46 protein-coding genes and 1 pseudogene (1 of these 47 running past the window's edge) are annotated in these 57,671 nt (G+C 39.5%); 24 read left to right on the forward strand and 23 right to left on the reverse strand.

Going from position 1 to position 57,671, the window contains the following annotated elements; all coding sequences use genetic code 11:
• Positions 1 to 75: 75 nt before the first annotated feature.
• Both V7K97_RS24390 and V7K97_RS24395 read right to left on the reverse strand, forming a co-directional pair.
• Positions 76 to 231, reverse strand: coding sequence for a hypothetical protein (locus V7K97_RS24390; protein ID WP_334803569.1), 156 nt, complete (start codon positions 229 to 231; stop codon positions 76 to 78).
• A complete protein-coding gene (locus V7K97_RS24395) occupies positions 232 to 351 on the reverse strand; it encodes an SAP domain-containing protein (RefSeq protein WP_334803571.1) in 120 nt (39 codons plus the stop codon).
• 128 nt (positions 352 to 479) lie between these two features.
• Here V7K97_RS24395 and V7K97_RS24400 point away from each other — a divergent pair, with 128 nt between their 5' ends.
• Both V7K97_RS24400 and V7K97_RS24405 read left to right on the forward strand, forming a co-directional pair.
• Positions 480 to 668, forward strand: a complete 189-nt coding sequence (locus V7K97_RS24400; RefSeq protein ID WP_334803572.1) for a hypothetical protein — start codon at positions 480 to 482, stop codon at positions 666 to 668.
• A gap of 392 nt (positions 669 to 1,060) precedes the next feature.
• A pseudogene (locus V7K97_RS24405) lies at positions 1,061 to 1,150 on the forward strand (transposase); the annotation flags it as partial.
• Here V7K97_RS24405 and V7K97_RS24410 read toward each other — a convergent pair.
• Positions 1,118 to 1,231: a carbamoyltransferase C-terminal domain-containing protein gene (locus tag V7K97_RS24410; protein ID WP_442936907.1), complete on the reverse strand. Its 114-nt coding sequence runs from the start codon at positions 1,229 to 1,231 to the stop codon at positions 1,118 to 1,120. The pseudogene V7K97_RS24405 and the gene V7K97_RS24410 sit on opposite strands and share 33 nt — an antisense overlap.
• Positions 1,232 to 1,305: 74 nt before the next feature.
• Complete coding sequence (locus tag V7K97_RS24415; RefSeq protein ID WP_334803573.1) at positions 1,306 to 6,087, reverse strand: glycosyltransferase; 4,782 nt, start codon at positions 6,085 to 6,087, stop codon at positions 1,306 to 1,308.
• A 754-nt stretch (positions 6,088 to 6,841) separates the two neighbouring features.
• On the opposite strand from V7K97_RS24415, the gene V7K97_RS24420 reads away from it, so the two are divergent.
• Complete coding sequence (locus tag V7K97_RS24420; RefSeq protein WP_334803574.1) at positions 6,842 to 7,816, forward strand: glycosyltransferase family 2 protein; 975 nt, start codon at positions 6,842 to 6,844, stop codon at positions 7,814 to 7,816.
• Between the two features lie 85 nt (positions 7,817 to 7,901).
• Here the strand turns inward: V7K97_RS24420 and V7K97_RS24425 are convergent, their stop codons facing one another.
• Positions 7,902 to 8,516, reverse strand: a complete 615-nt coding sequence (locus V7K97_RS24425) for a Uma2 family endonuclease (RefSeq protein WP_334803575.1) — start codon at positions 8,514 to 8,516, stop codon at positions 7,902 to 7,904.
• 34 nt (positions 8,517 to 8,550) lie between these two features.
• On the opposite strand from V7K97_RS24425, the gene V7K97_RS24430 reads away from it, so the two are divergent.
• Complete coding sequence (locus tag V7K97_RS24430) at positions 8,551 to 8,736, forward strand: hypothetical protein (RefSeq protein ID WP_334803576.1); 186 nt, start codon at positions 8,551 to 8,553, stop codon at positions 8,734 to 8,736.
• Positions 8,737 to 8,832: 96 nt separating this feature from the next.
• On the opposite strand, the gene V7K97_RS24435 is transcribed toward V7K97_RS24430, so the two are convergent.
• From V7K97_RS24435 to V7K97_RS24455, 5 genes are all read right to left on the reverse strand, one after another.
• Positions 8,833 to 13,131, reverse strand: coding sequence for a tetratricopeptide repeat protein (locus V7K97_RS24435; protein WP_334803577.1), 4,299 nt, complete (start codon positions 13,129 to 13,131; stop codon positions 8,833 to 8,835).
• Between the two features lie 477 nt (positions 13,132 to 13,608).
• Positions 13,609 to 13,944, reverse strand: a complete 336-nt coding sequence (locus tag V7K97_RS24440) for a XisI protein (RefSeq protein WP_334803578.1) — start codon at positions 13,942 to 13,944, stop codon at positions 13,609 to 13,611.
• Positions 13,932 to 14,348: a XisH family protein gene (locus V7K97_RS24445; protein ID WP_334709164.1), complete on the reverse strand. Its 417-nt coding sequence runs from the start codon at positions 14,346 to 14,348 to the stop codon at positions 13,932 to 13,934. The genes V7K97_RS24440 and V7K97_RS24445 overlap by 13 nt, the downstream gene beginning before the upstream one ends.
• 123 nt (positions 14,349 to 14,471) lie before the next feature.
• Positions 14,472 to 14,804, reverse strand: coding sequence for a hypothetical protein (locus V7K97_RS24450; protein WP_334803579.1), 333 nt, complete (start codon positions 14,802 to 14,804; stop codon positions 14,472 to 14,474).
• Between the two features lie 4 nt (positions 14,805 to 14,808).
• Positions 14,809 to 14,946 carry a hypothetical protein gene (locus V7K97_RS24455; RefSeq protein ID WP_334709166.1) on the reverse strand — a complete coding sequence of 46 codons (138 nt, stop codon included), beginning with the start codon at positions 14,944 to 14,946 and terminating at the stop codon, positions 14,809 to 14,811.
• Positions 14,947 to 14,972: 26 nt separating this feature from the next.
• On the opposite strand from V7K97_RS24455, the gene V7K97_RS24460 reads away from it, so the two are divergent.
• The 11 genes from V7K97_RS24460 (at position 14,973) to V7K97_RS24510 (ending at position 26,646) form a co-directional block, all read left to right on the forward strand.
• Positions 14,973 to 15,239, forward strand: a complete 267-nt coding sequence (locus V7K97_RS24460; protein ID WP_334803580.1) for a hypothetical protein — start codon at positions 14,973 to 14,975, stop codon at positions 15,237 to 15,239.
• A gap of 498 nt (positions 15,240 to 15,737) precedes the next feature.
• Positions 15,738 to 16,877 (forward strand): acyl-CoA dehydrogenase family protein, encoded by a 1,140-nt coding sequence (locus tag V7K97_RS24465; RefSeq protein WP_334803581.1) that lies wholly within the window; start codon positions 15,738 to 15,740, stop codon positions 16,875 to 16,877.
• Positions 16,878 to 16,888: 11 nt separating this feature from the next.
• Positions 16,889 to 18,472, forward strand: coding sequence for an amino acid adenylation domain-containing protein (locus V7K97_RS24470; protein ID WP_334803582.1), 1,584 nt, complete (start codon positions 16,889 to 16,891; stop codon positions 18,470 to 18,472).
• Between the two features lie 11 nt (positions 18,473 to 18,483).
• Positions 18,484 to 18,765 (forward strand): acyl carrier protein, encoded by a 282-nt coding sequence (locus V7K97_RS24475; RefSeq protein ID WP_334803583.1) that lies wholly within the window; start codon positions 18,484 to 18,486, stop codon positions 18,763 to 18,765.
• Positions 18,762 to 20,075, forward strand: a complete 1,314-nt coding sequence (locus V7K97_RS24480; RefSeq protein WP_334803584.1) for an NAD(P)/FAD-dependent oxidoreductase — start codon at positions 18,762 to 18,764, stop codon at positions 20,073 to 20,075. Before V7K97_RS24475 ends, V7K97_RS24480 begins: the two co-directional genes overlap by 4 nt.
• A 42-nt stretch (positions 20,076 to 20,117) precedes the next feature.
• Complete coding sequence (locus V7K97_RS24485; RefSeq protein ID WP_334803585.1) at positions 20,118 to 21,677, forward strand: class I SAM-dependent methyltransferase; 1,560 nt, start codon at positions 20,118 to 20,120, stop codon at positions 21,675 to 21,677.
• A gap of 1 nt (position 21,678) precedes the next feature.
• Positions 21,679 to 22,101 (forward strand): hypothetical protein, encoded by a 423-nt coding sequence (locus V7K97_RS24490; RefSeq protein WP_334803586.1) that lies wholly within the window; start codon positions 21,679 to 21,681, stop codon positions 22,099 to 22,101.
• Positions 22,102 to 22,285: 184 nt separating this feature from the next.
• Positions 22,286 to 23,899, forward strand: coding sequence for a tetratricopeptide repeat protein (locus V7K97_RS24495; RefSeq protein WP_334803587.1), 1,614 nt, complete (start codon positions 22,286 to 22,288; stop codon positions 23,897 to 23,899).
• A gap of 25 nt (positions 23,900 to 23,924) precedes the next feature.
• Positions 23,925 to 25,136: a sulfotransferase family protein gene (locus V7K97_RS24500; RefSeq protein ID WP_334803588.1), complete on the forward strand. Its 1,212-nt coding sequence runs from the start codon at positions 23,925 to 23,927 to the stop codon at positions 25,134 to 25,136.
• Positions 25,137 to 25,433: 297 nt separating this feature from the next.
• Complete coding sequence (locus V7K97_RS24505; protein ID WP_334803589.1) at positions 25,434 to 25,613, forward strand: hypothetical protein; 180 nt, start codon at positions 25,434 to 25,436, stop codon at positions 25,611 to 25,613.
• Between the two features lie 634 nt (positions 25,614 to 26,247).
• Positions 26,248 to 26,646 (forward strand): hypothetical protein, encoded by a 399-nt coding sequence (locus V7K97_RS24510; RefSeq protein WP_334803590.1) that lies wholly within the window; start codon positions 26,248 to 26,250, stop codon positions 26,644 to 26,646.
• 302 nt (positions 26,647 to 26,948) lie between these two features.
• On the opposite strand, the gene V7K97_RS24515 is transcribed toward V7K97_RS24510, so the two are convergent.
• From V7K97_RS24515 to V7K97_RS24530, 4 genes are all read right to left on the reverse strand, one after another.
• Positions 26,949 to 29,354, reverse strand: coding sequence for a glycosyltransferase (locus V7K97_RS24515; protein ID WP_334803591.1), 2,406 nt, complete (start codon positions 29,352 to 29,354; stop codon positions 26,949 to 26,951).
• 446 nt (positions 29,355 to 29,800) lie between these two features.
• Positions 29,801 to 30,157, reverse strand: a complete 357-nt coding sequence (locus V7K97_RS24520; protein WP_334803592.1) for a type II toxin-antitoxin system PemK/MazF family toxin — start codon at positions 30,155 to 30,157, stop codon at positions 29,801 to 29,803.
• Positions 30,157 to 30,396, reverse strand: coding sequence for a type II toxin-antitoxin system MazE family antitoxin (gene mazE, locus V7K97_RS24525; RefSeq protein WP_334733885.1), 240 nt, complete (start codon positions 30,394 to 30,396; stop codon positions 30,157 to 30,159). Before mazE ends, V7K97_RS24520 begins: the two co-directional genes overlap by 1 nt.
• 615 nt (positions 30,397 to 31,011) lie before the next feature.
• On the reverse strand, positions 31,012 to 31,269 hold the full coding sequence (locus V7K97_RS24530; protein WP_334803593.1) for a helix-turn-helix domain-containing protein: 258 nt from the start codon (positions 31,267 to 31,269) through the stop codon (positions 31,012 to 31,014).
• On the opposite strand from V7K97_RS24530, the gene V7K97_RS24535 reads away from it, so the two are divergent.
• Genes V7K97_RS24535 through V7K97_RS24545 form a run of 3 tightly spaced genes read left to right on the forward strand, consistent with a single transcriptional unit; the run spans position 31,263 to position 35,672 of the window.
• Entirely contained in the window at positions 31,263 to 33,233 is a 1,971-nt protein-coding gene (locus V7K97_RS24535) for an SGNH/GDSL hydrolase family protein (RefSeq protein ID WP_334803594.1), read from the forward strand. The two genes, V7K97_RS24530 and V7K97_RS24535, sit on opposite strands and share 7 nt — an antisense overlap.
• Complete coding sequence (locus tag V7K97_RS24540; RefSeq protein ID WP_334803595.1) at positions 33,230 to 35,065, forward strand: carbamoyltransferase family protein; 1,836 nt, start codon at positions 33,230 to 33,232, stop codon at positions 35,063 to 35,065. The genes V7K97_RS24535 and V7K97_RS24540 overlap by 4 nt, the downstream gene beginning before the upstream one ends.
• A gap of 19 nt (positions 35,066 to 35,084) precedes the next feature.
• Positions 35,085 to 35,672 (forward strand): DUF5989 family protein, encoded by a 588-nt coding sequence (locus V7K97_RS24545; protein ID WP_334803596.1) that lies wholly within the window; start codon positions 35,085 to 35,087, stop codon positions 35,670 to 35,672.
• Positions 35,673 to 36,020: 348 nt separating this feature from the next.
• Here the strand turns inward: V7K97_RS24545 and V7K97_RS24550 are convergent, their stop codons facing one another.
• The 3 genes from V7K97_RS24550 to V7K97_RS24560 form a co-directional block, all read right to left on the reverse strand.
• Entirely contained in the window at positions 36,021 to 37,475 is a 1,455-nt protein-coding gene (locus V7K97_RS24550) for a tetratricopeptide repeat-containing sulfotransferase family protein (protein WP_334803597.1), read from the reverse strand.
• Between the two features lie 112 nt (positions 37,476 to 37,587).
• Positions 37,588 to 38,943: an ABC transporter ATP-binding protein gene (locus V7K97_RS24555; RefSeq protein WP_334803598.1), complete on the reverse strand. Its 1,356-nt coding sequence runs from the start codon at positions 38,941 to 38,943 to the stop codon at positions 37,588 to 37,590.
• Positions 38,940 to 39,728 carry an ABC transporter permease gene (locus V7K97_RS24560; RefSeq protein WP_334803599.1) on the reverse strand — a complete coding sequence of 263 codons (789 nt, stop codon included), beginning with the start codon at positions 39,726 to 39,728 and terminating at the stop codon, positions 38,940 to 38,942. The genes V7K97_RS24555 and V7K97_RS24560 overlap by 4 nt, the downstream gene beginning before the upstream one ends.
• A 168-nt stretch (positions 39,729 to 39,896) precedes the next feature.
• On the opposite strand from V7K97_RS24560, the gene V7K97_RS24565 reads away from it, so the two are divergent.
• Both V7K97_RS24565 and V7K97_RS24570 read left to right on the forward strand, forming a co-directional pair.
• Positions 39,897 to 42,182, forward strand: a complete 2,286-nt coding sequence (locus V7K97_RS24565; RefSeq protein ID WP_334803600.1) for a glycosyltransferase — start codon at positions 39,897 to 39,899, stop codon at positions 42,180 to 42,182.
• An 8-nt stretch (positions 42,183 to 42,190) separates the two neighbouring features.
• Entirely contained in the window at positions 42,191 to 44,455 is a 2,265-nt protein-coding gene (locus V7K97_RS24570; RefSeq protein ID WP_334803601.1) for a glycosyltransferase, read from the forward strand.
• Here V7K97_RS24570 and V7K97_RS24575 read toward each other — a convergent pair.
• The 4 genes from V7K97_RS24575 to glcD all read right to left on the reverse strand — a co-directional run bounded on the left by V7K97_RS24575 (position 44,438) and on the right by glcD (position 49,286).
• Positions 44,438 to 44,764: a hypothetical protein gene (locus V7K97_RS24575; protein WP_334803602.1), complete on the reverse strand. Its 327-nt coding sequence runs from the start codon at positions 44,762 to 44,764 to the stop codon at positions 44,438 to 44,440. The genes V7K97_RS24570 and V7K97_RS24575 overlap by 18 nt on opposite strands.
• A gap of 895 nt (positions 44,765 to 45,659) precedes the next feature.
• Positions 45,660 to 46,214, reverse strand: coding sequence for a hypothetical protein (locus tag V7K97_RS24580; RefSeq protein WP_334803603.1), 555 nt, complete (start codon positions 46,212 to 46,214; stop codon positions 45,660 to 45,662).
• A 192-nt stretch (positions 46,215 to 46,406) separates the two neighbouring features.
• On the reverse strand, positions 46,407 to 47,645 hold the full coding sequence (locus V7K97_RS24585; protein WP_334803604.1) for a glycoside hydrolase family 10 protein: 1,239 nt from the start codon (positions 47,643 to 47,645) through the stop codon (positions 46,407 to 46,409).
• 168 nt (positions 47,646 to 47,813) lie between these two features.
• Positions 47,814 to 49,286, reverse strand: a complete 1,473-nt coding sequence (gene glcD, locus V7K97_RS24590; RefSeq protein ID WP_334803605.1) for a glycolate oxidase subunit GlcD — start codon at positions 49,284 to 49,286, stop codon at positions 47,814 to 47,816.
• 318 nt (positions 49,287 to 49,604) lie between these two features.
• Here glcD and vapB point away from each other — a divergent pair, with 318 nt between their 5' ends.
• The gene (vapB, locus tag V7K97_RS24595) at positions 49,605 to 49,841 is read left to right on the forward strand and encodes a type II toxin-antitoxin system VapB family antitoxin (RefSeq protein WP_334803606.1); all 237 of its coding nucleotides are present in this window, start codon (positions 49,605 to 49,607) and stop codon (positions 49,839 to 49,841) included.
• Positions 49,842 to 49,882: 41 nt separating this feature from the next.
• Here the strand turns inward: vapB and V7K97_RS24600 are convergent, their stop codons facing one another.
• On the reverse strand, positions 49,883 to 50,266 hold the full coding sequence (locus V7K97_RS24600; RefSeq protein ID WP_334803607.1) for a WG repeat-containing protein: 384 nt from the start codon (positions 50,264 to 50,266) through the stop codon (positions 49,883 to 49,885).
• Positions 50,267 to 50,439: 173 nt separating this feature from the next.
• Between V7K97_RS24600 and V7K97_RS24605 the strand changes: the two genes are divergently transcribed.
• The gene (locus V7K97_RS24605) at positions 50,440 to 51,168 is read left to right on the forward strand and encodes a Uma2 family endonuclease (RefSeq protein ID WP_334803608.1); all 729 of its coding nucleotides are present in this window, start codon (positions 50,440 to 50,442) and stop codon (positions 51,166 to 51,168) included.
• 57 nt (positions 51,169 to 51,225) lie between these two features.
• Here V7K97_RS24605 and miaA read toward each other — a convergent pair whose 3' ends face one another.
• Entirely contained in the window at positions 51,226 to 52,131 is a 906-nt protein-coding gene (miaA, locus tag V7K97_RS24610; protein ID WP_334803609.1) for a tRNA (adenosine(37)-N6)-dimethylallyltransferase MiaA, read from the reverse strand.
• Positions 52,132 to 52,345: 214 nt separating this feature from the next.
• Here miaA and gyrB point away from each other — a divergent pair, with 214 nt between their 5' ends.
• Both gyrB and rpoD read left to right on the forward strand, forming a co-directional pair.
• Positions 52,346 to 55,588, forward strand: coding sequence for a DNA topoisomerase (ATP-hydrolyzing) subunit B (gyrB, locus tag V7K97_RS24615; protein WP_334803610.1), 3,243 nt, complete (start codon positions 52,346 to 52,348; stop codon positions 55,586 to 55,588).
• A gap of 1,942 nt (positions 55,589 to 57,530) precedes the next feature.
• Positions 57,531 to 57,671, forward strand: the 5' end (the start) of a protein-coding gene (gene rpoD, locus V7K97_RS24620; RefSeq protein ID WP_196525044.1) for an RNA polymerase sigma factor RpoD. It continues 1,029 nt past the right edge of the window; the window shows 141 of its 1,170 coding nt (coding positions 1-141); its start codon is at positions 57,531 to 57,533; its stop codon lies off the right edge, out of view.

Below are 57,671 nucleotides of genomic sequence, written 5' to 3' on the forward strand. Positions count from 1 at the left end.
CAAATCCTTTGAGTAAGATACTGGCATTTATTCATACAATATTATCTCTTCATTCTAACTTAGTTTGTGGTTCAATTACCTGAAAATTGCTGTAATCAACGCCGCTTGCTCATCATTGGGTGAATTCATCTCATCTACCACCCCTTCCAGGAATTGAATAACACTGAAACCTGGTGACTTCAACCCTCTTCCCTGCCTTAGTTGAGCGAGTGCTATCTGTGGGAATGCCATTCAGGTGACAATCCAACTAGTCTTGTAGCCTCCATTCCCAGTAGGCTTTAATCCGTAACGCCTACATAAGTCTCTCAACTCAGCAGTGGTTTTGATTTCGAGTTCTACACGTGTGAACATAAAATAGAGTTACCCATTTGTAAAAGTGGTATCGGTGGTGAACCATTTACCAGGATGAAAACACCACCGATTTGAAACTTTATTTGAATGTTAACGTTGCAATCAAGCTATATTTACTTTTCGCAATAATGCCTAATCCTAAAGGTAATCCTCAGAATTTAGAACCTGCACCGTCAGATAGAGAGATTAAGTTAACCGAACAATTAAATTTTCGTGTCACCAAGGAAATGAAGGAAGAAGTGAAGGCACAAGAAGATCCTCCTGAATTTTGTAGAGAAGCTATTCAGAAAGCACTGGATGAGAAAAAAGCAAAGTAGTACTTAATTGTTTAACTATTAATCTGAGTAAATAAAAATACCTCTAGAGCATCCCATTCAGTAATCAAAAACCTAACCCCCCAGCCCCCTTCCCTACCAGGGAAGGGGGAGCAAAACTCCCCTCTCCGCTTGCCTGACGGCAGGCTGACGCCAACGGAGAGGGGTTGGGGGAGAGGTTCTTCCGGGATTACCGAAAAATTGGGTTTAGAGCTACGTCGTTCTAGGACGGCTTTTTCCTCTTCAGACTTCTAATCAATTCTCTAAGAACATCAGTTTTTGTTCGCCCAACTGATTCGCAATATTCTTCAAGAATTTGAAACTCCAATTCTTCGATCCTAAAGTCTAATCGCTTTTTCATTGATTGTTCCGTCTATATGCTGTACAATATTAGCATGAAAACTCTAAAATTCAAGTTGTACCAACACAAGCGGAATAGATTTCTCAAGCGGTCAATAAATGCTGCTGGAGTAATTTATAATCACGGTTCTCAGAAAACACTCAATAGCCTCCTCTGGTGTACAAACAATGGGTTCGTTTTCATTAAACGAAGTGTTCAGCAGCATCGGAATACCCGTGCGTTGGGCAAAAGTATGAATGAGAAAATTTGTGATGGGCAAGTATGTTATGGAGCTTAAATTTACCTGAGTGCAAGTAATAAAGCTACAGTTGCTAACTCCGTGTCAATTTCTGATTGGATTTGCGTTTGACGTGTTTGGATGGCTTCAGTAAAAATGTTTATCATTTCAAAATTACTGGAGCAAACTCTCAACTTAGATTTAGTTGGATAATTAATATCTTTCTCAACCGCAGTCATTTCTGGAGAGAATAAAGCTTGATAGTCAAGATACTGACTAAATTGACTAGAGACAGTGAAGTAATTATTGCTTTGGGAATTAGACTCGCCAGTGTATGTCCAATCAATAAAAGCAACTTGAGGAAATTCAGCACGGAGTAGAGGGAGGAAGTAATAGGCGATGTCTGTGTGAGAAATTACAACAATATCAATTTGACGAGATTGGATAATGTAGCGGATAAAAGCCAACCAGTACACTTGATCTAAGAAATTAGGTAGATGAAATATGTCTGGTGTGAGGCGATAAAAAGAATCATACCAAGGATGCTCTGATTTTAAGCTTGTGGCGATCGCCATTTCATAACCCTCTTTTTCCAGCAGCCTCACTAAGTCCAGATGAAATTGATCAACATTGCTATTGGAGAGGGAAGGAAAGAAAAACAGCAAGCGTTTCCCAGAATTGTAGCGGTTAAGGGAGTTTTGTCCGGCTATTTTATATTTGAGTTGCTGCGGGTTAAGTGATTGACGGTTGAGAGAAATATTTGCAGTCGGGGTGCTGCTAAAAAAATCATGGTAGCGCGACTGGATTAATTCAGTTACTCGCTTGAGTTCCCAAGGATCTTGCTTTAAAGAGTTAATGCTGCGACTGCACTCTAAATATTCAGGAATTGTCCATCCTTGTTGTTGATTGGCGATCGCTTTTAGCCACCGTTCCCAATCAGCATATAACTTTAAGTCTGTGTCAAATCCCCCTAGTTGCTCAAAATCAACTTTGCGATATAGCAATCCTCCCTTTAGCTGATTTTCGTGGAAGAATGAAGCTGGTTGGCTAAAGCCATAATTCCACCAGTATTCCTGTGCTTGAAAGACAGCAGAGTAGGAGTTAACGAAGGAAAATTCGGGATGGGTTTCTAAGAACAGAACGCTTTTTTCGATATATGTAGGGTCAAAAATGTCAACTAAATTGATAAAAAATAAATATTTGCCTTCAGCTTGAGCGATCGCTGTGTTGCGTCCTGCTGCATCACCTTGTTGATTAGAATGAGAGAGGACTTTTATTTTGTTCGTTCTTTGAGATAATGACTCAATGAATGCTACTGGATCGGCGTTTGTCAGGCCGTCATTGACAATAATCCATTCAAAATTTTGCCAGGTTTGGTTAATTACACTTCTGTAGGTAGTTTCAAAATACTGATAGTCGTTAACAAACACAGAAATAATCGAAACTACAGGAGCTTCAGAAGCTTCGGGCTGAAAAAATCTCACTTTTTGACTAGCAATCAGAGCCACAAAATCTCGAATCCGAGTGTCGGAGTTAACTTGATTTGCTAACACAAGCGGGTCAGGCTTTTTCCCACCGAGAAGCCGTTTGAATTTTAACCAAGCACTGCGGAGTTGCCAAAACTTACTCGCAGACATCATCGTACTGAAAGATTGCCATCGTTCCCACTCCAACTCGGCTTTTTGTGTCCTCAGCATCCATGCCTGCCATTGAGACTCTAACCAATCTTTTCCAGCTTGTAACTGCTGATTCCAAGCTTGCACGCTTTTTAGGGTTTCTTGGGTTTGTGTGAGTTCGTCTTGAATTTGCTGTGCAGTTAGCATCCAAGCCTGAGACTGAGGAGATAAATTTTGGTTATTTTGGTGAGTAAACTGCCATATTTTACCTGAATTTTGCTGTTGCAGAAGTTGCTCAATACCTGTCAGCAGGAAATTAAGCTGGCGTTGATTCCACTTACTAGGCTCTATTTGATATAAGTATTGACGCAGATAATACCGTTCTTTAGCTAGATTTACAGGATTAATTGTTGAGTCAGAATTGCTAGTGATGTAGAGAGGATAAGGGTAGTAAGCAATTTCTTTACCAGTGGCGATCGCACCTGCTAAGATGTGCCAATTGAGAGCTAACAATCCTCTCTCTGGGAAGTAGCGAAATTCTTGCAGCAGTTTGAGAGAAAATAACGCAGATATATCTTGGTTGTGGTTAAACTCCAGCAACTTGAGCAAGGAACCATCGATGAGAGGGATCGCTTCTAGTTCTCCATCCTCTTGCAGTCTAACTTGCGGACATACTACCACATCTGCATCAGATGCAATCGCCGCCGTCACTAACTTTTCTAGCATATCTGGTAAGGCAATATGTTCTACAGCCAACTGTAAAACATACTCTCCTGCTGCTAATTCGACTAAGTAATTATAACTTTCTCCCAAACTCCAGTTCGCATCTAAATTTAAATATTTATAGCTAGGAAACTTAGTTTGAGCTTGAATAATTCTTTCTTGTAAATACTCATCAGATGATTCTCGATACCCGATAATCACATCAAAATTCTTATAAGTTTGGGCAGCAAGACTTTCTAAGCACTCTAATATAGTATTTACTATCTGCCAGCAGACAATAGCAATTGTGACTTTAGGAGTTTGAGGTTCTTTAGGAGCGGCATTAATAAAAGCTTGACTCATATATTCTAATCTTTGGTTTAGCAGGTGTTGATTGACTTGTTCTAAAAATTCATATTGGGGAATTAATGGTTTTTCAGGATAAGCATTAATTGCCTCGGTTATAGTTTGAGCGAGAGAATAGGAATTTGCTGGGTGAAAGTAATGCACACAGTCATAACGCTCAATTAAATTTAAAGTTTCTTGGAATCCACCCGTATTTGAAACTACTAAACTAACGGGTAACTGTCCCATTTCTAATCCCGTATTGGGAAAGTTTTCTTGGATGCTTGTTAAGCAAACAATTGGGTGATTTAATTCAGTAATAAATGTAATTGCATCTGGACTGGATAAATTTGGTATTAATTTGTATGTTATCTGACTATCAAGTTGTTGTTCGATATACTGCTGACTATCTAGGTGTTGTAGTTGGGACGATTGCAGGGGAATAATTTTTCCCATGAAAATAATCTGAATTCTCTCAACTAAAATAGGATTCAGTAATTTGATTGCTTCTACAAAAGTGCAAAGTCCTTTTCTCTCTTCCAAACGACTGAAAAAGACAACGGGTATTTTATCTATATTAAGATTATTTTGATTTGCGAATCCCTCACTTTTACACTGTTGATGTGCAGTGGGTACAAAGTATGGTAAATGCTTGGACTGGGATGTTTTCCAACCATAACTTTCTAATTTTGACTTGAGGAAGTATGAAGGAAAGTAAGCGATGTCTGCATTCTCATAGGAAAATTGCTCGTAGTGGTAAGCTTGCCAAAACCATTGGGGTTGCTCTAGAGTATATTGACTATTAACCTCGCGCAACCATTCAAAGCACCCATGAGCAGTGACACCAACAAGACAACTGTCACCCAGCAATCCAGTTTTCTTAGCTTGAATTGTACGGTAGCCGAACCCCCAAATGTCGGGAAATTCTATATAAACGACTGCATCTGGTAAGTTAGTGATGACTGCTTGAGTGAAGAATAAACAACAGAAACTCTGATAGTCAAAGTTATTGTTAATTGCATCTTGTTGCGTTGTCGCTAAAATTTGATGGTGAATTGGTTGAAGATTTAAAACCTGTTTTATTTCGTGAGTAGAGAAGACGCAATCTACATCGGGGAAGCTTGCTTCCCCTTGGAAATCAGCTTCAGTTTGACAAAGAAGCAAGATGATGTACCAGCCATCAGATTTAAGTTTCTGACTTAAGGTTGTATAGTAAGTGCCTATTCCCCCATTTTGAGAAAAACCTTCAAATTCATTGCTGACGAGGATTGCTACTTTTTGAGGAGATGGGTGAAGTTTTTCTAAAAACTGAGGTTGAAAGTTTATTTCAAAGTTTGCCCAACCAGGGATTATTAAATTGTAATTTTTTGTTCCTAGTTTTTTTACAAGTAGCTCTGGTGTTAGGGGGTCAACTTCATAATTAAAAGTGCCCAATCTTTTCACACCCTCTGGTCTTTGTCCAACGATGTAGCGATCATAAAATTCATCCTCTACCTCAAATACTTCTAGCTTTTCAGAGGTTAGCGTCTCTCTGTAACAAAAATGGGTCAATATGTTTTGAGGAACTAAGCTGCATATAGCTGCGACTCTTTCAACAATAGTTGTATTAGGTGGTGATCCGTGAAAAAGTCGCTTATCATATATTAGCGCTTGTCCAGCTTTCATCGGGATACTGCTGAGATAATTTTGTTGTAAAATTGACAGTATATCTGGACTGTAGGGAAAGCCATCAAAAACAAAAAATGGTCTGAGCTTTGAATTCAATAAATGGCTTTTTTTGACAACTTGAAGACAGCCATTTTGCTCGTCTACATCAATTAGAGGACACCACACTCCAAAGGATGTTAAAGATGTTTCATCTACTAAAGATGGGTCTTGATGCAGAGGCATTTCACTAGATAATACATCAGGACTTTTAAAAACTAAATTACAAAGCACTATTCTATATTCTGGCAATAAAATTTTCAATTTGGAAGTAAAATATCTTTTGACTTCTTGAGTAAGTAGCCTCCGATATGATAAATCTGAGGTACTTATACTAAAAGTCATACCAGTAGTTACCAAATTATTAGGAAAAGAATACTTTTCGTTAAATTTGAGGAGGCTTTTTACTTCAGTTTCATTGAGAAATTCAATGACTGCATATCCATTCTTTTCAAGTTCTTGATGAATTTTACGCATTTGAGAATAATTCCGCTAAATTCATAGTGTCAATGTCTTGGAATTAACAACGTTATTTACGTACATAGTACTTATATTATTAAATACCTATTGCTGATTGAACTCAGAGAAAGTATACTACTTCAGAAGCATAAATTTTTAACAGACATGGGAAATGCTTGACAGTATACACTTTCCACTCTTTACCACTTCTGTTTCCAGAGTATTTTTTACATTTATTAATTTTTGGTAAGGGTAGCTAAAAGTATCACCTCTCTTAGAGACATGGATTGAAGAATTTAGGAAAAATGTCAAAAAAAGTACACATGATTATGAAGAAAAGCTAAAAAATCGAAAAGTGGCTTGAAATTTGTGGATAATTCGATTGCCAGTAACCGGGGAGAGCATTCCAGATGTGTGAAAGCATAAATCGTGAGAAATCAGATCCCCGACTTAGTATGCTGCTGGCGAATCAGGGGTAAGATCCTTGGGAGCATCTCAATGAGTGTAAAAACACACCTACCCTGGCGAATAGAATTCGCGGCTATACAGACAAAACCCACCTCCGTGGGCTTCAAATTCCTAAAGTCCGCGCAGGCGGACGAGAGTTTGTGTAGCCGCGATTTCTAATCGCCTGGTATATTTGCAAAGGTGAGATGCTCCCAGATCCTTCCTTATCCCAAAATCCTGCCGTCATCCTACAAGGGTGTGGGCGATATGTTGCTCTGTGCGATCGCTTCTAATTATCAACGAAATTATCACGAAATTATTTTTAATGCCATCTCTTTCTGCAACTGTGATTATCTGTACTGTAGACAGGTGTAACTTTCTCTCAAGAGTGATGAGTGCCGTTTCGCTTTGGCGATGTTCTTTTCAAGAGCTAATTTTAGTCGTTGGCCCGGCACAAGATGATACCAAGTTAGTTTTATTAGAATATAAGGATATTATTAATCAGGTTATTTTGACTGAGCAAAGAAATGTGAGTGTGGCTAGAAACTTAGGTTTAAAAGCTGCAACAAAAAACATTATTTTTTATCTTGATGATGATGTTATTCCTCCCGACAATTGGATAGATTTACATTTACAAATTTACCAAGAACAGGGAGCAAGCTGTGGTTGTGTGGGTGGAGCAGTTATAGATAAAACTCAACCAAATGGTGCATTGCAATTTGCTAGAGGCGTTAATAGTCGTTTGAGCGAATCTCGACCTGTTCTTTGTGCGACACAGACAACTAGATATATCTCCAACCCTCAATGGTTTTGTGGTGTAATGGGAGCCAATGCTTCATATAAACGAGAAGCTTTAGTGAAAATTGGCTATTTTGATGAGTTTTTTGAATATTTTTTAGAAGAAACTGATGTCTGTTTGCGTTTGTTGGAAGCTGGTTACACGGTTGATCATACAGATGTGGTTGTAGAACACTATGTGCAACCTAGTCATAATCGCCGCGATCGCCGACATCTCACCTGTTGGTATTCTTTAGCTAAAAATACTACTTACTTTGCTTTAAAACACGGTTGTCAAAAACTACCTTTGCCAATGTTTTTAATGCGTCTCATTTTACTTCTGATCTACCGTTGTTTGTTAAGAATTTTACGCCTTAAGTTTACTCACAATCTGCCTTTTTCTTTGTTATTTCAATATATTCAAGATTCTATTGTAGGTGTTCGTCACGGTTGGGAGGCTGGAATGAAATTGCATAATCCTCAAGACTGGAAAAATGAGAAAATGAGAGTAAAATTAGGATGATGCTGTGCCAAAAAGAAGCAAAGTGACTGAGCGACTGAGAAGAAACGAGCTATTGTCGGCGAGTCATAGCCATTAAAGCACATTTTCAATCCCACACCCGACGCAAATTCAGCACAAAACCCGGTAACACTGTTTCACCCGACAACTCAGCCGGATTTTCCAACACTTCCACTGCTAATTCTGGTCGATAAACTTCCACCCGTCGCTGCTGCGGATCGATTAACCAGCCTAGGAGAGCGCCATTGTCGATATACTCCCTCATCTTCGCTTGCAGGGACTTGAGGCTATCTGAGCTAGAGCGTAACACCACGACAAAATCAGGACAGATATTAGCAAAGGTTCCTTTTTGCTCTGGAGTAAGTGCTTCCCAACGTTTTTGGCTGACCCAAGAGGCATCGGGAGAACGAGTCGCACCATTGGGTAAAATGAAGCCTGTGGAGGAGTCAAAGGCTTTACCCGGTTCGCCCGAATTACGCCACCACAAATACAACTCTCCAGAAATACTCCAATTGCGTTCTCCAGTTTCCCAGCCCGTTGGTGGGTTCACAATTAACTCTCCTTGTGCCGTTCTTTCCAGTCTCAAGTCTGGGTTGGCTGCTGCTAAGGCTGCAAACTGTTCCTGGGTGACGTACAACCCAATTGTAGACGGCAACTCAATCAATAGGGTTTCGGTTTCTGGGTTGGTGGGAGTCTGTACCATCTTGACCTCTTACACAATAGGGATTAGGTGAAAGATGCCTGCCCTATTAACTAAACATTCTACAGGCAGAGAAGCGATCGCTTGTAGATTAGACATCTCCAGAAAAGAAAAAGACCCCACTTCCATTCCTCTCCCCGTTGGCGTCAGCCTGTCGTCAGACTTGGGTCGAGAGGCTTTAAAACCCCCCAACGCTAGTAGGGAAGGGGGGAAGGGGGGTTAGGTCTGCGTATAATTAATTGTGTGGTATCTAAATCTTTTCTGGAGATGTCTATTGAGCAATTAACGTCTCTAGTTGATTTGTTGTTTTTGGTTACGTTCAAAAAATTCTCGGTTGAAGCTGTAAGGCACGGCGGTAAGAGGTACTTGCATCATTAAGCTGACCTCGTTCTGCTAAGATATCGCCTAAGTGTTTGTGCGACCAAGAGTAATCTGGATTCAGTTCAATGGCACGTTGGTAAGAAGCGATCGCATCTTCCCATTTCTGCTCTTTTTCTAAAGCCTTGGCTAATTCCAAGTGTATTTCAAAGTTGTCTGGGTGAAATTGAAGTGCAGTTTGATAAGTGGCGATCGCATCATCAAAGCGATTTTGTCGAACTAAAGCATTGCCCAACTGTAGATGGATTTGTGCATCATCTGGCTTAATTGTCAATGCCTGATGGTAAAGTTGGATCTCATCGGGGTTAGAAGCGATGCGAGAGCGATAATAGCTCATTATTCCCTCGCTTCCCTGAGTTTGTTGGAGATAAGACAAGAGTAGTGCTAATTCAGTTTGCGAGGTCTGTAATTCAGATTGAGATTGTGCCAATTCAGTTTGTGCGGTGTACAGTTGAGACTGAGATTGTTTGAATTCTTCTTGAACTTGTTGCAGTTCTGCTCTACTTTGTTGCCAATTCCCCACTCTGTCTAGCAAGCGATATCTGCTCAAAGATTCTATACAAAAGGCAGTTGTTAATTCCGCCGAGCCAAATGTCTTTTTATCTGTTTTACCACCATACATAGGAATTCTCTGCCAAGAACCATCAGATTGTTGAGTTTTGAGTAAAAAATCAATGGCTTTATCTAAGCTGAGGGTTTGACAATTGAAATTCAGCAACGTACATACAGCTAAAGCTGTCAGTAACTCATCACCAAATGATCCGTCAGCTTTCTGTAAACTGAAAATTTTATTAGTGACTGGAGCTATTATTCCTCGAAGTGAATTTACACCATTAAAATATGCTCTTGAAAGCATATAGTAGAAACTTAACTTGTGATTATAGAATGATGTGTTATCGTCTTCGGTTCCTTGAAGAACAACGCTAGTTAAATACTCAACTACCTTTTGGGTCTGTATATTTTCTCCTAGATATAACAAAACATTAGCGTTGACTACACAGCAAATATCATCTTTGTTAGTCAGTTGCCAGAATTCATCTAGGCAAGAAAATCGTTTTCCTAACGTCACTAAATTTAGAATAATTCCTCTGACAGTTCTAGGAAGTAGCCAAGTGTAAAATAATCCCTGTCGGTTTCTGTTGCCAAGAATGATTGCAGTATTCGGCTGAATTGGTATACCATTCATCCTCAAAACATAAGACGCGCAGCAAATATCATCCAAGTCAGGAGGCGCAACATAATGCTTTTGATTTTTTGATGACCAATACCTCCACAATCCACCTGATTCCATTTCTTTTGATAGAAAGCTTAATCCTCTTGCGATCAGTTGTTGCACTTTACTTTCATAGCTTAGAAAACTTAGAGAATAAATTACAAGTGAGGTTACAAAGGGGGAACTATCAAAAACTAATTTTTCTGTTGCTTCTTGCTTCAAGCCAAGAGTTCCACAAATCGCCTTTAAATTTTCATTTGGTAAGGTGGTCTGAAACTCTCCATCTTCTAATTGGACTTGAGTTAAGAAATTTATAGCTTTAGTGATGCTATCTTGAAACTTATCAGCAGGTAATGTAGTAGGAATTTCAAGCATCTCTTGCCGTTGTTGCTGAATAGTTTCTTGTCTATTAAGATCGTTCCGCAGCAACTTGACTAACTTTGCAATGAGCTTTGAACATGAAATAAAAGGGAGATTAAATTCAGTCGCTCTTTGGGCGATCGCTGGATAAAATAGGGCTATATGTAACCCCAGTAAACTCAAAAATGACACTTCTCGGACAGATAACAGAATTGTCAAAGCCAAAGGCAACCACACTTCGTAAAAATCATGGGGTAGTATGTAGGCTTTTTTAACCGGAGCAGTGTCAAATACACCTGATGTCAATTTAATATTGATTATCCTTAACAGAATATAAGGGATGAAGAACACTAGCACTAAAGGAGCGAAGTGAGAAGTAACCCACATTAGTAGACATAGCAAGAAAATTTCCGATGGAAAGACAATATAACTTATGCCAAATCGAGCCGAGTCTACGCCGATGCTTGTTACCAAAGTCTTCACGCCCGAATTTAAATCATTTTCCCAATCCCAAATTTGATGTAAAACAATACCTCTAATTCCTGTAAGAAATGCCCAAGCTGTGGCGACAGTAGCGAAAGTAGCGCTCTCCGGTTGGGGTATGCTGGCTAAATCAGAGAATACTGTAGCAACAAGCAGGGTTGGTACAGCGTGTACCTGTGCTGCATCAGTAATTACCCCCCAAATACCTCTTTCTTTTAGTCTGAGGGGAGGAGCAGAATAAATAGTTAGCAGTGTGTAGATAGTGGCAAGTAAAAATGTTGATTTGGCATTAATACCAATAAAAAACCAAGGAATTAAACCTACAACTGCCAAACTTGCACTCCAGAAAATGCGCTGTAAATTTGAGAGGGGAGCCATTCTATTGTGCTTACCCGCTTGCAAATCCACCTCAATATCAAAAATATCATTGATAACATGACCGTAGGCAGCTACAAAAAACATGGAAGCTATTAGAGATAGCAGCGTAATGATAGATTGTAGAGTTGGCGTAGCTTGTAAAAGTATTTCGGCATAGGCAATAGCCAGTAGCGGCGGAATTTTATAAAACCACCAATCATTACCTCGAAGCAAGTTGAAAAATGATAAAAACTTTTCCCTGATTCCAGTGTCTTTATCTACTTTTCGTTCTGGAGTATTCATAAACTCCACAAATTGTTCTGGTGTTATTGGCGCAACTTGATAATCAAAGACACCTAGACTTACTGCATTTTCTGGTTTTTCCCCTTGAATGTAACTATCGTAAAACATATCATCTACTTCAAAAACTTCTAGTTTATTAGAGTTTTGAGAATCTCGAGAATAAAACAGCACTGGACTCTTTTTATGGGTTATAACGCAGATAAGTGCTACTCTTTCAGCATTAGTTGAGTTAGGACAAGAACCATGAAAGAGGCGATTATCATATACCAAAGCCTGTCCGGCTTTCATCGGAACATTGGTAAGATAATTCTGTTTCATTATAGACAGAACTTCCTGACTATATGGAAAACCATTAGAAGACCTTGGCGTTGAATTTAGCAAGTGACTTTTTTGAACAACATTAAAGCAGCCATTTTGCTCATTAACGTCAATGAGAGGACACCAAACTCCAAAAGTTTTTAAATTTATCTCATCTGCGAAAGATCGGTCTTGATGCAGAGTTACTCCGCTGGAAAGCTTGTTAGTTTTTTTATTAATAAAAGTGCAAATAGCTACTTTATGATTAGGAAATAAAATTTCTAATTTGGGAATAAAAACTTTTTTTGCTTGTTGGATGACTTGTTGCCGATAGGCTAGGTCTGAGCTACATATAGTCGAAGATACAACAGGCTCTATTATATCATTGGGGATTGAGTTTTCTCTATAAAATCTAATAAGACTTTGTACTTCATCTTCCTCAAGAAAATCAATAACTGTATATCCTTTATCTTCAAGTTCCAGATCGATACTAAACTGTTCTCCGTTGCTCTCTATTGTTTTATCTTCACATTCTGCTCGATCTAAGCAGGTACTTAATTTTTCGGCTAAAACACGAACATTAGGCTCTTTAGTCATCGATAAGTGATCTCTCGGAACCTCATAAACTTCAACCCCATTAATAACCCAACGATTCCAAGCATTAGGTTGCAATAGCTCGGAAATGAAAGAATCTTTACTCCTCTCCTGAGCAGCAAAGTAAACAACTCGTCCTGAGTATATCTGTGGTATGTAATTGGCTGGAATCTGGAGGTTATACTCAAAAACTTTGGGGTTGAAGTCAATTTCAATCGGGCTAGGATCGGAGTCGTCATTTATCAACTTTCCTCTCCACCTCATTTGTTCGCGGGCTATTGCATTCGGATACTCAACTTTCTCTGCTTCTGTCAGCAATGGTTTTGGACTATCCACCATAACCACTAATAAGACTTTCTGACCGCGTTTTTTTAGCTGTTGAGCCATTTCAAGAGCAATATTTCCTCCCGTACAACGACCGCCTAAAAGATAAGGGCCTTCAGGCTGAACGGTCTGTATTTCTTGAATGTAATAAGCCGCCATCTGTTCTACACAAGTATGGGGAATTCCCTGTCCATCTAGTCCTACTGCTCGTATTCCATAAAAAGGACGATCAGGATCAATATATTTTCCCAACAGGAAATCTATCGTGTGACCATCTGCACCAAGGTTGTTCAGAGGAGCTTTCAGCATTAAAGTTATTATCTGGTTTCATTAATTGTAATTCCGATAAAACCAAGTTAACTTCCTGACTAGACAACATTGGCATTGTTGAATAGCCCTTAGTTTCAAATTCTCGTTGGTTTTCGGCTTTAAGAAATACATTACGCATAGCGATACTGGTTTTAAATTAAATGGTGGCTAAGTTTTAAATGGACAAGCAATTCAGTATTTTAGCTTAAACCTCGGTATTCTGGCTTACTAACCTAATAGATGTTTTCAAAAGGCTCGTTTTGACCATCGCTGCACGAAATTTTCAGCTTTCTTTAGTTGGTTTATACCGCAAGTTTATACCAATTGCAAGGCGGCTTAAAAGAATTTAAAACAACAGACATTAAGGAGTGTAAACATGGCAGACGACAACATCTTAGATGTGGCGATTGTAGGCGGCGGAATATCAGGAGTATATTAAGAAGTAAAAAGTAAAAAGATAATCCCCATACTTGGGTTTTAAGCAATACCATAGTTGGTGTAAGGACGCTTGTAGGGAGGATGCAGCCCCAAAATAATATCTTCTTTGGGAATACCCATTGCCAATAGTTCTTCACCAACATCGATATCAGTGGTATTTTGCTGAAGCCAAATTTTGCCGTCTTTAATATCGAAGTGTAGGACGGTGTAATAGATTCGCTTTAAGCCTTTCCAACCGACACGCATCAGTTGGTAGCGATCGCGTACTGGGTCAAAAAATAGTGCGCTTTCTATATCTTCTTCATGGGATTTATATTGGCTATGCTTTTCCAAAAGGGTTTGGATGCAGAAGCGATAATGCTCTAGTTTATCCATTGCACGATCTCCTCATTTATTGGTTCGTAAACAATTAGTTTGAGTTGATATCTCTGTTTTACCACTTGAGCAAATTGGCTTTGAAAGAAAGTATCATAGGTTTCTAGCGGTATTGCAAGATAAAGTCGGCGATCGGGTTCTTTTGCTTCCAGCATAATCCGGTAGTTAAGAAATTGCCCTAAAGCTGTATGAAAGTCGCTAATTGCTGAAGTCCCAATAAAGCTTTTAATCTCAACGGCGATTTTTTCTTCACCCCGTTTGGCTGCGATTAAGCGTTCAGCCGCTAGATCAATTTTGACTTTGACTTCTTCCCATTCCAATTCTAAGGGATCGTCGGTGATCATCCATTGGTCTTTCTCTAGACCTCGTTTTACAGCTTCATGGAATAGATCTTTTGCAGACATAATTTAGTGCGATACCTTTCCTTTGGAACGCTACGCGAACGGTAAGCTTCTCTTCTCCCAAGGGGAGACGCGTTAGCGTTCGAGACGCTGCGCGAACGCTAACGCGCAGCGTATTTCCTCTCCTTATGCTACCTGATGTAACTCTTCTACTTCGGCTAACGGTTTCAGTGCATCAAAATATCCCTGTTTCCACAATTGTGCGATCGCATTTTCCATTGCACTTCTAGTTAACTCTGGTATGACAATCAACCCTGGTGGAGCCAAAAAAGGAGAACCCAATTCTACCTCCGCTTCTAAATCTTGCTGCAAGCGCATGGGATCGATAAAATAAACAGAATAGGTTTTGCCATCCGATAAGCTGACGATGCCATCGCTTCTACATCCTTTCATTGGCGTTTCTAGCTCATCTCTTTCATCCCATCCGTATTTAAACGTTAGTTTGGGTGTAGTTTCCATATCTCTATTCCTCTAGAACAGCTTGTATTTTTCTTAACTCTTCTTGGTATAGTTCGTAGGTGAGCAAATTAGCCTCTCTAGGCACAACCTCGTGATGAGAGCGATCGCGTCCTCTTTGAATAATTTTTAAGGTATTCAGCAAGCACTAAAACGATTGGGGAAATAACTATGCAGATTCGCCATCGCTCTCTTCCTGTTGGTAGTTCTACTCTGAGTACATTAATTACGGAGCTAGGCGCAGAGTGCGAAAATGTCACTGCCTTAATATATCAGCTTCAGTCACCTCATCTGAGTGCTAGACAACAAGCTGAAATTCTGGCAGATTTGCTGGCTGCGACAATTCATTTAAATGTTCACTGTGGAGAGGAGTTGCAGACACTCATTGCCCAAGAGATGGAAACATTGCCAGATGATGATGAACAGGAGCTTGACTAGATAGGCAAAATGTTGTGTAAACTTGTTCATTGCTTTAGTTCGCGTATTTACGGATTACGCAAGTACAAAACTAAGGTCAAAAAGATTGTCGAAGGTATTGACCGAATGGCACTAAGAAAAGGGAAAATCGTTGAGGCAGCAGGGGTACTCTTGTGCGGAGGGGCAGGGGAGAAAGAAGAAGGAAGAAGCATACGGACAGAAACAAGAGGCATACGGAAAGAAGCAAGAGAAATTCTCCTCTGCCCCTCTGCACCCCTGCTCCTCTGCAATCCTTACGCCGCCTACCCTTCAGCTTAACTTAGTGCCATTCGGTATTGACCCATGTTCAGAATAGCTCTATATTTCATCAGGTCAACAAGTTTGAAGGAGTTTAGCGATTTTTGCCATAAAAAGACTTAAAGACCGAAAACATCAGGGAACCATGAGCGAGGTAACTCTAAATTGATGTAATATCAGTTAGCAACTTTAAATCTTAATACTTTATAGGTATTTATAACTATGTTCTCGTTCAAAGAACAAGTTGAAATTAAAGAAAAGTTAATTGAATTTGCTCAAAAATCATTAATAGAGGATATTACTAAGTTAGACCTACAAGAAGAATTTAATTTAGAGGGATGGCGCAAATGTGCCGCATGGGGAATTATGGGTATGCCAATTCCTCAAGAATATGGGGGAAAAGAATTAGATAGTCTGACAACTATTTATGCTTTAGAAGGTCTGGGTTACGGTTGTAAGGATAACGGCTTGTTGTTCTCGATTGCGGCTCATATATGGGCTTGCGAATTTCCTATATTGACCTTTGGCACCCAAGAGCAAAAACTTAAATATCTTCCTAGCCTTGTAAAAGGCGAAATAATTGGTGGTCATGCAGTAACCGAAACAGAAGCTGGTTCTGATGTATATAATCTCAAAACTACTGCCACAATAAAGGGCGACAAGTATGTTTTAAATGGCAGTAAGATTTTTGTGACTAACGGTACGATCGCCAATCTCATTTTAGTCTTTGCTAACATAGAACCTGCTTTAGGAAAAAGAGGTATTACTTGTTTTTTAGTAGAGAAAGATTTTCCAGGTTTTATCGTTAAAAAAAAGATGTCAAAAATGGGATTAAGAACAGCACAAATGGCTGAGTTACTGTTAGATAATTGTGAAATTCCTATGAGTAATCGTCTGGGAAAGGAAGGTGCAGGGATGGCTATATTCAGTCACAGTATGGAATGGGAACGCGGCTTCATCCTTGCCAGCGCTATTGGCAGTATGGAAAGATTGTTAGACCAATGCGTTCAATATGCTAAACAACGACAACAATTTCAGCAGCCAATAGGGAAATTTCAACAGATTTCTAGCAAGCTAGTTGACATGAAGCTCCGTCTGGAAACAGCTAGAGGACTGCTATATAAATTTGGATGGCTAAAACAAATGGGTAAATCTGCTTTTATGGAAGCAGCTATGACAAAACTTTATATCAGCGAGTCTTGGGTGCAGTCTTGTTTAGATGCTCTTCAAATTCATGGGGGATATGGTTATTTAACAGAACTCGAACTAGAACGAGAGTTACGAGATGCTTTAGGGAGCAGAGTTTATTCGGGAACATCGGAAATTCAGCGCCAAATTATTGCTCAATTTATGGGTTTATAAGTAAAAATACTGTGTCACATCTCCGACAGCAGCTTTTAGAAATCAGTGCCGAAAAATACCCAGATAAAGCAGCGGTTATCTATAAAAACAGCGCCATAACATACCAGGATCTAGACGCAGTTTCGAGCCAGTTAGCCTGGGTTCTCAAGCGTTCTGGTGTTGAAAAAGGCGATCGCATCGGTATCTATCTCAACAAATCGATTGAAGCGGTAGCGGCAATTTTCGGCATTCTCAAAGCCGGTGCTGTATACGTTCCTCTTGATCCATCTGCTCCCGTTCGGCGCGTTGCATCTATTATTCAGGATTGCCAGATCGAGGTGTTGATATCTACTGCTAAAAAAATTCTCAGTTTAGAGCAGGTATTACCAAAATTCACTCTAATTCGACAAGCAATTATTGTCGGTGAAGATACCTTCCAGATTTCAGGAACAATCGAAACACTTATCAGTTGGCAGGATGTATTGCAAGCACCTTTATCTTCTTTACCTGTCAACGAAGTAAGTGAAATTGATATAGCGTATATTTTATACACTTCCGGCTCAACTGGTACTCCAAAAGGAGTAACGATTAGTCATGGGGCAGCGTTGAACTTTGTTAATTGGTCTAGTGAATGTTTTCAGGTGCGTGATAGCGATCGCGTTTCTAATCACGCTCCTCTGCACTTTGATTTATCAGTTTTCGATATTTTTACCACACTCAAAGCTGGCGGTACTGTCATTATCGTTCCTGAAAAATTAACAGTTTTTCCGCTTGACTTAGCGAGATTTCTTGCCCAACAACAAATCACGATTTGGTACTCAGTTCCTTCTGCTCTTATCCAGTTGGTTTTGCATGGAAATTTACCAAGATGTGACTTCTCTAATTTACGAGCTATTTTATTTGCAGGTGAGGTTTTTCCGGTTAAATATTTGCGACAACTGATGGAATGCATACCACAGGCAACATATTATAACCTTTACGGCCCTACAGAAACGAACGTTTGTACTTATTATCCAGTTGAGAAGATTCCGGATGAATCTAGCACAGCCTTACCTATTGGTAAAGCCTGTGCAGGGAATGAAGTGTTTGCTGTTAATGACAGGGGAGAAATAGCAACAATTGGGGAAGTGGGAGAACTTTACGTGCGTGGGCGATCGCTAATGCATGGTTACTGGGGGCGGTTAGATTTGACTAAGGAGGTTTTTTTATTCCGTTCGTGCGATATGCCTTCTCAGTCAGCAACAGCAGATCAAAAGGAGAACTTTGTTTACAGAACTGGCGATTTAGTCAGGCAAGAACCAGATGGAGATTACATTTTTTTAGGCCGTCGCGATCGCACAATTAAAAGTCGTGGTTATCGCATCGATTTAGGGGAAATAGAGACGACATTATACAAGCATCCACAAGTAGCAGAGGTAGCAGTCGTAGCTATTCCTGATGAGCAAATTGGTCATATCATCAAAGCTATTGTGGTTCCCTATGATATTGTACAAAAGCAGGATTTAGCGAGTTTCTGCTCAAACTATTTACCTAAGTATATGGTTCCTGCTGTTATAGAGTTTCGGGCATCTTTGCCAAAAACGTCCACTGGAAAAGTCAATCTTCAATTACTTTAAAAGTTAAGGATATGCCAACACAACAATATACAGAAAAAGAGGTAGAAGCAATCCTCAAACGCCAGATATCTAAAGAATTTATGTACAATAAGCCAGAAGTAGTTTTAGATAATCAGTCACTTTTGATTGATGAAGAAATTATTGATTCTTTAGGAATATTTGTATTGATTAGTTTTATGGAAGAACAGTTTAATATCAAGATAAATCCAGATGAAGTGATGTTGGATAATTTTGAGACTATCGATACTGTTAAGTCGTTAGTGATGTCAAAACTGGGGAGTCTCGAAACATGAATATACCTCAATGCTGTGATGTAGTAGTAATTGGTGGTGGACCGGCTGGGAGCATGGCTGCCACGTTTCTAAGCCAAAAAGGATACGATGTAGTTTTGTTAGAACGGTGCAAGTACCCTCGCCAACATATAGGAGAAAATACTATTCCTCAATTTTGGAAGTATGCTGACTTAGCTCGAGTAAGCGACAAAATAGCTGCTGAAGGATTTATTCAGAAAGCAGGGGGTACAACCTTTTGGAATGGCTTAATTCGGCAAATTGACTTTAAGGATTTTGGTTACTCACGCCAAGCATTGCACGTTGAGAGAGACAGATTTGATTTAATATTACTGGAAAATGCCAAAAATAAGGGAGTACAAGTTTTTGAAGAAGTGTCGATTTTGTCAGTTGATTTGCAAGATGGACAACAAGAACAAAGCCTCACCTACCGTCTGCTCAAAGACAAAACTTTAGGTAAGATAACCTGTCGGTTTATTATTGATGCAAGCGGACAAAATGCTGTTATAGCGAAACAATTGGGCATCCGCACTATTGACGCAGATTTTCGGTTTATGAGTTTGTGGGGATACTTTAAGAACTCGAAGTATATTGGTCTTGATGGCAAAGCTCATTCGGTGGAAAATTTGCGAACAATTTTGCCAACTACATTTATTTGTTCTTTTGCTGAGACGGGAAATTGGGGATGGTCTTGGCATATTCCTCTGAGAGAAAGTACCAGTGTAGGTTTAGTTCTTCCTCTGGAATTTATGAAAAACGTTCAATTGAACGGTGGTTCTTGGGAGTCTTATTTTAGGCAAAAGTGTTATGAAATACCGATTCTAGAAGACCTGTTAGCAAATGCCCAATTCTGCGAAGGCAGTTTTGCTAAAATTCAGGATTATTCCTATCGCTCCACTCAGTTAGCGGGTCCGGGATTTTTCCTGATTGGTGATGCTGCTGGATTTATAGATCCGATTTTCTCGATCGGCATTGTTTTAGGAATGTATTCTGCTTACACTGCGACTTGGGCGATTGACCGCAGTTTCAAAAATCCTAGTTCTTTGGTTCATAATCAAGCACTGTTTAGCAGCCAGCTTCAAGGAAGGTTAGAAGTGGCTCGTTCTTTAGCACTTCCCCACTATCAGTCAAGCGATCGCGCCTGCGATCTGGCAAAAACCACGATTCAAATGGAAAGGGCTTTAGAACAAGAATTGATGGCAACCTGGTCTACAATGACGACCAGACCTGAGAACTTTCAGGCGATTGCCTCCAAGCTGAACGGAAGAGAAATTAATTCTAATAAATTCAGGGTTATTGAAGAAATGATCTGAGAAATATTAGATTAACAAGCTAATTCCTGAATTGATATTTGTATGAATGTTCAACAGCATCATTTAGAAGAATACAAAGAGAGAAAAAGATGGTGGGAAACCAACTGGTCAAATGTAGAATTTTCACCTACTTGGAGAATTAGTAAAATTCCCCCAGAAGTTCAAGACGCAGTTGATAGCGGCTGGTTTTCACCGAGAGCATCAGTACTAGATATTGGTTGTGGTACGGGTGAAATAGCGGCTTGGCTTGCCCAACAGGGCTTTAAAGTCTTAGGGATTGATTATTCCGAAGCTGCTATAGAAAAGGCAAAGTTGGCACATGGTGAAATTCAGGGCAAGCTAGACTTCAAAATAGTTGATATTTGTCGCCAACATTTGACTTCACCTCGATTTAATTGCCTAATTGACCGGGGCTGTTTTCACAATATTTCTCAAGCCGTTTCCTCAGACTATGTGAAAACAGTTGCTTCCTGGTGCATCCCCAACGCAAAGTTTCTACTCCTATACGCTACGACTAGAGGTTCTAGACTAGAATTCGAGGAAGAGGAAAGGTTCCGGAAGGAAGCGATCGCCTACATAAAAGCTACCTTTACACCATTCTTTGAGATTACTGAAATAAAAACAACTGTTATCGAGCGAAGATCCCCTGACCAACTAGTACCAGCATTGGCAGTTTGGATGATCCGAAAGGAAGACCAGCAGGAAAGTATAAAAACATCGAGGCAACAGATCGAGATGGACGGTAAACCAACTATTCGTATTTTGGTCAAGGGCGATCGCGATGTTATGGATTCTCTACTTCCAACAACAAAAGGAGGCAGAAAGCTAGAAAAAGGTTTACAAGATTTAATCAATGAAAAGTATAATTGCGCTTTTCAAATTGAAATTATCTACGAATCCGGTGGACGTTCCGACCTTTGGTTGCAACAGTTGGGGGAAATTCCCTTCCCAAATGAATTGCACACTTCCGAACAATTAGATAGCTTCCCACCTAAGAAGCAGCTAGAAACTTTGTTAACGGGACAATCTCCTAGTTTTTTGCTAGCAGCAGATATCGATATTATCGTCTTTTCTACCCAGGCGGAAATTACCAAAGACCTGTGGAAACATCACGAAACGGGATATCTGATTGATATTCCTGAAGATTGGGAACAACGTTGGTCTGAAACTGAAAAACTGGAGTTTCAACAGTATTTTTCTCCCACTGCTTTTCTGTCTGCGGAGCAATCTCAAGCTAATTTTAGTCAGATCGTTCAACTACTGAAAGAAACAACAGGTGCGTATATTATCTGTTATAACTGTTGCGACTTCGATCCGAGCGATCGCACTACTAATTATCATAAAATTGGTGAAACCTTGCGCCTGAGAATTCAAAAGCTAAATTTGGCTTTGCTCAAGCTCTCCATGCAAGAAGGAATTTCCATTATTGATGTTGAATTGCTGTTAGCAGAATTGGGTGCAGCGCAGCACGTTACCAAAGCATTAGATTATTCACTTGAAGCTTATCAGGTTATTTGCCAAGAATTTTTACGAGTTATAACAGACGTAGGTTTTTTTGAGAATCGCCCCTTACTTAAGCAAATCGGACGCAGGAGAGATTAAAATGTTGTTTAAATTGCTCATGCCCTATATCAACAAAGGCACTGAAGGAGGAATTTTTATTCAGTGGTACAAGGAAGTAGGAGATAAAATCGACTATGGAGATGATATCTTTGAAGTCAAAGTAGAAGAAGAGAAAAATAATCTTGTTTTCGAGACACCTGAAAGTGTGCTTGCAAGCTTGGCAGAACCGGAAAAGACATCAGATAAAATTCACAAACTGGATATGCTCGTCCGTGTGTGTTCTGCTGATACGGGTTTTTTACGGTGCATTTATGCACAAGAGTTTGTTTATCAGGAAATAGGACTATTATTAGCCATAATAACTACTGATATGAATGAAGAAATTAATGAATCTAAATTGGAAGAAGCTAGTACATTTCGAGTTGTAGCTAATATAATATCATATCCTGGTATTTATGTATAATTCCTTTTATCGAACAGAATTCAGGAGTCAGTCGTCAGAATTCAGCAATGTTTTCTGTACGATTGGCGGATAGCGCAGCGCTATCAGTGGCGGGTTTGAATCCCCCATTGATTGATTCTGAATTCTGTATTCTTCTTCAATTGTGTTTAATTATATCTGCTAGTAACTAATTATAAAATTTATTATGGAAACAAACATTGAGAGAAATGCGACTGGAGAATATATGGATTCTAACCATATTATTTTTTGGTCGGATTCACAACGAGAAAATAAAATTGGTATCTATATAATGGGGGGTTGTGATCTTCCATCGGCGTTTTCCTGTGTTCCTTTAATTAAACCTATATTGAAGGGAACTTGCTGCATTCTCAAAGAAGGGCAGATTGAGAAATCTAGATCGGATATTCTGCTACAAAGTCTAAAAAATCATCCTCAAGATTTATTAGCCCCTGTCTTGGAGAAATTTTATCTTCCCGGTAATTTTTTTGAAAATCAACTATTCAAGTCAAATTTTTTGGCTTCTAATAGTAATGGATTTGAAGAGTTTCCTAAACAAGTAGTGATTTTATCAATTGCTGCTGACGTGGCGAGAGTGGTTTATCAACATCGGGAACATGGCTTTCTAATCGATCCGAGCGGTTGGTGGAACAATCAACGTATAGATTTGATGTTAAGAGATTTATCTTCTGCCAATTGGTTTCGGAAGCATTTTGTCAGTTTAGGGCGAATGACGGTAGAAGCTTTTATTGAAAGTTTTACTGAGTTAATCAGTCAGATTCAGGGAGTTACTAATGCTCATATTTTAGTGTTTAATACTTTAACTATTGAACCTGGGAATATCAACCATAACTATCAGTTTGTTAAGCGTCCTGAAACCTTGCGAAGGCGAGAATTTAACTTTGCTTTGGTCGAACTATCGAGAAAATTAAACTTTTGGATCGTTGATATAGATAAAGTTTTAAAGCAAACCAGAACTAAAAATATGGTCGATTTTGCCCATTTTCCTGTAGAGCTTTATCAACCAATCGGTCAAGAAGTTTATAGAATTCTAGAGGAATTAGATATTTTCAAGGTTCCTACTCAGCCTGCAAGTGACTCATCTCGACATAAGAAATTGCCACCCCAAAAGCACCAGACTCAGACCTTGTTGGAAAGCCTCCAAGCACAACTTGACCAGAAAAACCAAGAATTAGAAGCACAACAACTTGAAACCCTGCAAGCAAAAGCAGATATAGGGCAGTATCGGGAAAGTCTGCAACAAGTTCAGATACAAACTCAGATACAAATTGAGCAGTTGCAAACTCAGCTACAGCAATCTCAATCTCAGCTACATACCTCTCAAACTGAATTGGTACAACTAAAGTCATATCTCCAACAAACTCAGGGAGTAGAGGGAGTAATGAGCTATTATCGCTCTCGCATCGCTTCTAACCCCGATAATATCCAACTTTACCATCAGGCATTGACAATTAAGCAAGATGATGCACAAATCCATTTGCAGTTAGGCAATGCTTTAGTTCGACAAAATCGCTTTTGTGATGCGATCGCCACTTATCAAACCGCACTTCAATTCCACCCAGACAACTTTGAAATACACTTGGAGCTAGGAAAGACTTTAGAAAAAGATCAGAAATGGGATGAAGCGATCGCTTCTTATCGACATGTGATCGAACTAAATCCAGATTACGCTTGGTCGCACAAATACTTAGGAGATATACTAGCAGAACGCGGTCAAATTAACGAAGCAAGTGTCTGTTACCGTAGGTTTTGCAACTGCAAGCGAGGATTTTTGAATTGACATGAGTTAAGAAGGAAGGTTATTTATGTTACCAGAAAAGCAAACAAAAAATTTAATCGCGCACTATCAAAAGGCTCTACTGATCAAGCCTGACAATCCTACAACTTTCTACAAAATTGGCAAACAATATCAGTATGTAGTTGAATTTAACCGAGCTTTTGATTATTACTTAAAAGCAATTCAATCTAATCCCACTTGTCATTTATATTACTATGATTTAAGTATCGTTCTATTTTGTTCAAATATATTTAACCAATCAATCAAGCCTGATTATCTGCAACTCGGAATTGATTTGCTCAAGCAAACTATTAAAAATCAGCCAATTTTTTTATTCGCTCAATATTTATTGGGTATTTTACTGATTCAACAAGGAAAAGTAAAAGAAGCAATTGCTTGTTACAAAACTTTGAGTTATCAACAGATATTGGCATCTCATCCAGAACTTGCTAAACAGCATTGGAATTCTCAAAAATCACGAAAGCCAGATTTTATCATTTGTGGTTTACCCAGGTGTGGAACAACTTCGATTTACGGTTATTTAACTTCTCATCCTCAAGTTCTTACTGCTGTTGAAAAAGAAATTAATTTTTTTTCTCACTTTTTTGATCGAGGACTGGATTATTACTATGCCCATTTTCCGGCAATTCAAGATAATAATTACTTAACTGGCGAAGCAACTCCCTCATATTTATGTCGGGCAAATCCTCAACAAATCTTTCAATTATTTCCCAATATTAAGTTAATTTTTTTACTCAGAAATCCTGTTGATAGAGCAATTTCATCCTTTTACCTTTTCAATCGTTTAGGGATTGGACAAAATTCTTTAGAACAAACTTTTAAATTTAGTATTGAGCGTCTGGAAGAAAGACCAGACTTTGATTCATTAAGCGTCCAAAATAAAAAATTTAGCAAGGACTCTTTACTTGAAGAAATTTCATTAATACATACAATACCGAGCGTGTATATTTATTTTATCAAAAAATGGATGAATGTTTTTCCAAAGGAACAGCTTTTAATTCTCAAAAGTGAAGATTTTTATAGTAACCCATCATCTACAATGAAGCAAGTTCATCGTTTTTTGAACTTGCCAGACTATCAACTGACTGAGTATCGTAACTACAATCCGGGGTCTTATCATTCTGTTCCTGATGCTTTACGATACCAGTTAGCAGAATTTTTTCAACCCTATAATCGAGAATTAGAACACTACTTAGGCAGAAAATTTAATTGGGAGTAAAATTAACTTATCGTGCGTTCCCCTACCGTCTCGTAGAAAATCACTCGAAATCCAACTTTAGCATCAGGCATTGACAATTAAGCCAGATAATGGTCAAATTCTTTTGCAGCTAGGCAATGCTTTACTCAGAAGATGTCTTGCGTAAGTCCTATTAATATAAAACTATTGTAGGGTGTGTTACCGCGAAGCGTAACCAGTTTATATATTTATTATCTCAAAGAATGGATGACTATTTTTCCGAGAGAGTAGTTTTTAATTCTCAAAAGCGAGGATTTATTTGATGATCCATCAGCAACGATGAAAGAGGTTTATAGTTTTCTGAATCTACCAGATTACCAGATGCCTAAATATCCCAATTATAATCCTGGCTCATATCCTCCAATTCATGATAAATTACGGCACCAGTTGTTAGACTTTTTCCGTCCTTATAACCAGCAACTTGAGGAATTTTTGGGTATGAAGTTTCATTGGGAGTAATATCATATCCTGATGAATACTTGTAAAAATCTAGAGGCTTAGATCCCCGACTTATTTAAGAAGTCGGGGATCTTGTTGTTTACGAAGAATTTAGGACTGCTATATTACTCGAATTAAACATAATTTATTCTCCTTAAAACTGGATAATTATTAACAAAAATCTTTGATTTTATATTCAATATGTATAAATTTATACTTTAATCCGTCAAGTTTTGACTCAATAAACTAGTTCGACAGGTTTTCACCTGTCGAATCAAATGTCATCCCTCCAAACCAGGGGATGACATTCGCCTGTGTGATTTTTGATAGGAGGCGATCGCACATCGCCATCGATGAAATCAAACCCTATAGGAAACTAAAATAGGAACTATAAACTGAAACTATTTTTTCAGAAAAACTAGTAGTCTATCAAGCGAAGTTTGAAGGGTAAATAAACGAACCACAGAGGCGCAGAGGGCACAGAGAGAGAAGAAAAGAGATGTTTCAGAAGTGTCTCACCCAGCATAGTTGGCTTGATAGACTACTAGTAGTTCATGTCATTAGTTATGAAGGGTTTGTGTATCCGCTCAATAAATCGGGGTAGTGCAAAAAAGAAAAAGTAAATAGATGCACATAGCATCGTAGAATAAATCACATGGCGCAAAAGCAATCTCCAGAAAAACAAGTAGAAGAATTGTTGCAAACCATCGACCCATCAAAGTTTGCAGATCAATCATTGCGCCAGACATTAACTGTTCTGCTAAACGTCATAGAGCAGCAACAATTAGAGATTAAAGAACTACGTGAAGAAAACCAAAAACTACGGGACGAAAACAATCGTCTCAAAGGTGAACAGGGTAAACCAGAGATCAAGAGCAATAAGTCTAAAGGGTTCAAGAGCAATCATTCATCCGAGAAAGAACGACACACTCCAAAAAAACATACTAAAAGTAGCAAAAATCAGAGTATAAAAGTAGACCGGACATCCATTCTAGATTATCCATCGAGTGAGTTACCACCTGATGCACGAACTTTTATAACCCTTCAGAACTAATGACACAGACTACTAGGACAGCTAATCATCAAACGTTTGCTTTCTTAAACTCTTGGTATTTGATGAGGAACAAGTGAGGATTGTGCATAAGTAAGTCGGTGCTAATATTTCCAGCTATGTTAAGGAATTTTAATGTCGGGTGTGTTGTCGCCAAGCGCCGCACCGTCAACAATCTCAGGTGCGTTGCTATAAGGCATAACACACCCTACAGCTAATTTATTTTTCTTCATATACATTGAATTTTTCTCACTTACTGTACCGCAGCTAATTGAAAATAAAACATCTGTGTAATTAATTTTGCTTTAACTGAGTAGGTCAATTGAGTAGTGCATCTTAGCATGTCTTTGAACATCAGCCAACTCTAACCATTCAAAATCATCAAGCTGTAATATCGATTTTTTAAACTCCAACTTGGCTTTTTCAAAATTTCTGATATGAATAAAGTACATAACTTTAGCTGCCAGAATATTCGGCTGCATTTTCTTTGGTGTAATGTCTAATGAATAACTAAAAGCTGCTTCAACTTCAGTTTCCGAAAAACTATCAAATGAATATGAATTTTGTAACACCTCGTTGGGAATCAGCTTGACATAGCGAAAAGCTCTAGAGGAATAAATGAAGGGATGCTCAATCGGCACTAGATACTCTCGCAAGCGATACATAATTAGATGAATCCAAGAAGTATAGTAATGAGCAAAGTCTTGGTGGATTACCAGAGATACTTCTGGAATCAGATAAGGAAAGAAATTTTTTACAATACTATTTGTTAATTCCCAGGATTTCATCGCATCAATAAAAAGACACTCAATTTCACCTTGTTGCCAGCCAATTTCTGCAAGATCCCCAGGATGGACATGAATGAGATGACTCCAAGGATTAATTCGCTCCAGGTATTCATCTAGAAAACTATCTCCATCTTTGTACTTTCCTTCTAACGAAGTGCCGATGAGATTTTGCTGCATTCCACCCAGTGAAAACCAGACAAAAATATCGTAAGCATGAATGCGTTGGTTTTTGTTATTTACACAGGAATTAGCCTCAAGTCCCAATGCTAAGGAAATGCTTGATGAACCCAACCAGCAACCAAGTTCTACAATTTCTCCTCTACCTGAATACTCATTTTGGGCATAGTTCTCTAAAAAGAGTTGCTCTGTTAAATGGGTCATACCCAGTATCCATCGCCTGGGTTCACTTTTATCTAGATGACTTGCGGGTGATGTAGCTATTTGATAAAAAGCTTGCTTCATGTATTCAAATCTTTGATTCAGCAGACGTTGATTCACAACATGGAGAAACTCTCTCATCGGTACACCGAGTTTCTCAGGGTAGGCTGAGATAGCTTCAATCATCGCTTGTGCAAGAGATAGCACATCTTCCGGGATGAACCAGCGCACACCATCCGTGCGTTCAATGAGATTGAGAGTTTCTCGAAATCCACCTGTATCGGCAACGATTAAACTAACAGGTAACTGTCCCGTTTCTAACGCTGTATGGGGAAAGTTCTCTTGACTACTGGTGAGGCAAACAATCGCACAACGCAACAAATTAACCAACTGAATCGCTTCTTGACTGAACAAATCAGTCACAATGGTGTAACAACAATTAGAGCCTAACTTTTGTTTAATATATTGCTGGCTATCTAAACCTTGTAAACCCTCTGCTTGCAGCTCAACGTTCTTACCTAGAAAGATGATATGAACTTTTTCAATAACATTGCTTTCTAGTAGTTTGATTGCTTCTAGGAAGGTAAAAAGTCCTTTTCTCTCCTCTAATCGTCCAAAAAATACAAGCGGAATTTTATCTTCATCAACAATTCGTTGCAAATCATTTCTCAGCGTAATTGTTTGCAACGGTTGTTCAATAACTGAAAAACAATAAGGTAAATGCTTTGCATGAGATGTTTTCCAGCCATACTTCTCTACTTTCTCTTTAAGAAAATGTGACAGAAAGAATGCTAAATCTGCCTGTTCAAAGGAATACTGCTCATAATGGCTCGTTTGCCAAAACCAGTCAGGATGAGAATGTGTGTACCTTGCATGAGCTTCTTGCAGCCACTCCTGCCCACTATGCAAAGTCACCGCCACCACACAATTTTCTCCTAAAATGCCTGTTCGCTTGGCTTGAACTGTGCGGTATCCCAATCCCAGCATTTCGGGAAATTCAATGTAAATATAGGTGTGAGGAAATGTAGTAGCGAGCGCTTGAGCAAAAAATAGCGCACAATAGCTCTCGTAGTCTACCCATTCTCCATGCTGCAACTGAGATAAAATTGCCAAGTGAGTCGGCTGTAATTCTAGTACATCCATACATTCACTCGTCGAAAAGATATGTTTCACTGCGGGAATAGTTGACTCTCCAGCAAACTTCTCTTGACTTTGGCAAAGCAGTAGCACAACATAAAAGTCTTCTGCTGCTAATTTCTCACCAAGAGTGCGGTAGTAAGTGCCAATTCCACCATTCCTAAAAATACCTTCGTATTCGGTTGTGACAAGTAATGCTATTCGTTTAACTGCCGGGGGCAATTTGTCTTTTATTATCTGTTTGAAGCTGACTTCAAAGTTGTTAGTATGATGATTTTGCAGCATTTCCTTTTGAAAAATTAGATTGAGGATTTTATTAGTGAATGCCAAAGGTTGATTCACATTAGCTTCGCTAAAGTACTGCTGTAAAAGTTTCTCTTCATTTGAAATAGGATACAAGCTTCTCATTTCTTCCGCATCTCCATCTGCAATTAACAAATCTTTTAAGTTAGAACCTAGTACTATCTCAAATTCGTGATAGCTGACAGCATTCCGATGTCTTGGGGGAAAACAAGAAATCTAGTTCCCTCCCCAATACATACGGGGAGGGTTAGGGTGGGGTAAAAAATATTTGATAGGGAGTATCCCAATTTTGCTTAAATATTTTCCCTCACCCCCAGCCCCTCTCCCATGTTTGGGAGAGGGGAGACATAACTCTAGTTCCCCGAATCCCAAACATGGGATTCGGGGTTAGGGGATGAGGCCTATCAAGGTTTTTGCACATTTGGGATGCTCTCATTTGATACATCAATCATGACTTTTCAAACATCCTTTAACACTTGTCAAGGTTTTTAACAAAATTATTAATATTTTTTTACATATCAAATATTATGTGTAATATAAAGAGTGATTTGTCAAGAAAATTCAAGTACTATATTCAATGCTGTCCGAATCGATTGCCAATATTCTTCTTCCAACACTCCTACTAATCCGAGAACTCGGCTATTATCAATACTGCGAATTTGTCCAACATCAATGTAACGGTCTTGATCTAAACCATTCATAGCAGATGCTACAACATTAACAACATAAGGAGCATTTTTACTTCCTGGTCTGAATGGCATTACAACTGTTAACAAACCGTGCTGGTTCATTATATCGTTCTGAACAACTAGGCAAGAGCGTGTCTTTCGCAATTCTGTACCGACTGTTGGGTCAAGTTTACAAAAGCGTATTTCTCCACGTCGATAAGTTAAGTTACCTTTAGGCATTATTCAATTCCATCCCCAGCGACACAATCCCAAAGTGCGATTTCTTCCTGATACTCTGGGTTATTAGCGTCTTCTTGAAGCGCTGCAATCATCTCTGCTTCTAAGATTGTACGACGATGCTGACTCAAGACATCGTTGATGTACCCACTACGATTAGGAGTTTCTCCATTATTAGCACCTCGCTTATCTATAAAAGCCAAAATATCTTCATCCAGTGTGATTGTTACTTTCTTAGCCAAAGATCTGTTTCCTTAGTCTTACTATTTAATCTTACTATTTTATCATACCAAAGGGTTTCCCGACAAGGGTGAGTATACCCGTAGGGGCACGGCACTGCCCATAAGGTGTCAACTTAACGTGAAACCCTTGTCAAAACGTGATATTCAGTTCTCTGGCTTACCATCACTCAACGCGTTACCCCACCCTAATCCTCCCGATGCATTGGGGAGCCACTGCGTTGGGCGGGCAACGCCCAATACGGTTCGGTTAAGGCAAGAGACGCGATAAATCGCCGTCTCTACAATAGACATCTCCGAAAAACAATGTAGAGACGTAGCACTGCTACGTCTCTACAAGGGTTATGGGTAAAGCATATTTAATTTCTGGAGATGTCTAATAATCAGGCTTGTCATCAAAAAACCTTATCCGAACCGTATTGGGGCAACGCCCGACTTGTTCGCGCAGCGTCTCCCCTTCTCACATTGGGAGAGGCTAGCGCCAAGGGAGAAGCATGTGGTGTGAGGGAACTAGATTTTCCGGTTTCCCCCCAAGACATCGGGGGGATTAAGGGGGGTAAAACGCATGTCGGGTAAGCATTTGAGCTTAAGTTGACACGTAGTGGCACTGCCGTGCCCCTACACCTGGCGATATTTTGCTTTTTCTTCTTTCTCATCGAGTTCTGCAAGTCCAGTAATTACAACAGGTGGTCGATCGGGAAATTCCACAATTAGTTGAAGCGAACCACCCATTGCATTTAAGTAACTACGGAGAGTTGAAAGCAGAAGGTCGGTACGTTTTTCCAGCTTTGAGATACTATCTTGGCGAATCCCTAATAATTCTGCCATCCGCTCTTGAGTAAGTTCCCTTGCTTTTCTTACATCCCGAAGTGTCATATGTTCCGCGATTAGCTCGGCTGCCCGCGCTTCAATTTTTTGGGCGCGATCGCGTGGAACGACTCAAGTTTGTTCCAGATGCTGCTAATTCCGATCAAGTGAAAATTGACTCCATTCAAATTGGGAATTTAAAAATTCAACCTGAAGCGAATGGAGAGTTTATTTTACCCTTCTACTTTTGGAATCAATTTAGTTGCGCTTTAGCTGCTACAGCTATCAGTTTTTTAGGGTTAACAATTTTATTTATCAGTATCGTAAATATCCAGCGACAAAATCCTCAATTTATTAGCTGGCAATGGTTCGATAAGCATCAGCCGCCCAGATCGATAATCAAACTTAAAATTGCAAATAAACAGACGCTAATCGTACCATACAAAGCCCTCAAATACTTTCTGATTTCCTTAATAGTCTTAGTAAGCGGTCTTTGTTTAATAGAAGGTTATCTTGACTACATAGAAAAGAGCAAAATAATTCGATTGGGATCAACGCAAAAATATCAGGTTGCCTCTATGTCTTTGCTGGCAACCTCTGTCACTCAAGCTAGAACCCAATCAAGACAGCAACTTCCACAACTATCCCCCCCAGCATGGCAACAGGAAAACGATCGCATTAATCGCAATAACAAAGAAAAAATCCTAACATCCGGTATTGTCAGGAATCCAGCACAAGGAGAGTGGATTTGGCGATCAAAGGGATTTCCTGTTAGTCAGTTAGCTGCGAAGCCTAAACGTATCCTCGTAATGGGAGATTCCTTTGTTTGGGGTAGTGGCTATAGTAATATGAATGATATTTGGTGGCGGCAATTACAGCGAGAATTAACTCGTAGAGGCTACGAGCAAGTAGAGGTAATTGCGGCTGGATTGAGTGGCGCTTCAACCCACCAAGAGTTAGAGCAAGCACGTAATCTCGTTCCTGTTTATAAACCAAACTTAATTATTTGGGGTTATGTAACGAACGATCCCGATGAAGGGGTTATTGAGCAATTTAATTATAAGTTCGTTAATCAAGACCCAATAATAAGGTTGATTAAAACCTTAAGAGATAAAGGTGTTTTTCCCAGATTAAATACACTTCTGTTCGAGGCTCGTTCTCGAAAAGTTGCAGGAACAATGGATGAAAAAAGATTTGGCTATGAATATAGTCAATGGCAGTTAAAATTACTTGAAGGTAAAAATTTTGAGCTTTACAAGAAAACAGTCAAAGAACTAGGGCATTTTCAAGTCAGTAGCGGTATACCTGGATTTGTAATGACTTTGCCAAGTTATCCTGACCGTGCTTACTTCACTCCTCTATACAGTAAAGTTATCCCCCTATTTAAGGCAGATAAAATAGCCGTATATAACATCTTAGAAAATTTCCTCAAATTCTATTCAGGCTTTAACTCAGATCCTATTTATGCCACATTAGATCCTGTTTACACTTGGCGCATCAATCCAGCCAATGGACATCCCGGCACTACCGCAACTCATTTTTATGCAGAACAAGCCGCAGACATTCTCGAAGCCGATTACCCACAAGTGCTGGGTGAACGAACTCCTCCAGCTAAACCGCCAGCGATTCACATCAACGATTGGGTTCCTTACAACCTAAATCTAGTTGCAAGTTCTAGCGGAATTTACACCTTTAAGTATCCTGAATCAGAAGAATATATGCTGCGTTTGCCAATTGGTAAACCCTTTGTGCAGCTAAATTTAGAAGTTCCTGTAGCCATTAAAGAAATTCGTCTTTCAGGAACTGGATTAAAAGCAGCATCTTTGGATATAACAGCCGTAGATTCTCAACGCAAATTTGACGACGGCACTATTTACTCTTTTGAAGAGAAGCAAGGAACATCCTTAGTTTGGAATTTGAAGGGACAGTCATCTGCAAAATCTGCTAATACAATTCGACTGTCAGCCAGCTTTCAAAATAATGATAGAAAACTCACGCTAACCCTAATTCCAGGTGCAGAGAGGCAACCATGAGCAAAACACGGATTCTCGGTATCTCTGCTTATTACCATGACTCGGCGGCGGCTTTAGTCGAGGATGGTAAAATCATTGCAGCAGCCCAGGAAGAAAGATTTACCCGCATCAAAGCAGATGCAGAGTTTCCCCATCATGCCATTGATTATTGTCTAGAAGCTGCGGGAATCGACGAGCATCAGTTAGATTATGTTGTTTTTTACGAAAATCCTGTTGTTAAATTTGAACGCTTACTCACAACCTATCACCAAACCGCTCCCAAAAGTTGGCGGAGTTTTTTGAAAGCATTTCCCGACTGGCTAACCCGAAAACTTTGGCTAGAAAGTGAAATTGCCAAAGAAATGGGGATTAAAAAACGCATTTACTTTTGCGATCATCACCTTTCCCATGCTGCTAGTGCGTTCTTTCCCTCTCCTTTTGTAGAAGCAGCTGTTCTCACAATTGATGGAGTTGGCGAATGGTCTACCGCTACTTTTGGTATTGGACGGGAAAATCAAATTCAACTGCTAAAAGAAATTCGGTTTCCTAATTCCTTTGGTCTGTTATATTCAGCCTTTACTTACTACACCGGATTCAAAATCAATAGCGGCGAGTATAAACTCATGGGTTTAGCTCCCTACGGAGAACCCAAATATGCCGATTTAATCAGAGAAAAGTTAATTCACCTCAATTCTGATGGCTCGATTATTCTGAACCAGCATTACTTTGATTATGTCGGCGGTTTAACAATGACCAACGATCGCTTTCACCAACTGTTTGGCGGCTCACCGCGTCAACCAGAGTCGCTGATTACTCAAAAGGAAATGGATATTGCCGCCAGTATCCAAGTTATCTTGAACGAGGCCGTTTTAGCGATCGCACGCTACATTCATCAACAAACCCAGCAGGAAAATCTCTGTTTGGCGGGAGGTGTAGCACTCAATGTCGTGGCAATGGGCAAATTATCCCGCGAGGGGCTATTTCGCCAATTATGGATTCAACCTGCGGCTGGGGATGCTGGGGGTGCATTGGGAGCAGCTTTATGGTTCTGGCATCAAAAACTAAGTAACATGAGAACTCCCATTCAACCTGATGCGATGCAAGGAGCTTTTTTGGGTACTAATATCTCCCCTGCTTCCGAACTAGATGATGCAATGCTAAAGCGTTTAGAAGCTGTTTGGCAGACTCATAGCGAGGAAGTACTGCAAGAATTAATTGCTCAAAAATTAGCAGAGGGTAAAGTTGTCGCAGTCGCACGGGGACGAATGGAATTTGGGCCGCGGGCTTTGGGAGCCAGGTCAATTTTAGCCGATGCTCGCTCTCCATATATGCAAAGCCATATAAATTTAAAGATTAAGTTCCGTGAGAGTTTTCGCCCTTTTGCACCGATGGTATTAGCAGAAGATGCAGCAGAGTATTTTGAGATTCAGCAAGAAAGTCCTTATATGCTGCTGGCTTATCCGGTGAAAGAGAGCAGACGGCTACACGCAGCAACAGAGGGTCTATTCGGCATTGATTTACTAAAAGTGCCACGTTCGGATATTCCGGCTGTAACTCATGTAGACTACTCGGCTCGTGTTCAGACTGTGGATAGCGATCGCAATCCCTTTATGCACGGGATATTAACCCAATTTAAAGCTTTAACTAGTTGTTCTGTAATTGTTAATACATCCTTCAACGTCCGAAGTGAACCAATTGTGAATACAGCCGAGGATGCTTATCGTTGTTTTATGGTAACGGAAATTGATTACTTGGTTATTGGCGATCGCTTTTTTGACCGGAATACCCAAAAACAGCAACCTCTTTCGGATGAAGAACGCATTCAATGGCTGAGGAGGTTTGAACTTGACTAAATTCTCGTATTTACAAAGATTGAAGCAACGAAAACATCTGGCTCAACTTAAAGAACAGATTGTTTTTGGGCTAACTCTGGGTTGGTTGATGACGCTTGTTGGTGGTTTTCACTATTTATTTGTGATCAACACTCATGATAATTTATGGAAAGCCATTCTTTATATAGGAATAGGGTTAATAGCAATCAGTCTTATTCTTCCCTCTGCTATTTCTTTGCTCCAGAAATTCTTGCAAAAGCTGACAGAAAAGATAGGTGAAAAAATATTTATATTAATTCTTTTAGCTAGCTATTTTTTATTTATTTTACCGATAGGAGTATTGCTCAGAAGACAAAAAACAAATAATTCATTCTATGCTTGGCAAGATAAATTTCTGGCTCAAGTTGAAGGATGGATACAGTGGGAAAGTCAAGAGGATATACAACCGCTTCAGCTTGGGGCTAAAAAGCGTCCTTTAATGCTACAACTATTTTGGGTAGTTGCCTATTTCATTCGTAACGGGCATTACTTATTACTTCCAGTGCTAGTTTTGCTGCTAGTTTTAGGTTTAATTCTGTTCTTTGTGAAAGCGTCTGCTTTTGCTCCCTTTATTTATACTTTATTCTGATTTGGGTTTAAATTTGCTGATCGCCAAAATATTGATAATCTCTCTAAGAGGTTGTTTGAAAAGTCATGATTGATGTGTCAAATATTTTTTACCCCACCCCACCCTAACCCTCCCCTTATAAAGGGGAGGGAACCGGATTTTCTTGTTTCCCCCCAATATATCGGGGGGATTAAGGGGGGTAATAATTCGATTAAAATCACAGCCAACCACTTTTCAAACACCCTCTAAGTAGGTAGGCGGGAATAAACCAAACTATGTTACGAAACGTAAACATGGCTGAAACCCTTACCAATGACAAATGACGACCCCCACCAGTTAACTTTATTTACGCCCACCTACTTAATATAATTATTCCCAATTAAATTTCATACCTAGATAATCTTCCAACTTCTGATTGTGCGGTTGAAAAAAATCAGATAATTTTTTGCGTAATTCGTTGTTAGTTTTTGAATAAGAACCAGAATTCACCTTGGGGTATCCTGAAAGCGAGTAATCAGTTATTTCTAAAAAATTATAAACCTGTTTCATAGTTTTATCTGTTTGACTAGAAAGGTCTTCACTTCGCAAAATTAGAAACTGTTCTCTCGGAAAAACAGTCATCCATTTTTCTAAGAAATAAACGTATAAACCCGACCAGAGATATCCTTTTTCTGTTTGCCAGTATTTCTCAATGACTTGGGTAGGATCGGCTATGTCTTTCAGGATTTCCACTTCAGATGTCATCGCTACTTCTAAAGAACGATGTTCTTTCATCAATTTAACATTCATATAATATTGAGAAATGGCTCTATCTACTGGGTTACGTAGTATAGCAATTAGCTTAATTTGGGGAAATAGCTGAAATACTTTTTTTTCAACTTCATAGCTACCGAGATACCAAGGAGTTGCTTCTCCGGTTAAAAAGCCTCCTCCTACAGGAAGAGGAGGAAAATGAGCTAGATACCAATCAACTCCGAGGTCAAAATTTTTATTAAAAAAATGTAATTCTTTGTCGGTAGCTGGGATAATTTGAGGGTGTTGGTACAGATAATAGTAAAGCGAAGAAGTGCCAGCTTTACCCATGCCAATGATTAAGAAGCTTACATCATCAATTTTAGGAGAATTTATGTACTTAGTTGTAATTTTTTGATTCAAATAAATTGTTCTATCAATGGCACTTTTATAGGCAAGGATAGCCTCAACTACTTTCCCTTGTTTGGTTAAAATATCTCCTAAAACTACATAAGCGTAGTATGAGGTTAAACGTCCTTGAATTAGTTGATGATAGGAGGCGATTATTCTCTCTAAGTGTTTGGGTTCAGGGGAAAAACAATAGTTGATTATATAATTCAATGTCAAATAAGAGAAAGATAAGGATGGTTCAATTTCAATCGCTTTCATATAAGCAGCAATTGCCTCATCCCATTGCTTTTTTTGTTTTAAATTATATCCCAATACAAAAGCATCCTTCCAAGTCTTAGCATCAGCAGTAGTTTTCATGGTCTCAGAACATGACAGCAGCATCTGAAAGCTTTCAAAATCCAATTTAGTTTGGAGAAGATTTTGAAAGGCAGTAATTTCTTCTCCTTCAAAACCTAGAGTTTGTAGCATCTTGTTTAAGACTTTAGGTACTGATACTAAATCTGGTTGAATTTGCAAAGCTTCTTGACAGACTTCGAGAGTTTTATCTAATTCTCCTTGTTCATAATAAAGTTCGGCTATTTTGTCATAAACAGCTACGTTGTCAGGCTTTATCTGTAGAGCTTTTCGATAATGACTTACTAATTTTTTTAGCTGATACTCCATAATTATTACGTTTGCCATTGTGTGATTGATTTAGCTTCTTAAACTCAGTTTTTGAGACTGATGATATCTAAATTTTAAAGTAATTTTTGCCAACTAAAGTGAAAAGTAATGGGGGAGCGATCGCTTATTACTACTTTGAGCTTGTAATAACTTGAATTTGCCCCTTTCCCGGCAAATTACACAATCCAAAATGAGAGTGATGATTGTTACTATAATGAGACGTAACATAAAAAACACCCACTTTTTCATAAAGATCGCAAATCTGAATGCGGCTGTTAAATTCCGCTTGTGGAAGTTCATCTAAACGTGCATAATCATTAGGGTTCATGGTGGCTAAACCAAAACCGAGAACATATTCATCTGGAGCTATATTGAGGTTTATACTGCGACAAAAACGCACATAATCCCCTTTATTAACTTGATTAGGAACGCTAACTTTATGTTGAAATGAAGTTTTTACATGAACTCGGACATTAAATTTATTAGTAATGAATACAGCTACAATGGGTACAGCAATACTCTCTTTCAGTTGAAACTCGCAGCATAAGTAAGCTTGTTCACCTTGCAAAAAATTGACGCAACCCTCGCCCTTAACGTTACAAATAGCGTAACTAATTAGTTGAGCATAATTCGCCTGGGGAAAAGAAACGGGAATAAAAACTTCATCAGCAGGCCAAAAAAAATCATCTGGTGTTTCTAAAGGTACTTCTACCTTTTCTTGAAGAACAGGCGGAGAAACATTATTAACTAAACCCATCTTTAGTTGATGGAACTTAATAATACCTTTCATCGATTCTCCTTGAAATATTTTTTCTCCATGATGCAGCAAAATCACCTCTTTACAATATTGTTGTACTGATGCTAACTGGTGAGTCACTAAAATAATCGTAATCTGCTTTGCTATCAGTTCCTCAAGACGGGCATAGCATTTCTGTTGAAAGAAAATATCTCCAACTGCTAAAACTTCATCTAAAATCAGAACATCACATTCCAAAAACGCAAATAAAGAAAAAGCTAATCTTGTCTTCATTCCAGAAGAATACAACTTCATGGGACGGTCAAAAAAATCTCCCAATTCCGAAAATTCCTCAATTTCTTTTATTCGTTCTTGGACATATCCTTGGGGAAATCCCAACAATTCAGCGCTGTAAATTGCATTTCCTCGTCCACTAAGTTCGGGATTAAAATCAGTTCCTAATTCTAGCAGTGAGAGAACTTTACCATTTAATTGATAACTTCCTGATGTTGGCTTCAACACCCCAGTAATTATTTTTAATAATGTACTTTTACCCGCTCCATTTTCCCCAATAATGCCAAAGAAATCGCCTTTACGCACTGTAAAAGACACATCTTTCAACGACCAAAAAGGCTGATGATAAGTGTTGTTTCTCAAACTTAACCATTCTTTAGCACGATGCCAGGGATTTGGATAAATCTTAAAACATTTACTTAAATTATTCACCTGTAAAATAATATCATCACTCATATCACATCTCTAATCTCATCTTGGAGTTTTTGATTGACAATATTACCTAACCAAACAAATAAAGCTAGCCACCCAAGCATAATTAGCCAAACATGAAATCCTGGCAGTTGATTTTCTAAAATGATATTGCGAACTGACTCAATATATGCATAGGGTGGATTCAGATAAAGCCAAGGTAAGATATTTTTGGGAATAATAGATTCTGGATAAAAAATAGGTATCATCCAACTCCATAAGGGAATTACAAATTGTAAAATATGCTTGACATCGGGAAAAAGTGTTTGCAAATTAGCTAAAATTAACCCCATACCAAAACCTAAGCCTTCTAAAATTACTCCCAACACTGGTAATAACAATATTCCAAAACCTAGATGCCCACCTAACAAAATACCAACAGGAAGCACTAAAGCTAGGTAAATAAACAGCAGAAATAGCGAAGTTAAAGTGACTTTAGCCACAAAAACCTCAGAAGGAATTGCTAAACGTCGCAGATAAATAGAATTTTGTACAAAAGCATTGCTACCACTCGCAATAGTTTCCGCAAATGTCCGCCAAGGTAGCAGTCCAGCCATAAGATATAAAGCGTAAGAACTCCCCCGCGCACCATGAGAAAGTAGTAAAGAAAATACAACTGTGTAAATGAGAATTTCGCACAGAGGATTAATAATGTTCCAAAGGATACCTATACCCGTACCAGCATAGCGATAACGCAATTCATACCAAGCGTTGTAAAAAATGTAGCGCCGATATTTGTAAAGATTATTAAAAAACAAGTAATTTTTCATACCTGGCAATTGTATATAATTTTTAAGATTGCTTGCCAAATGATGTTTGTAAAGTATCATTTTGAACTTAGTGTGTTGAAACGCACTTGGGCTATTAGCATTGGAACTTAATTCCAAGGCAAGTAAGCAACTAACAATCAAGGTAAACACTAGCAGTTTGCTTATTTTATGTCTACAGTTACACCTTTCCCTGCTGTCAGCGAATTTATCAATGTACTGCAAACGAGAAAATGTAAATTTTCTAGTCCAGTATATCAGCAACCAGTTGTATCCATTATTTCTTCATTCTTTAACGCCCATAAGTATTTTGAAGCCACTTATAAATCTATAATCAATCAGACATTCCAAAATTTTGAATGGATAATTGTTGATGACTGCTCTACCGAACCAGAAGCGTGCGTTTTATTTCAATCTTTACCCAAGAGATACGGAAAAATTAAAACCTTGCAGCATCATACTAACAAAGGACTAGCAGCAGGTAGGAACACAGCCATTACCTATGCAACTGGTAAGTACTTATTTTTCATGGATTTAGATGACCTGATTGATCCTACTTATATAGAGAAGTGCGTGCTATTTTTGGAAACTCATCGAGAATTTTCCTTTGTTAACTCCTACTCAGTTGGTTTTCAAGCTCAAGAATATTGGTGGACTCACGGCTTTAATAAACCCTCGCAATTTATTCACCAAAATTGGGTTACAGGTAGATTACTTTATCGCAAGTCAGACTTCGACTGTCTGGGGGGATTTGATGAAAATCTGAGATTTTACGAAGATTGGGAAAGATGGCTCAAAGCCATAGCTAACAATCAAAAAGGTTGGACAATACCTGAATACTTAGATTGCTACCGTCGGGTTGATTCTGGTTTACTAACAATTTCTAAAGCAAACGTTACAGAAGAAAGACGAGTCACAGAATTAATTCAGTCTCGCTATCAAGATTTTTTTCATCAAAATTATCTTCCCGATATCAGTATCCAACGATATAACTTTACTTCGGGTTCCCGCTTCCCGAAAATAGATATTATTAATCCTCTTGAAAAAGACTACTCCAGCAAGTACATACTTTGCTTTTTCCCTCACTTAGAAGTTGGTGGTGCTGACAAATTTAATATCGATTTAGTGACTCTATTAACGAATCGTGGTTATGATCTGACTATTGTTACAACTTCCAAATCAGAGCATCCTTGGCAGAAACATTTTTATGCAGTTACATCAGATATATTTCATTTGCCCAATTTTTTACAAGATAGTGACTGGTTAGACTTTACTAAATATATTATTCAATCACGTAAAATTGATATTGTCTTTATTTCTAATTCTTACATTGCTTATTACTTCTTACCCTTACTGCGTCACGAATTTCCTGATATCGCTTTTATTGACTTTACTCATACTATAGATCCAGGTTGGCGTGGATGTGGATATCCACGTCTTTCGTGTAAATTTAGCCAATTTTTGGACTTGCAAATCGTGTCTTCTCGTCACCTTGCGGAATATTATCGATGTCTGAATCCGCAAACTACTGAGAAATTGCAAGTTAGTTATATTAATCTTGATACTAATAAATGGGTGCAGGATAAAAAGAAACGTGACCAAGTGCGATCGCAACTGAAAATTCCTCATGAGTCAGTTGTAATCCTATTTCCGGCAAGGTTAGTAGAACAGAAACGTCCTCTACTTTTAATTGAGATTGTTCAAGAACTAATTAATCGCTCTTTCAACGTCTCGACAATTGTTGTGGGTAATGGTCATTTGTTGCCGGAAATGCAGGCAAAAATTAGTCACTTTGGTTTAAATTCACACTTTCATATATTGCCTGCTATTAATCCTGAAGAAATGCTTGGCATTTATTGTGCAACCGACATCTTGTTACTCCCATCAGCTTATGAAGGGATTTCTCTGGTGATTTACGAAGCAATGTCTATGCAATTACCAGTCGTTGCTTCAGATGTTGGAGGACAAGCAGAATTAGTTATACCTGGAACTGGGTTTTTAGTTCCTAAAGCAGAAAACGAGGTCAGCGAAGTCGAGTCATACCTGAAAGCATTAATTCCTTTAATTCAAGATAGCGAGTTGCGTTGTAAAATCGGTTACTACGCGCGGCAACGAGTCGTTGAACTATTTTCCTTAGATCAGATGGTTGAACGCATGGATACCCTATTTACTGAGGCGATCGCTTCATGTCCAACCAGAGCCAAACCAATCATTAATCTGGCTTTAGCTGAAGAAATGCTACTTCTTGCCCTAGAATACTTGCATCAAGAACAAGCTTTAAGCCATTTATGGCAGGAAAAGCGTCACTTAGAGAGACAAACACATCAACTCGAACAAGAAAGACACGAATTAGCTTGGAAAAAACGAGCGATGGAATCATCCAAGTTCTGGAAGTTCAGAACACAGTGGTTTAAACTTAAGCGATCGCTTCGTTTGACTCAAGAAGAGGAAATCTAAATATATATATGAAGATATTTTTGATTGCTAGTGAATGTCCTCCAGTTCCTGGTGGGATTGCTACCTATGTCGGCAATATGGCGGCGATGTTTTCTGATGCTGGACATGACATCACTGTTTTTGCCCGCAGTCCTCAAACAGGAATTGAAGAAAAAAACAAGCTGAAAATTATTAAAATAGTTCCTAAAGATACTTATTTATTAAATTCTACAAAAGCTCATCCACGTTCTGAAACTCATCCAGCCTTCCCACATAACGTCATGGGTTACTGGGGGGCAATCAGCTATCAGTTAGCAGAGGAAGTCATTAATTATATTCGCACTCATGCCCAACCAGATATTATTGAGAGCGAAGACTATAGCGGGATTGCTTATTTTTTACTGCAAAAAAAGTTATTAGGCTGTCCAGAACTACAAAGAGTACCGATAGTTCTCAACCTACATAGTCCTCAATATCTGCTTTATCCTCCTGACAAAATGCCTAGTTATCATCTTTGTGATTACTGGGTAGGAAGAATGGAAAAGTTTTGCATTCTCGCTGCTGATGGAATTTTCGCTCCTACTCAGTATATTGCCCAGCAGGTAAAAACAACTTTAAATCCTGATCTCGATATTGAAATTATCCCTTTACCAGCACCTCAGAAACTTTTACATAAAGAGCAATTACCATTATCCTTACCCACGCCGGGAGATATAGTTTACTTCGGTAGGTTAGAAGTTAGAAAAGGTATTATCCCCTTGTTAGAAGCTTGCAGTCAGTTATGGGATGCAGGCATAAATTTTCAACTTACAGCCATTGGTGGCGATACTTGGTATCACCTCCAAGGCTGTTATATGAAAGCTTATTTAACAGAAAAATATCGTCAATATATTAATTCAGGTAAACTAATAATTTCTTCACCTCTACCCCAGGCACAACTATATGAAAGACTGAAGAAAGCATGGTGCGTAGTTCTTCCCTCTCTCTGGGAAAATTTTCCTAATACTTGCTTGGAGTCTATGCTCTTAGGTAAAGCGATTCTAGCCTCATCTGCTGTTGGTCATGTAGAAATGTTACAAACAGCAGCAATGCAAGGAGGTTTAATTTTTGATTGGCAGAACAGTAATGATTTCGCTAATAAATTAAACCAGGTTCTCAGTTATTCAACAACTGAAATTTTAGAGCTAGGGTCAAAAGCTCGGACTTTAATTTTGAAAATTTCTGCCCCGGAAAATGTATTGTCAAAACGGATAGCACATTTGAAAAAAGTTATTGGGCAGCATGAAGATAGAAATATTTTTCCCTCTTTAAACTATCTACCTCACGGCAAAGTTTCTTATCCCTCATCTTTAGTTGTAGATATAGATATAGATATAAGCATCAAAGGTAGAATATCTATTTGCATTCCGTTCTACAACTGTGGTCACTACATAGGTGAAACGCTCAACTCTGTATTTGCCTCAACTTATCCTGACTTAGAAGTGATTATTTTCAACGATGGTAGTACAGAGAAAAAGAGTCTCGAAACTCTAGCAGTTATCGAGCAAACACATAGTAACCTGAAAATTATTCACTCCAAAAATCTTGGTGTAGCCACAGCGAGAAATAAAATGGCAGAGATAGCTAGTGGTGAATACATTGCTTTTCTGGATGCGGATGATCAAATTTCTCCAACTTTTTATACACAAGCAGCAAAGGTTTTAAAGCAATACCAAAATGTAGGTTTTGTTGCTTCTTGGATTAAAGAGTTTGGTAATTCCGAAAAAGTTTGGGTGGCTTGGAATACGGAATTTCCTTATCTACTTTGTCACAACACTCTTGGCGTTTGTACTGTGGTGCGAAAGGCTGCTTACCTTGCTGCTGGTGGCATGAAATCTGTGTTGGCAGAGAATTTAGAAGATTACGAATGCTGGGTTAATATGTGCGAAAAAGGTTGGCTGGGAGTTGTAATTCCTGAACTACACTATTTTTATCGCATTCGTTCTGATTCCCGTTTGCAAAATAGTAACCGCGAACAACTGCTTTATCTTTATGAGTTAATTGCTGAAGAACATCCTCAGCTATACCAAGATTATGGGGCAGAGATTTATCATTTACTAAATCAAAATGGTGCGTCTTGGCTGTGGGATAATCCTTCACAAAACACAGTTGAACTTAATGTTAATATGACGGGTATGGAAATACTTTCTCTTGTGACTAATAAGCTTAAGAAGGTGTACAGCGATGGGGGCATATCTTTAATATTAAACAGGTCGCTGCTAGTGGGAAAATCCCTTCTACGTACCTGGCGTTGATCTCTTGTACTTTAACAATACACTCAATTGACCATAGCTCATGCCTTTGTAGTTTCCGTGTGGTGGACTCACGTCAAACTCCAGCATCACGCCCCACCGCTCATCACTCGTTAGTGTACTGAGTAATTCTTTAACTGACTCCACCCCAGATTCAAACCGCTCAATCGCCATCTGAGCATAATATTTAACTTTTATCAGATTCAGTAACAACTCTACTGTTTGACGCACTCCTGAGTCTGCAATTTCCTTTGGCTCAATCGATTGCAGTAACCCCGACACTAATTTCTCTGAAGATGTTTTTTGCGTCATGTGTCATATTCTACCTCTCAAGGTGTACTAATCTTCCTTCTTCTTTTTTCTCCTTGCCCCTACTTACTGAGCGGATATCCAAAAATAGCCACTCAAAAAGAGTGGCTATAAGTTTCACCCCAGAATTTCAATCACCGCCGCCAAAATTGCTGGTGCTTTCTCGTTAGTGGGAAGGTATTGCTTTACTTCTCGTTTAGAACCATAGATTCTGACCCCTCTCCAAACCTCTCCCCGATGCGGAGAGAGGCTTTGAAACCCGGTTTTAGTTTTTCTCTGGTTGTATGAAACCACCCTGCTTAACCCCCCTTAAAAAGGCAGGGCTGTTTCATTCGATCTCTTAGAGATTTTGTCAAGAGTATGAGTCAGAAATTTGCTTGATTTGGTCATCGAAAAGCTACCACCTCAACGAGTAAATTTCAGTGCGATGTCTACGACGGGCTACGCCTACGCGACTTTCTTGCCCAATCAGATTTTTTAGTTACCTGACTTTTTTGCTTGAAACGCTTGTAAATCAGAGCCTTTTAGGGAATGAAACAGCCCTGCCCTTAAAAAGGGGGGAACCAGAATCAAAGTCCCCCTTTTTAAGGCGAGCCACTGCGGTCTTGGGGTCTCCCCAGACGCTCTCTACGAGACGCTAAAAGCGAACGCGGACTCGCTTGCCGCCGGCGCTATCGCTTTTAGCATCTCCCCTTCTCCCAAAGGGAGAGGCTAGTACGACACGGCGTAAATAAAGCAACCATTTTAAATAGCCAGAAAGCCTACAAAATAAGCATTCTTTCTTTTTACTTTTGCCTTCTTGTACTAGCGCCAAGGGAGAAGAGGAGCAACTTTGCAAGACAGATCTCGCCACAAAACTTGCCGATTGTTATTTGTGATGAAACTTGAATCCACAGAATTAGTTAATTGCAGAATTCGCCATTTTTATCAAAGAAGTGCGATCGCCTGCTTTCAACCCAACAACATATTGCACACCCTGTTCTCTCCAAGTCAAGGTAGCATCTGAACAACCAGCGCCACAAGTAAAATCTACAAAATAGCCAGTGATTCCCTTAGCTAAGGATACAGCTTTACCACTCAGACGGGGTGTTTTGCGAGTTACAGCTTCAGCAGAAACAACGCCCAAATGACAGGCAGAAGCACCATAGCAGTCGGGAGTGAAATCCAGTAAAATATCATATTTTTTTTGCGTAGCAGCTTCTATAATTGCGTAAATTGGATTTTCCCCATCCGACTCAGGAATAAACTTCGGTAAGAGAATCCGAATCTGAGTCTTTTGCTTTAATTTAGGCAGAATAGATTTAAAAACTGGGTGTGACTGGATTTTACTCTGCTGTGCAATCAGTTGGGACTGATTGTTTATAGTAGCTATGGCTGACTTATGAAAGCTGCTAACGCTGACTAATAAAAATACGGTAGATACAGCACTGATATTTCTCAAGCTTAAAATCATCTTTGATATTTCATCTAAGGTACTTATTTGTAATACCCTGTTTGAGTATCAAATTACGCATTAGACTTCTTGCATAAATCAAAAAAAAGAACCCCTCCCCGCAAGCGGGGAGGGGTTGGGGGTGGGGTGTTAGGGGACTTTGCAAGAGGTCTATTTAACAAATGAAGCGATCGCAGGCAAATACCAATGACATCAAAGTTTCTTTGGTTGTGATAGTCTGACAGCTTTAGCATTAAACATCTCAAAAAAAGCTTTGCGTCGCTGTTGGGGTGATTCAGGTACGATGTAACCCCACAGACTTTCCCAGTAGAAAAAGGAAATACCGTCAAAATTGCGATCGCGCACCGCCTGAACCTGTTCTCTAATTTGGGCAATTTTCACCGGATTACCTACTGTTCCCGTTGATATACCAATTTCTACAGGAATTAAACTTTGAGCCAATTTTACAGATGGTTGTTCTAGTTGAGCGATAAAAGAGTTTTGATCATTTCGATATACCTGCAAAACTAACTCATTAACTAAACCTTTTTTTACCCAAGTTTCCCAATCTTGCAAATAGTATCTGTAGGCAAAAGCTTGATAGTTAGGGGACAAAGAAATTTTGACATTAGGTTTAACCGCCTTGACAGCTAGATAGATTTCTGCCATGAAATCAGTAATTTTATCTGCTCGCCAACGCATCCATTCTGGGTTAAAAGCGTCACTAGGGGGACTTTTGCCTTGATGTTCTTGCTGGTAGAGTTTGATAGTGAAGCGATCGTAGCCAAACTGTACAGGCATCCCAAAATGGTCGTCAAACTGAATACCATCCACATCATAATCCCTGACTACTTCTAAAATTAACCCTTGGATAAACTTTTGCACTTGTGGATGTAAAGGATTCAACCAAGCCTGGTGACTCACCAAAACATTGTCAATTTCTTCTGGTGGGGCATCTTGAATAGAATTTATACCTTCTTGGCCAATTGTTAGCCAGTCAGGATAACGCCTTGCTAATTGTGAATAATGGGGTGTCATGAACCCGTATTCAAACCAGGGAATAACTCTCAAATCTTTCTTTTTAGCAAGTGTTACTATCTTTGCTAAAATATCCTGTCCACCGTGCATGAAGTTGAGCAAAAGTTGAGTATCAGAGCCTATAGTCATTTTGGCTACAGGACTTTTATAAAAAGTATGTCCTCGGTTCCAAACTACAGGATAAATAGTATTAAACTTCAAAGCCGACAATTGATTTATAGCACGGTTAATACCCCAAGGGAAAAATAGTACACCACTAGCAACATTAGTGATCCAAACGCCGCGAATTTCTGTAGTTAAAGGACTTGTTTTTTGGGAATAAACTGGCAGTGAAGAGGGTAAAAAAACTGCTAAAGCGACTACTAAGCCCAAACAAATCAAGTAAGAAATACAACAGCGAGCAACCCGATTCATTTGTAAATTTGACCTAGTGCGATCGGAATATATATAACTACAAAATAAAGTTACAATTCTCCGGATCATGTAAAGAAATGATGATTCAGAATTCAGGAGTCAGTAGAGACGCGATTAATCGCGTCTCTCCTCCTAACTCCTGTACAGACGAGATTAATCGCGTCTGTACTAGAATCTTTCCACACCTTCAAATTGCTTGAGTGCCGATGCATTTGCGGCTTCTCCACAAGTCCGTGGTGTGGGGAATATCTTCTCAGGATTTGCTAACCCTTTAGGATTAAAAACTTGCCGCACCCATTGCATCGTTTCTAAATCAACTGGACTAAACATCTGCGGCATATAGCACTTTTTCTCTGCACCGATGCCATGTTCACCAGAAATACTACCACCGACTTGGACACAAAGTTTGAGGATTTTTCCACCCATTTCCTCTACTTGCTCTAATGCTCCCGTCACCGAATTATCAAAAAGAATTAGGGGATGAAGATTGCCATCGCCAGCATGAAATACATTAGCAACTCGATAACCGTATTGTTTACTTAATGCCTCAATCTCATGCAGAACATAAGGCAACTGAGTCCGGGGAATTACACCATCTTGTACATAATAATCTGGACTTAAATGCCCAGCCGCAGCAAAAGCCGCCTTGCGTCCTTTCCATAATTTCAATCGAGTTTCTGGGTCAGTAGCAGAAGTGACATTACGCGCACCATTCTTTTTACAAATTTCGGTAACTCGCTGTTTATTGCCTGCAACTTCCACTTCTAAACCGTCAATTTCTATTAGTAAAATAGCAGTAGCATCGCGGGGATAACAATTAGTTGCGACAACATCTTCAACTGCATTGATGCTGAAATTATCCATCATTTCCATACCACCAGGAATAATTCCGGCGCTGATGATATCAGAAACAGTTGCGCCGGCAGCTTCAATGCTAGTAAAATCTGCCAACAGCACACAAATTGATTCTGCACTTTTGAGAATTCGCAAAGTAATTTCTGTAGCAATTCCTAAAGTGCCTTCAGAACCAACAAAAACACCTGTTAAATCATAACCAGGCATTTCTGGGATTTGTCCACCTAAATCGATAATTTCACCTGATGGCGTGACAATTTTTAACCCTAAAACGTGGTTAGTGGTGACACCATATTTGAGACAATGTACGCCGCCAGAATTTTCGGCAATGTTGCCCCCAATAGAGCAGATAATTTGACTGGAAGGATCAGGAGCGTAGTAAAATCCAGCACCACTAACAGCTTGTGTTACCCAACTATTAATCACCCCTGGTTGTACAACTGTGCGTTGATTTTCCAAATCAATGCTGAGGATTTGCCGCATTAACGAGGTTACAATTAAAACAGAGTCTTTCACTGGCAAAGCGCCGCCAGATAGACCAGTGCCAGAACCGCGTGCAATGAAGGGTATAGAATACTGATTGCATATCTTCACGACTTGGGCAACTTGTTCTGTAGTTCTGGGTAACACCACCACAGCCGGACGTTGGCGATAGCCAGTTAAACCATCGCATTCATAGGTAATCAGTTCTTCGCGGCGTTGCACCACACCATTTTTGCCCAGGACAGCCTCGAATGCTTTGATAATGGGTTTCCAGTTAAGTTGTTTTTTATCTTGGGTAAGCATAGTTTTTTCAAGTTCAAGGTAGATGTATGGCGGATTGCAGGCTTTTTTCCAACGCTTTAATTACTATTGTTGCAAAAATAGCAGCTAAGAGTGAGTAAAAGGCGATCGCATGATTTGAGTAGGCACTTAACAAGGGTATTGAATGATGGTAAAATCCAATATTCTGTTAATTATGGGGTTAAAGTAACATAGATAGGACTTACGCATTAGTTACGGAATAACGAACCGCAGAGGCACAGAGGGCACGGAGAAATCAGAGTTTGAGAGATATTTTGCGTAAGTCCTAATAGAGTGAGAAATTGAACAGGAGAGGGTGAAATGACTTACCAAGTTTTAGATTCCACCTCAAAATTAATTGCCAAGCTGCAAACCCTAGCACCCGAACAGCAACAACAGGTGCTAGATTTTGTGGAATTTCTCGCACAAAAATATGCTCAACCCCAACAACCACATCAGAAACGGGTATTAGGTTTAAACCAAGGTAAGATTTGGATAAGTGATGATTTTAATGACCCTTTACCTGATGAATTTTGGTTAGGTGAAAGTGAGGAATGAAACTGTTAAACGATGCCATCATCAAATCACCTTTTATCGGCTTACCACATAAAATCTCCCATCACATCAATATAGCGTTCATCCTCATCAACCTTGACCCTTGCCATACCATTGGAAAAGTTGTCAGCTTCATTAAACTGTGGCTGGATAAACACTTGCCCTTTCTTGTCGATATAGCCCCACTTGGAACCAACTTTGACCCGTGCTAGCCCTTCGGAAAAGCTATCTGCTTTATCAAACCAGAATGGGATAACCTCACCCCCTGTCTGGTTGATATAAGCCCACTTGTCATTAATTTTGACTACTGCCAGCCCTTCGGAAAAGTTACGAGCATAATCAAACTTGGGTTCTATAACTTCCAGTCTTTTCTGGTCTTTGTAGCCCCACTTGTTGTCTATCTGGAATGGTTCTAAGTTGTTATTCATTAAGCTTACTTACCTGATAATTGCCTTGGTGTTATATAATAAGATATAAAGTATATTTTGACACATATTCCATCGAAATGAGGTTGTGAATACAAGTAGACAATCTGTAATCGCAGCCTTTCATCGCCAATCAACTAACCTAGAAATAACGCTCTCAAATACTGGATAAAATCATGGTTCAGGAAGTTCTAATCAATAATGATGATTACTATGTGCCAGATGCCAACCAGCTAGTCACTGAAGATGATACACCTGTGGACAATTTTGCTTCGGAAAAACAACAACGCCTGTTGGTTGGCTCTCTTTATAGTTCTCTACAAAGCCAGACTTTTTTAGCAGCAGCGAATGTCGGAGTTTACCATACAGACGGACAACCGGCAATTGTACCCGACGTTTTTCTCAGCTTCGATGTTCAAATGCCTGAAAATTGGTGGGAAAAACAAAATCGTTGTTATATGGTTTGGCGTTTTGGCAAACCTCCAGAAGTTGTTCTCGAAATTGTTTCTAATAAAGAAGGTGATGAACTGGGCAAAAAGCTGAAAATTTATGAACATATGCGGGCTAGTTACTACATCGTATATGACCCAAATCAGCAATTAGGAGAAAAAGTCCTGCGCGTTTATGAACTTAGGGGAACACGCTACTTTGAAACTTCAGAAATTTGGTTAGAACAAGTTGGTTTAGGCGTCACTTTGTGGGAAGGCAAATTTGAAGATAGACAGGATACTTGGTTACGCTGGTGCTACCAAGATGGTACTGTTTTGCTGACTGGAGATGAACGAGCTTCCCAGTCCGAACAACGAGCTTCCCAGTCCGAACAACGCGCTTCCCAAGCCGAACAACGCGCCAAAATCCTAGCAGAAAGGCTACGGGCTATGGGCGTAGATCCAGACACTCTATAGGACAATGGTTGTAAAGACGCAAAAAAAACTTTGCGTCTTTGCATGAGCCAAAAATTATCACGAGCTTGTACAAGTTATAAACTCATTTATCCGATGCCAAACCTTCTCTAATAAATCAGAATCATCGGCATCAAACCATTCAATTTGCGGGTATCCTCGAAACCAAGTGCGTTGTCGCTTGGCAAATTGTCGGGTATGCAAAATTGTTAATTCTTTCGCTTCATCCAAGGAAATATCCCCAGCCAAATATTGCTTAATTTCTTGATAGCCTAAAGTATTCAACAAAGACAAATCAGCGCCATATTTTTGACAAAGATTCTCCACCTCAGCAACCAAAGCATTTGCTATCATTTCCTCAGTACGCTGTTGAATCCGAGCGCCTAACTTTTCAACATCGCAATCTAAACCAATTTGCAAAATCGGATAATCGGGTGGATTTTCCCCTTGCTGTTCTGAAATTGGATATCCAGTGACGTAAAATACCTCTAATGCTCGTAAAGTTCGCACTGAGTCATTGCCATGAATTTTTTGTGCCGCAACTGGATCAACTTGTTGTAGAATTGCGTAGAGTTGGGGTTGTCCGATAGATTCCAGCTGCGATCGCAATTCTTTATGCGGTGCAACTCTCGGAATTTTCATCCCTTGGACAATGGAACGGATGTATAAACCCGTACCACCAACTAGCAACAGTGGCGTAACACCAACTGAAGCAATTAAGGCTTGTGTTTGTTCCTGGTAGTCTGCTACTGTCATTATGTCTGTTGGATCGCAGATATCTATTAAATAGTGCCGCACCAATTTTTGTTCAGCCAAAGTTGGTTTCGCCGTCCCAATATCAAACTCACGATAAACTTGACGAGAATCAGCACTCAGAATTACAGAACCCAACCGCATCGCCAAAGCCAAAGCCAAACCCGATTTCCCCGTTGCTGTCGCCCCACAAATCACAATTAATTTAGTCATTAGTCATTTCTTCCCCATCTCCCTCATCCCCCTCATCCTCCTCATCCTCCTCATCCCCCACTTCTCACGTTTCCAACAGGACTGCAACCCTAGTATAAACTTCTCTTGAAAATGCCCTACAGACGCTAACAAGGCTTTTGTGTTAGAATTTTGGAGTGTTTTTGCTTTCGTTCGCCTTTTGGCGACTTAAACCCCACGCATCAGGAGAGTTTACATGACGAGCAGTTACAGTGCCGATCAGATTCAAGTTCTGGAAGGTCTGGAAGCCGTCCGCAAAAGACCAGGAATGTACATCGGTACTACTGGACCGCGAGGACTCCACCATTTAGTTTACGAGGTGGTGGACAATTCAATTGATGAGGCTTTGGCGGGTCATTGCACCCATATAGAGGTGGATATCAACGCTGATGGTTCCGTGACTGTAACAGATGATGGTCGCGGTATTCCCGTCGATACTCACTCGCGCACCGGGAAATCGGCTTTGGAAACCGTGATGACAGTGCTACACGCCGGAGGTAAGTTTGGCGGCGGTGGCTACAAAGTTTCTGGAGGATTACACGGTGTTGGTATTTCTGTTGTTAATGCCCTATCTGAGGTTGTAGAAGTTACAGTTTGGCGAGATAAAAAAGTTTATCTCCAGCGCTATGAACGGGGTATACCAGTTACCGAACTACAAGTCAAGCCTTACAAAGAAGCTAGAACCGGAACTTCTGTTACTTTTAAACCAGATACCCAAATCTTCACTGTTAGCATTGAGTTTGATTATATCACTTTATCAGGTCGCCTACGGGAATTGGCGTATCTGAATGCAGGTGTCAAAATTACCTTTACTGACCACCGTCTGGAACTACTAAAAAGCGATACACCCAAGGTAGAATCCTACGATTACAAGGGTGGTATTAAAGAATATATCGCCTACATGAACCGCGAAAAGCAGCCTTTGCATGAAGAAATTATCTATGTGCAGGGGGAACGGAACAACGTACAAGTGGAAGTTTCGTTGCAATGGTGTACTGATGCTTATACGGATAATGTACTAGGTTTTGCTAACAATATTCGCACGGTAGATGGTGGTACGCACTTAGAAGGGTTAAAGGCGGTTCTGACTCGGACATTAAATACGATCGCTCGCAAGCGCAATAAAATTAAAGAGAATGAAACTAACCTCAGTGGCGAACACGTCCGCGAAGGTTTGACAGCCGTTATTTCCGTTAAAGTCCCAGATCCAGAATTTGAAGGACAAACCAAAACCAAACTCGGTAATACCGAAGTGCGGGGAATTGTTGACTCTCTGGTGGGAGAAGTTCTCACTGAGTATCTAGAATTTCATCCTGCCATAGCAGACTCAATTTTAGATAAAGCGATCCAAGCTTTCAAAGCCGCAGAAGCAGCCCGTCATGCGCGGGAATTAGTTCGGCGCAAATCGGTGCTGGAATCTTCGCCATTACCTGGTAAATTGGCAGATTGCAGTTCTCGTGACCCTAGCGAATCAGAGATATTCATCGTGGAAGGGGACTCAGCCGGCGGATGTTTTCATGGTGATACACTTGTAGCACTGGTTGATGGGCGATCGCTCAGTTTTAAAGAAATTGTCGCTGAACAAGCGATGGGTAAAGAGCATTTTTGCTACACCATCCGTGATGACGGTACTATCGGCGTAGAACGTATTATCAATCCTCGGATGACTAAGGCAAACGCTGAAGTTATGAAGGTGACATTAGATAACGGTGAAACCATTATTTGCACACCCGATCACCGCTTCATGTTGCGCGATCGCAGCTACAAATCTGCTGCATCATTAACATCAGATGATTCTTTGATGCCACTGTATCGTCAGATATCTGACAGAACTAAACCAGGAATTACCATTAATGGTTATGAAATGGTTTGGAGTCCACGTTCTGATTCTTGGCTGTTTACTCATTTGATAGCAGATTGGTATAACCGCTCTTTAGATGTTTACCAACTTCAAGACGGGGAGCATTGCCATCATCTTGATTTCAACAAGCATAATAATAACCCCACGAACTTACATCGGTTATCTGCCGAAGCACATCTAGCAATACACCGCGCTCACATTGAACAAACACTGCATCGGCAAGATGTCATTGAAAAGAGCCGCAAAACTCGTCAAAGCAACGAATTTCGCGCCAAGATGAGCCAAAGAATGCAGCAGCCCCAAACGCGGCAGATTTTGTCACAACAGGCAAAGGCGCAGTGGGAGGATGAAGCTTACAAAGCCTATATGACTGGTAAATGGCGAGAGTTTTATGACAATAACGAAACTTATCGTCAGCAAAACCGCGAACATCTCAATCAAGCACAGCAAAACTATTGGAATGATGAAACCAATTGCATAGCTCAAGCTCAAAAAGTTCGCAATTATTTTGCTAATAACCCACAGGCGCGTGAGACTTACTCAGTTGTAGCCAAGCAACAATGGCAAGATGAGGCTTTGTTGGCATGGCGACGAGAAAAAACACAAGAACAATGGACACCTGAATTCCGTGCCAAGCGCCAAGCTGCTTTACAGCAAACCTACTATCGCAAAACTATTGCTGCTCTCAAGCAAATCGAAGTTGAGCAAGGTGTGCTTGACTTGAATGCTTATCAAGCTTACCGTCTACAGACACGAGACAAGTCTCTGTTAAAGTTCGATACATTCTGCGATCGCTACTTTGAAGGTAATCAAGCTCTTGCTGGTGAAGCAGTAGCCAATTACAATCACCGCATTGTTTCCATCGAACATTTAGAAGAACAGGTAGACGTTTACGACATTGAAGTTCCCCATACCCACAACTTTGCTTTGGCAAGTGGTGTGTTTGTCCATAACAGCGCCAAACAAGGACGCGATCGCCGCACTCAAGCAATCTTACCTCTACGTGGTAAAATTCTTAACATTGAAAAAACCGACGACGCTAAAATCTATAAAAATAACGAAGTCCAATCGTTAATTACAGCACTTGGTTTAGGTGTTAAAGGTGATGAATTCGATTCCACCCAACTGCGTTATCACCGCATAGTTATCATGACGGACGCTGACGTAGATGGAGCGCACATCCGCACTTTGTTGTTAACATTCTTCTACCGATATCAGCGAGCGCTCATCGAACAAGGCTTTATTTATATTGCTTGTCCCCCACTGTTTAAAGTAGAGCGGGGACGTAATCATGAATACTGCTATAGCGATCGCGAAAAAAATCAAGCGATCGCCAAATTTCCCGCTAACGCCAACTATACCATCCAACGCTTCAAAGGTTTGGGTGAAATGATGCCACAACAACTCTGGGACACCACCATGAACCCAGAAACCCGCAAAATGAAGCAAGTGGAAATTGAGGACGCCGCCGAAGCCGATCGCATCTTCACAATTTTAATGGGCGATCGCGTCGCACCCAGACGAGAATTCATCGAAACCTATGGCTCTAAACTCAACTTCACCGATCTAGATATCTAATATCAATTCATCAACACTGCTCTGATAATTTGGGAACTTGGTAATGGGTAATGGGTGAAAACCTATTATCCATTGCTTTTTTTATAATTTATGGCTGTTTTCAATAGGGAAAATCAGGACTAAAAACTATGTCTTTTGGCTGATGACAAACCATAAAATTTATAAATGTTTTATTGTAGTATTTTCCATACTACAAGCTATGTCGTTAGATGAGTGAATATATCTATAAATTCATTAACTATTGTTAATAATTCTCTATCTAACAGCATTCTACACAAAGTTATGAAAGCGAGCAAAGGCATAGGAGGAAAAGCATTTAGGACTTACGCACTTTACACATTGACCATCATGTGAAAAGTCAGCTTGTTAAACTAAAAGTCTTTCCCTGCCTAGTTCCTGGGCTGCTGCCTGGGAATGCGATCAAGGTGGGCTGCTGCCTGCTTGACGGGAGGCAGCAGCCCACCACAACAGCGTTACAAGGCAGAACCTTGTAACGAGAGGTAATTCACAGTTGGCTGTCTCTGTCAATGTGTAAGTCCTAGCATTGTTCAATATTATTTTCTCATTTGGAAACAAATCATATAATTTGCTTATTGTCAATACTCTACCAAAAATCAATATTCCAGTCTTAGCAAAACTACCAACTTTATTGGAAATTTAGTCCAGATATTATTCTTTGCTCTGACTGGCTGATTAATTTCGCCCACGTAGCTCAAAGCATATTTGTTATGCTTTGAGAAAATAACTGGATATCATACATCAAACAGCAACTAATAAGTATTTTGAGGATTATTCATCATAAGATGACAGAAACTCACCGAAATAAAAGTATTTAAATTTACAATTGAGTTACGCAAAAAAGCTTTGTAACCAAATCATCAGGTAATCTTCTGAGTTCTCTGTGTTTGAGACGATGGTTAGTGGAAGCACACACCATAAGCCTGAAAACTTGTTAATATCTTCATGTGGCGTTGTGGCGATCGCTATTGTATCGTATGCATCTAATGTACTTTTGCCTAAGATATGACTATATTGGCGAGTTCGCAGGACAAATTGTTTTTGAATTGATTAAAATATCCTTGTATACAATAGGAAGAGTTTGTCAACTTTCATAGGGCTGAAATCGCCACAGTGCGCTAACGTGTGAATAAGACCGAATTAGTTAAACCTAAATTGATCTCCCATGAGATCGATCTGTCACAGCCTCAACTCCTCAGTTAAGCTAGCTAGTACGCAGAAGGTTAACTGCTTTAAGGCAAACACCACCACCGTTGTTGTATTTACCCAAGGTCAAGATCCGCTTTAGTCTCAGGAATGCGTAATTTATGAAGGAAATGTAAAAATGGGTAGATTAAAACTTCTCGTCTGAGTTAACATAAAATGCACTGTTTCTAAGTAATTAATGTTGTGTAAAATACATGAAATTCGGCAAGAGCAAGCGTACTTACTTCCTAATGTAATAAGAGCGTCACTGCAATTCCGAAAAGTGGAAAAAAATGTCAGGGTATAACTCCCGTTTTTAATGTCTTTTTGGTAAAGGTGGCTAAAGGTTGCTTAATGAATTCATGATTAATACACAAAAAGAGTGCAATTTCTGTGAAACAGGCTACAATCGGAAGAGTCTTTATAGGAAAATCTGCCAGCAATATGAACTCATTTGTATAGAGTGGCAAATTTTTTGATCGAGGCGAGTATTTTTTTTGACCAGTTAGTTGAAAGCAATATGTGATAGCAACACATATAACATTTACGAAAGTGAGCAAGTCACCTTTAGTAATTGCTGAAACTAAAGTAAAAACCTCCAACGGGAGGCGTAAAACGTCCGAAAATATCTCTGGCAAATCTGCCAAAAAGCTTATTTTCGGTTGGCAATTGGCTCGTTTAAAAGAGCATTAAACACATCTTGAGTAATTGATTCTGCAAGGAGCATGAGGAACGCGGCATGAACCAGGCTAACAACGTACTCGAAAGCATATATCAGCCTGAACTAGAAATAATGAATCAGCCTGAGCTCGAGTTAGAAGAACTCTTAATAGACGATGAAGAGGACTTGCTGATCATCGATGAAGGTGACGAGGAATTT

The sequence above is a fragment of the Nostoc sp. genome (assembly GCF_036917815.1).
GTDB lineage: Bacteria > Cyanobacteriota > Cyanobacteriia > Cyanobacteriales > Nostocaceae > Nostoc.

Excerpts from the sequence above, each read along its gene's own strand:
- V7K97_RS24390 (WP_334803569.1), bottom strand. The coding sequence starts at position 231 with ATGGCATTCCCACAGATAGCACTCGCTCAACTAAGGCAGGGAAGAGGG.
- V7K97_RS24395 (WP_334803571.1), bottom strand. The coding sequence starts at position 351 with ATGTTCACACGTGTAGAACTCGAAATCAAAACCACTGCTGAGTTGAGA.
- V7K97_RS24400 (WP_334803572.1), top strand. The coding sequence starts at position 480 with ATGCCTAATCCTAAAGGTAATCCTCAGAATTTAGAACCTGCACCGTCA.
- V7K97_RS24410 (WP_442936907.1), bottom strand. The coding sequence starts at position 1,231 with ATGCTGCTGAACACTTCGTTTAATGAAAACGAACCCATTGTTTGTACA.
- V7K97_RS24415 (WP_334803573.1), bottom strand. The coding sequence starts at position 6,087 with ATGCGTAAAATTCATCAAGAACTTGAAAAGAATGGATATGCAGTCATT.
- V7K97_RS24420 (WP_334803574.1), top strand. The coding sequence starts at position 6,842 with ATGCCATCTCTTTCTGCAACTGTGATTATCTGTACTGTAGACAGGTGT.
- V7K97_RS24425 (WP_334803575.1), bottom strand. The coding sequence starts at position 8,516 with ATGGTACAGACTCCCACCAACCCAGAAACCGAAACCCTATTGATTGAG.
- V7K97_RS24430 (WP_334803576.1), top strand. The coding sequence starts at position 8,551 with ATGCCTGCCCTATTAACTAAACATTCTACAGGCAGAGAAGCGATCGCT.
- V7K97_RS24435 (WP_334803577.1), bottom strand. The coding sequence starts at position 13,131 with ATGCTGAAAGCTCCTCTGAACAACCTTGGTGCAGATGGTCACACGATA.
- V7K97_RS24440 (WP_334803578.1), bottom strand. The coding sequence starts at position 13,944 with ATGGATAAACTAGAGCATTATCGCTTCTGCATCCAAACCCTTTTGGAA.
- V7K97_RS24445 (WP_334709164.1), bottom strand. The coding sequence starts at position 14,348 with ATGTCTGCAAAAGATCTATTCCATGAAGCTGTAAAACGAGGTCTAGAG.
- V7K97_RS24450 (WP_334803579.1), bottom strand. The coding sequence starts at position 14,804 with ATGGAAACTACACCCAAACTAACGTTTAAATACGGATGGGATGAAAGA.
- V7K97_RS24460 (WP_334803580.1), top strand. The coding sequence starts at position 14,973 with ATGCAGATTCGCCATCGCTCTCTTCCTGTTGGTAGTTCTACTCTGAGT.
- V7K97_RS24465 (WP_334803581.1), top strand. The coding sequence starts at position 15,738 with ATGTTCTCGTTCAAAGAACAAGTTGAAATTAAAGAAAAGTTAATTGAA.
- V7K97_RS24475 (WP_334803583.1), top strand. The coding sequence starts at position 18,484 with ATGCCAACACAACAATATACAGAAAAAGAGGTAGAAGCAATCCTCAAA.
- V7K97_RS24480 (WP_334803584.1), top strand. The coding sequence starts at position 18,762 with ATGAATATACCTCAATGCTGTGATGTAGTAGTAATTGGTGGTGGACCG.
- V7K97_RS24485 (WP_334803585.1), top strand. The coding sequence starts at position 20,118 with ATGAATGTTCAACAGCATCATTTAGAAGAATACAAAGAGAGAAAAAGA.
- V7K97_RS24490 (WP_334803586.1), top strand. The coding sequence starts at position 21,679 with ATGTTGTTTAAATTGCTCATGCCCTATATCAACAAAGGCACTGAAGGA.
- V7K97_RS24495 (WP_334803587.1), top strand. The coding sequence starts at position 22,286 with ATGGAAACAAACATTGAGAGAAATGCGACTGGAGAATATATGGATTCT.
- V7K97_RS24500 (WP_334803588.1), top strand. The coding sequence starts at position 23,925 with ATGTTACCAGAAAAGCAAACAAAAAATTTAATCGCGCACTATCAAAAG.
- V7K97_RS24505 (WP_334803589.1), top strand. The coding sequence starts at position 25,434 with ATGAAAGAGGTTTATAGTTTTCTGAATCTACCAGATTACCAGATGCCT.
- V7K97_RS24510 (WP_334803590.1), top strand. The coding sequence starts at position 26,248 with ATGGCGCAAAAGCAATCTCCAGAAAAACAAGTAGAAGAATTGTTGCAA.
- V7K97_RS24515 (WP_334803591.1), bottom strand. The coding sequence starts at position 29,354 with ATGAGAAGCTTGTATCCTATTTCAAATGAAGAGAAACTTTTACAGCAG.
- V7K97_RS24520 (WP_334803592.1), bottom strand. The coding sequence starts at position 30,157 with ATGCCTAAAGGTAACTTAACTTATCGACGTGGAGAAATACGCTTTTGT.
- V7K97_RS24530 (WP_334803593.1), bottom strand. The coding sequence starts at position 31,269 with ATGACACTTCGGGATGTAAGAAAAGCAAGGGAACTTACTCAAGAGCGG.
- V7K97_RS24540 (WP_334803595.1), top strand. The coding sequence starts at position 33,230 with ATGAGCAAAACACGGATTCTCGGTATCTCTGCTTATTACCATGACTCG.
- V7K97_RS24550 (WP_334803597.1), bottom strand. The coding sequence starts at position 37,475 with ATGGCAAACGTAATAATTATGGAGTATCAGCTAAAAAAATTAGTAAGT.
- V7K97_RS24555 (WP_334803598.1), bottom strand. The coding sequence starts at position 38,943 with ATGAGTGATGATATTATTTTACAGGTGAATAATTTAAGTAAATGTTTT.
- V7K97_RS24560 (WP_334803599.1), bottom strand. The coding sequence starts at position 39,728 with ATGAAAAATTACTTGTTTTTTAATAATCTTTACAAATATCGGCGCTAC.
- V7K97_RS24565 (WP_334803600.1), top strand. The coding sequence starts at position 39,897 with ATGTCTACAGTTACACCTTTCCCTGCTGTCAGCGAATTTATCAATGTA.
- V7K97_RS24570 (WP_334803601.1), top strand. The coding sequence starts at position 42,191 with ATGAAGATATTTTTGATTGCTAGTGAATGTCCTCCAGTTCCTGGTGGG.
- V7K97_RS24575 (WP_334803602.1), bottom strand. The coding sequence starts at position 44,764 with ATGACGCAAAAAACATCTTCAGAGAAATTAGTGTCGGGGTTACTGCAA.
- V7K97_RS24580 (WP_334803603.1), bottom strand. The coding sequence starts at position 46,214 with ATGATTTTAAGCTTGAGAAATATCAGTGCTGTATCTACCGTATTTTTA.
- V7K97_RS24585 (WP_334803604.1), bottom strand. The coding sequence starts at position 47,645 with ATGAATCGGGTTGCTCGCTGTTGTATTTCTTACTTGATTTGTTTGGGC.
- glcD (WP_334803605.1), bottom strand. The coding sequence starts at position 49,286 with ATGCTTACCCAAGATAAAAAACAACTTAACTGGAAACCCATTATCAAA.
- vapB (WP_334803606.1), top strand. The coding sequence starts at position 49,605 with ATGACTTACCAAGTTTTAGATTCCACCTCAAAATTAATTGCCAAGCTG.
- V7K97_RS24600 (WP_334803607.1), bottom strand. The coding sequence starts at position 50,266 with ATGAATAACAACTTAGAACCATTCCAGATAGACAACAAGTGGGGCTAC.
- V7K97_RS24605 (WP_334803608.1), top strand. The coding sequence starts at position 50,440 with ATGGTTCAGGAAGTTCTAATCAATAATGATGATTACTATGTGCCAGAT.
- miaA (WP_334803609.1), bottom strand. The coding sequence starts at position 52,131 with ATGACTAAATTAATTGTGATTTGTGGGGCGACAGCAACGGGGAAATCG.
- gyrB (WP_334803610.1), top strand. The coding sequence starts at position 52,346 with ATGACGAGCAGTTACAGTGCCGATCAGATTCAAGTTCTGGAAGGTCTG.